This window comes from uncultured Algibacter sp. (assembly GCF_947487575.1).
GTDB lineage: Bacteria > Bacteroidota > Bacteroidia > Flavobacteriales > Flavobacteriaceae > Algibacter_B.
On record NZ_CANKXG010000002.1, the window covers coordinates 173,014 to 230,684 of the forward strand.

52 protein-coding genes, 1 tRNA gene and 1 riboswitch (2 of these 54 only partly in view) are annotated in these 57,671 nt (G+C 33.1%); of the genes, 31 read left to right on the top strand and 22 right to left on the bottom strand.

Going from position 1 to position 57,671, the window contains the following annotated elements:
• From Q0870_RS02930 to Q0870_RS02945, 4 genes are all read left to right on the top strand, one after another.
• A protein-coding gene (locus Q0870_RS02930; protein WP_298550921.1) for a hypothetical protein crosses the window boundary here: on the top strand, positions 1 to 953 show its 3' portion. Its footprint begins 145 nt before the window's first position; the window shows 953 of its 1,098 coding nt (coding positions 146-1,098); its start codon lies beyond the left edge, outside the window; the stop codon is at positions 951 to 953.
• Positions 954 to 1,048: 95 nt separating this feature from the next.
• The gene (locus tag Q0870_RS02935; RefSeq protein WP_298550922.1) at positions 1,049 to 1,639 is read left to right on the top strand and encodes a sigma-70 family RNA polymerase sigma factor; all 591 of its coding nucleotides are present in this window, start codon (positions 1,049 to 1,051) and stop codon (positions 1,637 to 1,639) included.
• Between the two features lie 10 nt (positions 1,640 to 1,649).
• Entirely contained in the window at positions 1,650 to 2,390 is a 741-nt protein-coding gene (locus Q0870_RS02940) for a tetratricopeptide repeat protein (protein ID WP_298550924.1), read from the top strand.
• 10 nt (positions 2,391 to 2,400) lie between these two features.
• Entirely contained in the window at positions 2,401 to 5,613 is a 3,213-nt protein-coding gene (locus Q0870_RS02945; protein WP_298550926.1) for a CHAT domain-containing protein, read from the top strand.
• Between the two features lie 362 nt (positions 5,614 to 5,975).
• Here Q0870_RS02945 and Q0870_RS02950 read toward each other — a convergent pair whose 3' ends face one another.
• The 6 genes from Q0870_RS02950 to Q0870_RS02975 all read right to left on the bottom strand — a co-directional run bounded on the left by Q0870_RS02950 (position 5,976) and on the right by Q0870_RS02975 (position 15,009).
• Positions 5,976 to 7,745 carry an ABC transporter ATP-binding protein gene (locus Q0870_RS02950; RefSeq protein ID WP_298550928.1) on the bottom strand — a complete coding sequence of 590 codons (1,770 nt, stop codon included), beginning with the start codon at positions 7,743 to 7,745 and terminating at the stop codon, positions 5,976 to 5,978.
• Positions 7,746 to 8,489, bottom strand: coding sequence for a tRNA pseudouridine(38-40) synthase TruA (gene truA, locus Q0870_RS02955; RefSeq protein ID WP_298550930.1), 744 nt, complete (start codon positions 8,487 to 8,489; stop codon positions 7,746 to 7,748).
• 399 nt (positions 8,490 to 8,888) lie between these two features.
• Positions 8,889 to 9,869 (bottom strand): hypothetical protein, encoded by a 981-nt coding sequence (locus Q0870_RS02960; RefSeq protein WP_298550932.1) that lies wholly within the window; start codon positions 9,867 to 9,869, stop codon positions 8,889 to 8,891.
• Positions 9,870 to 10,116: 247 nt separating this feature from the next.
• Entirely contained in the window at positions 10,117 to 11,370 is a 1,254-nt protein-coding gene (locus Q0870_RS02965; RefSeq protein ID WP_298550933.1) for a divalent metal cation transporter, read from the bottom strand.
• Between the two features lie 204 nt (positions 11,371 to 11,574).
• Positions 11,575 to 12,060 (bottom strand): nuclear transport factor 2 family protein, encoded by a 486-nt coding sequence (locus Q0870_RS02970; protein WP_298550935.1) that lies wholly within the window; start codon positions 12,058 to 12,060, stop codon positions 11,575 to 11,577.
• A gap of 174 nt (positions 12,061 to 12,234) precedes the next feature.
• Positions 12,235 to 15,009: a response regulator gene (locus Q0870_RS02975; RefSeq protein WP_298550937.1), complete on the bottom strand. Its 2,775-nt coding sequence runs from the start codon at positions 15,007 to 15,009 to the stop codon at positions 12,235 to 12,237.
• Positions 15,010 to 15,133: 124 nt separating this feature from the next.
• On the opposite strand from Q0870_RS02975, the gene Q0870_RS02980 reads away from it, so the two are divergent.
• Positions 15,134 to 15,640 carry a metallophosphoesterase family protein gene (locus Q0870_RS02980; protein ID WP_298550939.1) on the top strand — a complete coding sequence of 169 codons (507 nt, stop codon included), beginning with the start codon at positions 15,134 to 15,136 and terminating at the stop codon, positions 15,638 to 15,640.
• 27 nt (positions 15,641 to 15,667) lie between these two features.
• Here Q0870_RS02980 and Q0870_RS02985 read toward each other — a convergent pair whose 3' ends face one another.
• Complete coding sequence (locus Q0870_RS02985) at positions 15,668 to 15,808, bottom strand: hypothetical protein (RefSeq protein ID WP_298550942.1); 141 nt, start codon at positions 15,806 to 15,808, stop codon at positions 15,668 to 15,670.
• A gap of 264 nt (positions 15,809 to 16,072) precedes the next feature.
• On the opposite strand from Q0870_RS02985, the gene Q0870_RS02990 reads away from it, so the two are divergent.
• The gene (locus tag Q0870_RS02990; protein WP_298550944.1) at positions 16,073 to 16,501 is read left to right on the top strand and encodes a peptidylprolyl isomerase; all 429 of its coding nucleotides are present in this window, start codon (positions 16,073 to 16,075) and stop codon (positions 16,499 to 16,501) included.
• A 139-nt stretch (positions 16,502 to 16,640) separates the two neighbouring features.
• On the opposite strand, the gene Q0870_RS02995 is transcribed toward Q0870_RS02990, so the two are convergent.
• On the bottom strand, positions 16,641 to 17,051 hold the full coding sequence (locus tag Q0870_RS02995; protein ID WP_298550946.1) for a DUF4293 domain-containing protein: 411 nt from the start codon (positions 17,049 to 17,051) through the stop codon (positions 16,641 to 16,643).
• A gap of 183 nt (positions 17,052 to 17,234) precedes the next feature.
• Here Q0870_RS02995 and rho point away from each other — a divergent pair, with 183 nt between their 5' ends.
• On the top strand, positions 17,235 to 18,851 hold the full coding sequence (rho, locus tag Q0870_RS03000) for a transcription termination factor Rho (RefSeq protein ID WP_298550948.1): 1,617 nt from the start codon (positions 17,235 to 17,237) through the stop codon (positions 18,849 to 18,851).
• A 288-nt stretch (positions 18,852 to 19,139) separates the two neighbouring features.
• Here rho and Q0870_RS03005 read toward each other — a convergent pair whose 3' ends face one another.
• The 4 genes from Q0870_RS03005 to proS all read right to left on the bottom strand — a co-directional run bounded on the left by Q0870_RS03005 (position 19,140) and on the right by proS (position 21,643).
• Positions 19,140 to 19,502 carry a hypothetical protein gene (locus Q0870_RS03005; protein ID WP_298550950.1) on the bottom strand — a complete coding sequence of 121 codons (363 nt, stop codon included), beginning with the start codon at positions 19,500 to 19,502 and terminating at the stop codon, positions 19,140 to 19,142.
• Positions 19,503 to 19,643: 141 nt separating this feature from the next.
• On the bottom strand, positions 19,644 to 19,895 hold the full coding sequence (rpsT, locus tag Q0870_RS03010; RefSeq protein WP_298550952.1) for a 30S ribosomal protein S20: 252 nt from the start codon (positions 19,893 to 19,895) through the stop codon (positions 19,644 to 19,646).
• Positions 19,896 to 19,922: 27 nt separating this feature from the next.
• Positions 19,923 to 19,994: transfer RNA gene (locus Q0870_RS03015), tRNA-Glu, on the bottom strand.
• A 170-nt stretch (positions 19,995 to 20,164) separates the two neighbouring features.
• Positions 20,165 to 21,643, bottom strand: coding sequence for a proline--tRNA ligase (gene proS / locus Q0870_RS03020; RefSeq protein WP_298550954.1), 1,479 nt, complete (start codon positions 21,641 to 21,643; stop codon positions 20,165 to 20,167).
• 98 nt (positions 21,644 to 21,741) lie between these two features.
• Between proS and Q0870_RS03025 the strand changes: the two genes are divergently transcribed.
• The 6 genes from Q0870_RS03025 to Q0870_RS03050 all read left to right on the top strand — a co-directional run bounded on the left by Q0870_RS03025 (position 21,742) and on the right by Q0870_RS03050 (position 28,835).
• On the top strand, positions 21,742 to 22,905 hold the full coding sequence (locus tag Q0870_RS03025) for a hypothetical protein (protein ID WP_298550956.1): 1,164 nt from the start codon (positions 21,742 to 21,744) through the stop codon (positions 22,903 to 22,905).
• Between the two features lie 26 nt (positions 22,906 to 22,931).
• Positions 22,932 to 24,509 carry an outer membrane protein transport protein gene (locus Q0870_RS03030; protein ID WP_298550958.1) on the top strand — a complete coding sequence of 526 codons (1,578 nt, stop codon included), beginning with the start codon at positions 22,932 to 22,934 and terminating at the stop codon, positions 24,507 to 24,509.
• 240 nt (positions 24,510 to 24,749) lie between these two features.
• Entirely contained in the window at positions 24,750 to 25,427 is a 678-nt protein-coding gene (gene folE, locus Q0870_RS03035) for a GTP cyclohydrolase I FolE (RefSeq protein ID WP_298550960.1), read from the top strand.
• A 35-nt stretch (positions 25,428 to 25,462) separates the two neighbouring features.
• Positions 25,463 to 26,944 (top strand): cysteine--tRNA ligase, encoded by a 1,482-nt coding sequence (gene cysS, locus Q0870_RS03040; protein WP_298550962.1) that lies wholly within the window; start codon positions 25,463 to 25,465, stop codon positions 26,942 to 26,944.
• Between the two features lie 127 nt (positions 26,945 to 27,071).
• Complete coding sequence (gene yidD, locus Q0870_RS03045; protein WP_298550964.1) at positions 27,072 to 27,311, top strand: membrane protein insertion efficiency factor YidD; 240 nt, start codon at positions 27,072 to 27,074, stop codon at positions 27,309 to 27,311.
• A 192-nt stretch (positions 27,312 to 27,503) separates the two neighbouring features.
• Positions 27,504 to 28,835, top strand: coding sequence for a hypothetical protein (locus Q0870_RS03050; RefSeq protein ID WP_298550966.1), 1,332 nt, complete (start codon positions 27,504 to 27,506; stop codon positions 28,833 to 28,835).
• Here the strand turns inward: Q0870_RS03050 and Q0870_RS03055 are convergent, their stop codons facing one another.
• Entirely contained in the window at positions 28,836 to 30,299 is a 1,464-nt protein-coding gene (locus Q0870_RS03055; RefSeq protein ID WP_298550968.1) for an aminoacyl-histidine dipeptidase, read from the bottom strand.
• Positions 30,300 to 30,370: 71 nt separating this feature from the next.
• On the opposite strand from Q0870_RS03055, the gene Q0870_RS03060 reads away from it, so the two are divergent.
• Entirely contained in the window at positions 30,371 to 31,438 is a 1,068-nt protein-coding gene (locus Q0870_RS03060) for a DUF3810 domain-containing protein (RefSeq protein WP_298550970.1), read from the top strand.
• Here the strand turns inward: Q0870_RS03060 and Q0870_RS03065 are convergent, their stop codons facing one another.
• On the bottom strand, positions 31,439 to 32,227 hold the full coding sequence (locus Q0870_RS03065; protein ID WP_298550972.1) for a DUF6503 family protein: 789 nt from the start codon (positions 32,225 to 32,227) through the stop codon (positions 31,439 to 31,441).
• Between the two features lie 84 nt (positions 32,228 to 32,311).
• Here Q0870_RS03065 and Q0870_RS03070 point away from each other — a divergent pair, with 84 nt between their 5' ends.
• The 7 genes from Q0870_RS03070 (at position 32,312) to Q0870_RS03100 (ending at position 40,857) form a co-directional block, all read left to right on the top strand.
• Complete coding sequence (locus Q0870_RS03070; RefSeq protein ID WP_298550974.1) at positions 32,312 to 33,130, top strand: RNA methyltransferase; 819 nt, start codon at positions 32,312 to 32,314, stop codon at positions 33,128 to 33,130.
• Between the two features lie 9 nt (positions 33,131 to 33,139).
• The gene (locus tag Q0870_RS03075; RefSeq protein ID WP_109351152.1) at positions 33,140 to 33,454 is read left to right on the top strand and encodes a GIY-YIG nuclease family protein; all 315 of its coding nucleotides are present in this window, start codon (positions 33,140 to 33,142) and stop codon (positions 33,452 to 33,454) included.
• Positions 33,455 to 33,623: 169 nt separating this feature from the next.
• Complete coding sequence (locus tag Q0870_RS03080; protein ID WP_298550976.1) at positions 33,624 to 34,856, top strand: M48 family metallopeptidase; 1,233 nt, start codon at positions 33,624 to 33,626, stop codon at positions 34,854 to 34,856.
• Between the two features lie 363 nt (positions 34,857 to 35,219).
• The gene (locus Q0870_RS03085) at positions 35,220 to 36,062 is read left to right on the top strand and encodes a VOC family protein (protein WP_298550979.1); all 843 of its coding nucleotides are present in this window, start codon (positions 35,220 to 35,222) and stop codon (positions 36,060 to 36,062) included.
• On the top strand, positions 36,059 to 37,351 hold the full coding sequence (locus Q0870_RS03090) for an alginate lyase family protein (protein WP_298550981.1): 1,293 nt from the start codon (positions 36,059 to 36,061) through the stop codon (positions 37,349 to 37,351). Before Q0870_RS03085 ends, Q0870_RS03090 begins: the two co-directional genes overlap by 4 nt.
• A gap of 813 nt (positions 37,352 to 38,164) precedes the next feature.
• A complete protein-coding gene (locus Q0870_RS03095; RefSeq protein ID WP_298550983.1) occupies positions 38,165 to 39,979 on the top strand; it encodes a DEAD/DEAH box helicase in 1,815 nt (604 codons plus the stop codon).
• A gap of 101 nt (positions 39,980 to 40,080) precedes the next feature.
• The gene (locus Q0870_RS03100) at positions 40,081 to 40,857 is read left to right on the top strand and encodes a carboxypeptidase-like regulatory domain-containing protein (RefSeq protein WP_298550985.1); all 777 of its coding nucleotides are present in this window, start codon (positions 40,081 to 40,083) and stop codon (positions 40,855 to 40,857) included.
• Positions 40,858 to 40,929: 72 nt separating this feature from the next.
• Here the strand turns inward: Q0870_RS03100 and Q0870_RS03105 are convergent, their stop codons facing one another.
• The gene (locus Q0870_RS03105) at positions 40,930 to 41,586 is read right to left on the bottom strand and encodes an RNA methyltransferase (RefSeq protein ID WP_298550987.1); all 657 of its coding nucleotides are present in this window, start codon (positions 41,584 to 41,586) and stop codon (positions 40,930 to 40,932) included.
• A gap of 83 nt (positions 41,587 to 41,669) precedes the next feature.
• Between Q0870_RS03105 and Q0870_RS03110 the strand changes: the two genes are divergently transcribed.
• Entirely contained in the window at positions 41,670 to 42,341 is a 672-nt protein-coding gene (locus Q0870_RS03110) for an NAD-dependent deacylase (RefSeq protein WP_298550989.1), read from the top strand.
• A 3-nt stretch (positions 42,342 to 42,344) separates the two neighbouring features.
• Here Q0870_RS03110 and Q0870_RS03115 read toward each other — a convergent pair whose 3' ends face one another.
• Positions 42,345 to 43,580: a glycosyltransferase family 4 protein gene (locus Q0870_RS03115; protein WP_298550991.1), complete on the bottom strand. Its 1,236-nt coding sequence runs from the start codon at positions 43,578 to 43,580 to the stop codon at positions 42,345 to 42,347.
• A 95-nt stretch (positions 43,581 to 43,675) separates the two neighbouring features.
• Positions 43,676 to 44,149, bottom strand: a complete 474-nt coding sequence (locus Q0870_RS03120; protein ID WP_298550993.1) for a heme-binding domain-containing protein — start codon at positions 44,147 to 44,149, stop codon at positions 43,676 to 43,678.
• Between the two features lie 37 nt (positions 44,150 to 44,186).
• Here Q0870_RS03120 and Q0870_RS03125 point away from each other — a divergent pair, with 37 nt between their 5' ends.
• From Q0870_RS03125 to Q0870_RS03135, 3 genes are all read left to right on the top strand, one after another.
• Positions 44,187 to 44,765 carry an adenylosuccinate lyase gene (locus tag Q0870_RS03125; RefSeq protein WP_298550996.1) on the top strand — a complete coding sequence of 193 codons (579 nt, stop codon included), beginning with the start codon at positions 44,187 to 44,189 and terminating at the stop codon, positions 44,763 to 44,765.
• 76 nt (positions 44,766 to 44,841) lie between these two features.
• Positions 44,842 to 46,185 carry an adenylosuccinate lyase gene (gene purB / locus Q0870_RS03130; protein ID WP_298550998.1) on the top strand — a complete coding sequence of 448 codons (1,344 nt, stop codon included), beginning with the start codon at positions 44,842 to 44,844 and terminating at the stop codon, positions 46,183 to 46,185.
• A 19-nt stretch (positions 46,186 to 46,204) separates the two neighbouring features.
• Positions 46,205 to 46,402: a hypothetical protein gene (locus tag Q0870_RS03135; RefSeq protein WP_298551000.1), complete on the top strand. Its 198-nt coding sequence runs from the start codon at positions 46,205 to 46,207 to the stop codon at positions 46,400 to 46,402.
• A 49-nt stretch (positions 46,403 to 46,451) separates the two neighbouring features.
• Here Q0870_RS03135 and Q0870_RS03140 read toward each other — a convergent pair whose 3' ends face one another.
• The 4 genes from Q0870_RS03140 to Q0870_RS03155 all read right to left on the bottom strand — a co-directional run bounded on the left by Q0870_RS03140 (position 46,452) and on the right by Q0870_RS03155 (position 48,635).
• A complete protein-coding gene (locus tag Q0870_RS03140; protein WP_298551002.1) occupies positions 46,452 to 46,994 on the bottom strand; it encodes a DUF4252 domain-containing protein in 543 nt (180 codons plus the stop codon).
• Between the two features lie 15 nt (positions 46,995 to 47,009).
• Positions 47,010 to 47,570, bottom strand: a complete 561-nt coding sequence (locus Q0870_RS03145; RefSeq protein ID WP_298551004.1) for a DUF4252 domain-containing protein — start codon at positions 47,568 to 47,570, stop codon at positions 47,010 to 47,012.
• Positions 47,571 to 47,665: 95 nt separating this feature from the next.
• Positions 47,666 to 48,139, bottom strand: coding sequence for a hypothetical protein (locus Q0870_RS03150; RefSeq protein ID WP_298551006.1), 474 nt, complete (start codon positions 48,137 to 48,139; stop codon positions 47,666 to 47,668).
• The gene (locus Q0870_RS03155; protein WP_298551008.1) at positions 48,126 to 48,635 is read right to left on the bottom strand and encodes an RNA polymerase sigma factor; all 510 of its coding nucleotides are present in this window, start codon (positions 48,633 to 48,635) and stop codon (positions 48,126 to 48,128) included. Before Q0870_RS03155 ends, Q0870_RS03150 begins: the two co-directional genes overlap by 14 nt.
• A 340-nt stretch (positions 48,636 to 48,975) precedes the next feature.
• On the opposite strand from Q0870_RS03155, the gene Q0870_RS03160 reads away from it, so the two are divergent.
• Complete coding sequence (locus tag Q0870_RS03160; RefSeq protein WP_298551010.1) at positions 48,976 to 50,454, top strand: S41 family peptidase; 1,479 nt, start codon at positions 48,976 to 48,978, stop codon at positions 50,452 to 50,454.
• On the top strand, positions 50,447 to 51,076 hold the full coding sequence (locus tag Q0870_RS03165; RefSeq protein ID WP_363317916.1) for an ATP-binding protein: 630 nt from the start codon (positions 50,447 to 50,449) through the stop codon (positions 51,074 to 51,076). The genes Q0870_RS03160 and Q0870_RS03165 overlap by 8 nt, the downstream gene beginning before the upstream one ends.
• Before the next feature lie 245 nt (positions 51,077 to 51,321).
• On the opposite strand, the gene Q0870_RS03170 is transcribed toward Q0870_RS03165, so the two are convergent.
• On the bottom strand, positions 51,322 to 53,193 hold the full coding sequence (locus Q0870_RS03170) for a TonB-dependent receptor (RefSeq protein ID WP_298551012.1): 1,872 nt from the start codon (positions 53,191 to 53,193) through the stop codon (positions 51,322 to 51,324).
• 66 nt (positions 53,194 to 53,259) lie between these two features.
• A riboswitch (cobalamin riboswitch) is annotated at positions 53,260 to 53,469 on the bottom strand.
• A gap of 210 nt (positions 53,470 to 53,679) precedes the next feature.
• Between Q0870_RS03170 and Q0870_RS03175 the strand changes: the two genes are divergently transcribed.
• The 4 genes from Q0870_RS03175 to Q0870_RS03190 form a co-directional block, all read left to right on the top strand.
• On the top strand, positions 53,680 to 54,828 hold the full coding sequence (locus tag Q0870_RS03175) for an ABC transporter substrate-binding protein (RefSeq protein WP_298551014.1): 1,149 nt from the start codon (positions 53,680 to 53,682) through the stop codon (positions 54,826 to 54,828).
• Positions 54,829 to 55,860: an iron ABC transporter permease gene (locus Q0870_RS03180; RefSeq protein ID WP_298551016.1), complete on the top strand. Its 1,032-nt coding sequence runs from the start codon at positions 54,829 to 54,831 to the stop codon at positions 55,858 to 55,860.
• Positions 55,860 to 56,654, top strand: a complete 795-nt coding sequence (locus tag Q0870_RS03185; RefSeq protein ID WP_298551018.1) for an ABC transporter ATP-binding protein — start codon at positions 55,860 to 55,862, stop codon at positions 56,652 to 56,654. Before Q0870_RS03180 ends, Q0870_RS03185 begins: the two co-directional genes overlap by 1 nt.
• A gap of 110 nt (positions 56,655 to 56,764) precedes the next feature.
• Positions 56,765 to 57,671, top strand: the 5' portion of a protein-coding gene (locus tag Q0870_RS03190; RefSeq protein WP_298551020.1) for a hypothetical protein. It continues 776 nt past the right edge of the window; the window shows 907 of its 1,683 coding nt (coding positions 1-907); the start codon lies at positions 56,765 to 56,767; its stop codon lies beyond the right edge, outside the window.

The window sequence follows — 57,671 nt, forward strand, 5'->3', positions numbered from 1 at the left end:
AAGTTCAATTAAACAAAAAGCCAGAACCTAAGGTCATTTTTCACAAGATTGACGATACTCAAAGAAACATGGTAATGGGGTATCAGCCTATGCCAAGTGATTGGAAATACTTAGATAAACAGGATAAAGATGGGGTCTATATAAAAGGGCCAAATAATGTAAAAGTTTTTATGCCAAAATTCGATTTTTTTGTTTATTCACAACTACCTGGATACAATCAAATGAGCTCTGAAATGGGTCAACAAGTAAAACCCCTAAAAAGCGTAGAGCAGTTAGTTAAGGAAGAATTTGTTCCCTTATTTGGTAAAGAAGGTGCTAGACTATTAAAACAATATCATTTACCTAAGCTAAAAGCATACGATGAAAATTATGACCAACTCATGTTTAAATCCGTACCTCAACAAAAATCGTTTGAAGCCTATGCAACAGAATGGGAAGCTAAAGATGATAACAAATTTTTATTTATAATTCGCCAGAATATAACTTACACCCAAGAAGCTTGTTATTGGGGATATACGCTAAATGCACTAGAATCTCCAAAACAATATTTTGAAACAGCAAAAAACAATTATTTATATACACTAGAAAACACAAAATATAATCCACAATGGCGACATGCATGTTATATGGAAGATGCTCAAAAATCAGCTCAAGCCGGCAAATTGCATCAACAACGTATGGCCAATTTACGCGCCGAAGGACAAGCCATAATTGAAAGAGGTAAATCACATAGTGCCATGGTAGATAGAAACCACAAACGCTTTATGGATGCTCATCTAGAAAGACAAACTGTTTCTACTGGTGGCACAAATTATCAAGTAGACGCTGGTAGTAATGTGTATTGGATAAATTCTAATGGTGAATACATTCCTACTAATGATTTTAATTTTGACCCGAATTTAGACCCAAATCTTAACAGCCAAACTTGGACGAAAGGAACTAACAACAACTAAAATTATGATAGAATTAATACCAAGATAAAAGCTAAGAAAATTGACGTAGCGTTTTTAACATAAAAAGTGTATCTTTCTTGCGCTATTAACAACCTATGCCAGAGAAAAGTACACTTCAAAAAGACTACTCAAGTCAAGAAAAACTTGTTAAGTCCATTCAAGCTAATGATGACAGCGTTCTAAAAAGCTTGTATAATGATAATTTTTATAAAACAGAGCAATATATTTTAACAAATAGCGGCTCCGTTGATGAAGCTAAAGATATATTTCAAGAGGCTTTTGTAGCCGTTTGGGAGAATGTTCAGGATAATAAATTTGTACCAAAAAATGAATCGGCACTAAATGGATATTTATATACCATAGCTAAAAACAAATGGTTAAATCATTTAAATTCTGTTCGATATAGAAAAACAAATTCATTTGAAAACCATGTGCAAACGTTAACAAATACAAACACCATTGAAAACGAAATCTTTAAAGAAGAAGATACTAATAAAATAAATGAAGTAGTTAGTGCTTTTGATAGTTTAGGAGAGGCTTGTAAAAAATTATTGTCTGTTTTTTATTATGATAACAAATCGCTTAGAGACATTTCAAAACTATTTAATGTAACAGAAGCATCAGCACGAAATAAAAAATATCGTTGTATAGAAAAATTAAGAACACTGGTATTAAAATCTAATTAAACCCTATAAATTGGAAAATAGCAACCCCATATCGCCCGAACTTTTAGATACTATAGAACGGTATTTAAAAAACACCATGAATACAAACGAACGTGAAGTATTCGAGGAAAAATTAAAAGACAATACAACACTTCAGCAACAGGTAAAAGATATTGAAACTATACTTTTTGGTGTTAGGAAAGCCATTTTTAAAAATAAAGCAAACCATTTTCATAAAACGCTAATAAATAAAGATTCAGAAATTAAAGCAGACAAGAAAGTATTTAATTTAAATTTTAAACACATGTCTATTGCCGCATCTGTAGTCTTATTATTGGGAAGTGTTTGGTTTTTTAATCAAAAAAAATCAAATAGTACCTTATTTGATAAATACTATATTGAAGATAGAGGCTTAGAAACAAACATGGGAGAAACAAACAATTATACTTTTGATGATGCCATGGTAGATTATAAGCACGGTAAATATGATAAAGCCATTGAAAAATGGAATCTTCTCCAAAAAAACCAACCAAAAAATGACACCTTAAATTACTTTTTAGGTGTTGCGCATTTAGCAAATAAAGATGCTGACAAAGCCATTAAATTTTTAGAAACTACAGCAAATAACAGTGAAAGCACTTTCTTAAACGAAGCCAATTTTTATTTAGGTCTTTCCTATTTAAAACTAGATAAAACGGATTTGGCCATTGAAACTTTACAAAAAAGTAATTCTGAAAGAAGCAAAGCGGTAATTGAAGCATTAAAAGAGTAAAAACCTGAAAATGAATCTAAGATATATTCTTTTTGCTTTAATCACTTTTGTCTACGTACAAATACATTCAGCACAAAATACATCCACAACAGATTTAAATTATGTAAAAGAATTAATTACAGTAGATAGTCTCTCAAAAGCAGAAACAGAAATAGTATCGCAAATTAGTATATTCAAATCTAAGAACAATCACGATACTTTAGTACACTATATATATACGTTAGGTAAAATTCAAATACTTAAAAACGCACCTATTGATAAAGCTATTCTACTTTCAGAAACCATTTCAAAAGTAACAACAAGCAAAATCACACTAAGTAAATTAAATCTAGAACTAGCAAAATTGTACTTTGAAAAGGGAAATCAATCTGAGGCTTACCAATATGCAAAAAAAGCCAAAATGTTTGCTGAAGGTCTTACAAATAAAAGCTTATTGTTAGAAGCAGAATATTATCTAGGTGATTATTCCATGAAACTAGGAAATATAACAAACCTAGAAAACCACATACGTGCTGCAAACAGCTTAATTAAAAAAAACAAAGATAAACCTTATGCTTACACAGCACGTGTTTTAAATTTAATGGGAGCAGTTATGTTTTTTTCCTCAAAACAAGATAGTGCCGTTTACTACTTTGAAAATGCTTTAAAAAATATTAATAATCTTCCCAATAACATAGAAAATCAATTATACCTGCCTGCTGCCATAAAAGGGAACTTATTTCTTATTAAACTTAATCAAGGTAAACATTCAGAAAGCAGGAAACTAGTTGAGGAATCTTTAATTCTAAATCAAAAATTTTTAAACCAAACCAACAACCATCCCCTATTAAAACGAGTAAAACGAAATATTGCTCTAGGTTACACCAATTTATCTAGTTTGTATTTTGATTTAGGTGATTTTAACCGTTCAGACCAAATCACACAGTTATCTCTTGGTTTTGCTAAAGAAAACTTCTTGCCAAAAACTGAAGAATACTTTTTAACCACATTAGCCGTAGCTGAAGTTAAGCACGCCAAACTTGAATTAAAAAAAGCACTTATATATCTTAAAGAAGCAGAAGCCTGTTTAGATAATATGCCCCAAGAAAACAATCAGCTTAGAGCATATTTATATAACGATTATGGTTCAACATTTTATAAAATGAAGAATTATGAAAAAGCTTTGTTTTATTTTGAAAAGAGTAATACGTTCCATGAAAAATCTAATCCAGATGAGTACGACTCCAATAGATTATATCAAACCATGAATTTTGGGATTCTATTAGGGAAAACAGGGCAAAAGGAAAAAGCAATAGATTATGTTACAAACGCCTACAATTATGTGGTAAAAGAAAAAAGGCAAAATAATTATTTAGAAAATGTTTTAATCTTAACATTAGCAACTATAAATTTTGATTGTAACGATTATGAGCAAACTATAAAATGGTGTAATAAAAGCTTTAACATCTATAATAAAAACTCGAAAAACAAAGGATATGACAAACTCCTTTTTGAAGAAAAAAAAGCAGAACTCATTTTATTAAATGCTAAATCCAAATACCATTTAAATCAAGATAAAAGTGTTACATTTTTAAAAAGCCTATTATTAGAAATTGAAGAAGCTATACTAATTCTTGAAAACCGAAAATCTATAATTTCCTCACTTGAAAGTGTAAACACCCTATTAGAAGAAAATAAGTCAGTTTTTGATTTTGCTAAAAAATTGAATTTAGAATTGTACAATTTAACAGAAGATTCAGCGTATTTAACCAAAGTTGTAAGTCTTCATGAATCTGCATTATATAATAGAATTAGGTCTCGTTTAAATATTAACAAAGGGACTTCTTTTGCAGATGTACCTCTAGAAATTATTGCAAAAGAGAATGAAATTAAAAATAAACTAAATATCAAAATTGAGGAACAGGACAGTCAAGAAACAGCAATAGAAAATATTGTAAAAAGTAATGTAGAATGGCGTGAGTTTTTAGAGAATATTAAGAAAAACCATCCAAAGTATTACAAGATGCGTTATGGAACTATTGGAGAATCTTTAGCATTTTTACAAGATGATATAAACGAAAACACTTCTGTATTACGATACTTTTTTATTGATGATGCATTGTATGTGTACTTACTAAAAAGAGAGAGTCAAAAATTATTTAAACTAGACCATAAATTAATTAAAAAACATATTGATAAGCTTAATGAAAATCAATCTCAACTTTCAGAAACTAGTGATGTATTATATGAATTATATCAGAGTTTATGGAAGCCTTTTGAAGATGAAATAACCACTAAAAATATCATTATAATTCCAGACGGTAATTTATACAACATTAGTTTTGAAACGCTTACACCAAAGAAAATTAAAACGTTTAAAGATTTAGCTACAAATAGTCTTTTAGCAAATTATAACATCTCTTATAATTACAGTTTGTACTTGTTAGGGCAATATGAAAACACGACTAGTTATAAAAACAAGTTTATTGCCTTTGCACCAGAGTTTAATGATGAAATGAAAAAGAATTATAAGCTTGCAATCACAGACTCTTTAAGTTATGATAAAACGTATCTAACATTACTGCAACAACCCTTTAATGTAGATTTAGCAAAAGCTTATGCTAAACTATTTGATGGCAACTACTTTTTAAATGAAAACTCAACGGAACGTATTTTTAAACAAAATGCCAGCGAGCATAAAATTATACATATAGGCACGCATGCAGAATCAAACAATATAAGTCCAGAACTCTCACGTTTGCTTTTTGCTAAAAACGTTTCCAACGATAATGAAGATGGTTTCTTATATGCTTACGAGATTTACGACACCAGCCTAAACTCTAATTTAGCTATCCTAACAGCATGTGAAACTGGAAAACCAAGTTACCAAGCTGGAGAAGGTATGATTTCTTTAGCACACGCCTTTAATTACGCTGGAAGCGAAAGCATATTAACAAGTTTATGGAAAGTCGATGAGCGCTCAACAGCAGAAATTATTGAATCGTTTTACAAAAATATAGATGCTGAAAAACCAAAAGATGAAGCACTAAGATTAGCAAAACTAGATTATATAAATAATACTGAAGGTAGAACGGTTGCTCCAAAATTTTGGGCGGGATTAGTTTTAATGGGAGACGCTACGCCTATTGAAATCTCAAACGGCATGCCTATTTGGCAATGGTTACTTATTATTGGAAGTATTGTACTCGGAATTTTCTTTTTAAACAGATATAAAAAACGCTAAGCCCAACAAAACTGAAATTGTTGTTTAAATTAAAAAACATATCTTCAATACTACTTGGAGTTCCGACAAAGTCGGAATCAACGATTTTCAGAAATAATAAGCTAAAAACATTGTTAAAAGCCTAAATCTAGGATTAAAACTCTAAAGTCATTAAAAAAACTAAAACATTAATGTATTGGCTAATGGTGCGCAGTAATTTCCTAATAAATCGTTTTGATTTTTTGGTTCGTTTTGCATCAAGGCAAAATGAACAAAGTGAAAAAGAGAATCTTGTAACTAAAATTAAACGCCAATACTATTATTTGATAATTGTTTTTTTGTATCAACCAAAAAAAAATAATTAACAAATTCATAAACTTCCTTTAAGCCACTTCCTCCTGTAAAAACTGAACTTCATACAAGTTCCTGTAATACCCATTTTCCTTTTTAAGCAGTTCTTCATGTGTGCCTTGCTCAACAATTTTGCCAGCATCCATAACAATAATTTTATCTGCTTTTTTAATGGTTGCTAAACGGTGCGCAATCACGATAGACGTTCTGCCTTTGGTAATTTTATCAGTCGCATTTTGTATGAGTTGTTCCGAATATGAATCCACAGAAGATGTGGCTTCATCCAACACCAAAATACTAGGGTTAGTTACATAAGCACGTAAAAACGAAATCAATTGACGCTGGCCAGAAGACAACATCACGCCACGCTCTTTAACGTTATAATGGTAACCATTAGGCAAGGTCATAATAAAATCATGAATCCCAATATCTTTGGCAGCTTGATAAACCTGTTCCTCAGTAATCTCTAGATTATTTAAGGTAATATTATTCAAAATAGTATCGGCAAATAAAAACACGTCTTGTAAAACCACAGCAATCTGCGTTCTTAACGACGCTAAAGTCACATCTTTAATATCAATACCATCAACCGAAATCACACCACCATCAATTTCATAAAAACGATTCAGTAAATTAATAATTGTCGATTTTCCAGCACCAGTAGCACCAACAATAGCAACAGTATCGCCAGCTTTCACATCAAAAGAAATCCCTTTAAGTACTTCTTCATCTTCCACGTAACTAAAATATACGTCATCAAATTTTATATCACCTTTAAACGAATCGGCAATATGCGTTCCTTTATCATCAATTTGAGACGTCGTATCAATTATTTTAAAAACACGGGTTGCAGCCACCATGCCCATTTGTAATGTATTAAACTTATCTGCAATTTGTCGTAATGGTCTAAACAACATAGGCATAAACATCACAAATGCAATTAAATCACCTTGAGTTACAGAGCTACTTTCAAGAATAATATTTAAACCACCATACCAAGTTACCAAACCTATACAAATTGAAGAAACCAAATCTGGCAACGGGAAAAATATAGAGTTATACCAAACCGTTTTAACCCAACCTTTTTTATGACGTTCGTTAATGGCTTTAAAATTATCGTATTCCACATCCTCGCAGGTAAATAACTGCAAAATTTTCATGCCCGTTAATCGCTCTTGCACAAAACTATTCAAGTTAGAAACCTCGGTACGTACTTCCTCAAAAGCCTTTTTCATATACTTCTGAAAAATACGAGTGGCGTAAAGCAAAATAGGCAACATAATTAAAACAATACCGCTCAACTTAAAATTAAGATACACCATAACTCCAAAAACCACAGCCATGGCCAGTAAGTCTTTAAAAATCATGAATAAACCCTGACCAAAAATATCGGCAATACGCTCCATATCTGTCACGGCGCGTGTAATTAATAAACCAACCGAAGAATTATCATAATACTTCATTTTAAAATTAAGCAAGTGATCAAAGAGTTTTACACGCACATCCTGAACCAAATTCTGTCCCAACCAAGCCGCATAGTAAATAAACAGCAACTGAAAAACAGTTTGCACAATCAAAACCCCAAGCATCAATATAATGTAAAACAAAAAGTCTTTAGCATCATGCGCTTCTATACTATCATCAATGGCATATTTGGTAATGTAAGGTGTTGCGGCACTAAAAACAGCCAACAAAACCACTAGCAAAATTAAACTAAAGAAAACCACTTTATAAGGCTTTATGTATTCAAACAGGCGCTTAAAAAGTTTAAAATCAAATATGTTTTCTTTCTTATTACTCATTTATAGTGTAATGTCTTTTGGGTATTCAATATGTGTTAAATATAAACCATGCGCCGGAACCGAAAACCCAGCCTCACTCCTATTTTTAGATTTTATAATGTCGTGCAACGCGTCCACTTCCATTTTCCCTAATCCAATATTAATTAGGGTGCCTACAATGGCGCGCACCATATTTCTTAAAAAACGATTGGCTTTAATCACAAAATGCAACTCATCATCCTTAACCAACCATTCTGCTTGCATGATATCACAATTATACGTTTTTACATCGGTATGTGTCTTAGAAAAACATTGAAAATCTTTATACTCAAATAGAATTTTCGCAGCCGCATTCATTTTCTCAACATCCAAACCGTGCTTTACATAAAAACTAGTATCAACGTTAAACACATTTTTTTCAACAGCCACGCGGTACACATACGCTCTACTCAAGGCATGAAATCGGGCATGCACATCAGGTTTTACTTTAAAAATATCACGAATTGCAATATCGGCAGGCAAAAAAGAATTTAGTTTAAAAATTAAATTCTGAGGTTCAAAAACAGCATCCGTATCAAAATGCGCGAACATTTGTGTAGCATGCACACCAGCATCCGTACGTCCGGCACCCATAATAGAAATTGGCGCGCCCAAAAGTGTTGTTAAACCCGTTTCAACAACCTCTTGTACCGTTATCGCATTGGGTTGACTTTGCCAACCATGATATACGCTGCCATTATAAGAAAGCTCAATAAAATACCGCAATACCTTTGTTTTTATCAAACAGCAAAGATAACTACATTTGGCGGTCCTAAAAAAAGAGGCGTCTTAATTATATATTAAAAAAAGTTTTTTGATTTGGGCGTTACCGCACCCTTCGACTGCGCCCAGGACAGGCGGTCGGGCTTTCACTACTCACTCCTTCCTTCGTCAGGGAGTTCAAACATGCCGTTCAATCCCTAACGCGGGATTATCTGCTAGCTCGTGTTTTTAAAATGTAAGTTGGTTTGTTTTTGGGAAGGTTCGTTTAACGTGTTTGTATATGGTTTGTTGCGTGATTTAAGCACCTAAATTAGCAAATACAAACCGAATAGAAAATCCGCGAGGATTTTCGTAAGTAGGCTAGAACTAGCAATAAATTATATACGGTGTTGGCAATAGTAGTTATTCTAACTTCTTTTTTTCCTCTTCTTCTCTTTCTTCTCTAATTTTTATCTTCATTGGATTTATTACTCTTTCAATAAAAACTTCATTATAAATCGGCTCATAATCATAAATTACAATTCTTCGATTTGTGTCAATAAGATTAGATAATAATTTTGAAGCTAAATCCGCAACTGTTCCTGGTATTTTCCCAAAAGTCACATCGACTATTTTAGGTGTAATAGATAATGTTGTAAGAATACTTTTTTTAATATTAATTAATCCGTTATGTTTTCTGTAAAGGTTAATACTATTCTGCTGAATGTTTGACAAAGCAGTATTTTTATTAACTTCTTCTTTATCTAATTCTGAATGAGCGGTTTTATAATCTAAAAAGGGCTTTTCTTTGAAGACTTTTTCAAAACGTTTAAAATCTTCTTTACTCAAATAATGTTTTGTATTCGGTAAATCAATAGTGTCTTGACAAATTGAATTTATTAAATATTTAATTGGATGGAAAAGTTCTAGAGGTAGGACTTCTTTTGATTTTTCTAAATCTTGAGTTATTGTACTAACTTTTCTAAATAATGATGTTCCAGTATTTGAAGCTATCATAATATCTTGAAGAAGCGTTTTAATACTCCATACTTCCTGATATTTTTCGTCTCTATGGTAATCTTCAGGAAGATAATATTGAAATATATCTTCTATCGATTTTAGAGCGTTTTCAACTTTACTTTCCGAAATATTAGTTGCTTTTTCTTTTAAGAAATTATAGAGTCTTTTTTCGTGTTTTTCAGATACAAAATTATTGTAATCTTTCATTGAACTCGTAGCGAAAGAGTCTACGCCACATTGCATTAGATAATCAAATGTTACTGCATAAGTATTGATTTCTTCGATTTTCAGAGATTCAATAAATACGTCTTCATTAGATATCTGTTCAACAACTGACATTTGACCTAATAAATATGGACTTACATATAATTTTCTGCTACTCATTTTCTTCTATTATTGCCAATACAAAGATAAAGTTCCGTTTCAATGAACTTTATCGATTGTTAAACGAAGTTAGTTGATTTTTTTGACAAAGTCAAAGAAAATTCCTCAAAAACATTTACAACTGATTAAAATTAAAACCAAAATCAATAGCATTAAATTCCTGCAACATGGGAAAACAAAAAAGCTCCAGCGTTAACTGAAGCTTTTAAATACATTTATAATTTTACTATATGTTTACCAGTTTACACTAAAAAATTACAACCCAGCCATAATAAAGCGCTAAACACGACAAGAAAAAGATGCCAGCATAGGTTAACAATTGTAATCCTCTTTTGGGTTTATAAGCTTCCGGAACATCGCTACTCATTACATTTTTTAAGTTCATATAGCCAACAATTGGCGCCAACATAAATGAAATAGCAGTTGCAACAGCTAGAATTAACCCCATATTAGTACTTAAAGTATACAACACCATAATGCTGATAACAGATATAATAATGATACTAGCGGCATAGTACTTTTTCCCTGTGAATTTTTCATGCTCTCCAACGAGCAGTCCTGTAATATCAACGCCAACTCTTGCAACAGCATCAACTGCGGTTAAGCATGTGCTATACATGGTGGCAAAGGCAGACACCGCAATAAAAACGTAGGCCCAATTACCAATATGCGTTGTAAACAGGTTTATAACTTGGTCTGCAAAGGTTACGGCATTTCCGCTTAATTCGGTTCCGGAACCATAGAGTGTCATGCACCCAATAGCTAGAAAGAAAATGGCAAGCACAGCAGTTAATAAATAGCCTGTATTAAATTCTTGAAGTGCGTCTTTAAGTGGTGGTTTATTCTTGTCCACTTTATACTTTTCTGCACTCCATAGGCTTAGCCAACTACTAGCTTCAACAGCGGTAGGCATCCAACCAATAAGTGTAATTAGGAATAAAATACCAAATTCATCAAAAAGCTCAGGCGGATTAAAGTTAACTATGGCAGTTACAGGCCCTGCATTAATTACAAATAATGTGGTTGCCAACAAGGCAACAAATAGAATAGGAATTAGAAATTTTAAAGTGGTCTCTAAAAGTTTATACTTACCAATAATTAAAATAATACTATTAAGTACAAATAAGCAAAGCGCAACCGTAGTTAACGACACACTTTCTATTCCAAAAAGGTTTATTAAAAGTCCTGCAGTAACAGCACAAAGCGCGGCAGGACCAGCGAAACTTGTAGCTAAGGTAATAAACGCGTAGCCCCACAAATAGCCTTTACCTCTGTTAAGGTAGCCTTCAATAATACTTTTGCCTGTAACATTAGTATAACGAATTCCAAACTCGAAAAATGGATATTTTAAAACGTTAGCCAAAATAATCGGGATGACCATAAACCAACCATATTGCGCTCCAGCTTTTGTTGAAAGCACCAAATGCGAGGTTCCAATAGCCATACTTGCGAATAATAGTCCGGGACCAAGGTTTTTTATCAGTGTTTTAAATTTTGACATAGTTAGTGGTTAGTTTAAGAACTTGAACAAGTTCGACATTTTTATGAAAATGACAAAAACTGATATCACCAATGGTTTGAATACGCTTAAAACATTAACCTATAACTTTTCCACCAAAATTAGGCTTACTGCCAAAAAAAAATGCCTGTTGCGTAGAACAAACAATTCATTTTACGCAACAGGCAAATTATAGAACACTTCTTATTATTCGTTTTTGTTTAATGGTGAATGATGCTCATGGACCATTTTCCAACCTGCCTTGGTTTTAACAAAAAGTAACGTAATTTGATCGTTAACAACTACCAAGTCTTCTCCAAACTTCAATTGAAAATCGGAATGAAAAGTAAGATTTGCAACATCACCGTAAACGGCAATTTTTAAATCTTTCGCATCGAATTTCACGACTTCGGTTACTGCACCAAAAACATTACGTTCGTGAGTTTCATTTGCCTCACCTCCGTTTCGTGGTTCTCCATTCTTAAATTCTGTAAACTTTGGGCCATACGCATGATACGATATTAGCTTATCTAAATCACCATCTTTAATGCTTTGAGCAATTGCCCCAAAGGTTCCCATAACTTCTTGTTGTGCCTCGGGAAACTCATCGTTTATAAGATCCACTTGTGCGTTGCAACTAGTCCCAAAGCATACTAAAAACATAATACTTACTACTGTTAATTTTGATTTCATAATATTTAATTTAATGGTTAAAAGATTGTTTTAATTACAGTACAATTTTAGAGGATATTCTAAATTATGGCATGCACTATTTTTTCAAAAACTAGGACAGTTTATGAAAATTATAGAATTTGAAGATGGCGTTTTGAGTAACAAATTGCCTGTATATAGGACTTTTACGCTATATTATTTTGATATCGCACTTGGCGCATTACCAAATTCTTTTTTAAAAGCCCGACTAAAATATGAGGGGTCATTAAACCCAACATCATAAGCAATTTCAGAAATTATTTTATTGGTAGTTTGAAGTAATTCTTTGCCTTTTTGCAGTCTTATAGATCTTATAAACAGTGCTGTAGATTTTCCGCTTGTAGCTTTTAATTTTCTATAAAGTTGCGATTCACTTAAACCCAATTGAATGGCTAATTCCAAAGGTCCGAATTCTGCCTGAGTTATATTATCATGAATAGCGGTTATAATTTTATTAAGAAATTTTGTTTCAGAATTTTTAATGTTTTTATTTAGAAGTCTGTCTATTCCTGTTTTTTCAAACTTATTCAACATTGTTTTACGCAAAAGAATTAGTTGATCTATACGCGTTAATAATTCTTCTTTCTTGAATGGTTTTGTTAAATAAGCATCAGCGCCATGAGAGAGCCCAGTTAATCTATCCTCAAAAGTAGCTTTAGCTGTAAGCATGATTATTGGAATATGATTGGTGAGTTCATCTGTTTTTAATAGTTCACAAACTTCAAAACCATCTTTTTCCGGCATCATCACATCGCTAATAATAATATCGGGTATTTTTTCAAGTGCCATTTCTATACCTATACTTCCATTAGGTGCATGTAAAATTTGATAGTTTCCTTGTAGGCAGGTTTTAATATAATGTGCCACATCCCTATTATCTTCTACAATAAGAACTAAAGGATGATTTTTGTTAGGCGTGTTAGAAAATAGATTATCATCTACTAAAATTGATTCATTATTGAATTTTGAAACAGTTGATGTCGTAATTAATTCTGAATCATCTAATTGATTTGCATCGTTAGTAATAGGTATTTTTACACTGAATACACTGCCTTTCCTGAGTGTACTTTCCACATGTATAGACCCATGCATTAATTCAACAAACTCTTTAGCTAATGCCAATCCTATCCCCGAGCCTTTCTCTAGTTTGGATGATGAGTCATCTACTTGATAAAATTTATCAAAAACATGCTGCTGGTCTTCTTTTGATATGCCTAAACCACTATCTTTTACTTTAAAGTAAAAACAGGGCGCGTGTTTTTTCTGAACCTTTTCAATAAAAACTTCAACTTTACCATGTTGCGCAGTAAATTTAATGGCGTTAGAAATTAAATTGGTGACAATGGCTGTAAATTTATTCACGTCTAAATCCATATTAAGACGCTCTAATTCGCAGTTTACTGAAAAATCAATATGCTTATCTTCAGCAAGGGATTGAAAACTTTGAGTTAGATATTTGGTAAAAGGAATACTATCAATTTGAACTAAATTTAACTCCACATGACCACTTTCAATCTTAGCTAAATCTAGCATCTCATTTATTAAATTTAATAAACTATCACTATTCCTATCAATAATCTCTACTGCTTTTTCAAGATGGTCAGTTTGTTGATTATTTAAATCCGATTTAATATTACTCGTCATTCCCTTAATAACGGTAAGTGGCGTTCTAAATTCATGTGTAATATTTGTAAATAAAGCGTTTTTTAGCTGGTTAATCTCCTTCAATCGTTTACTTTCATTAGCTGTAATTCTTCTAGAAATAAGAAAATAGGCTCCGGCAATTAGTAACACCAATAACCCAATAATTAAAAACAGATTCTTCTCTCGATTCTTTTTTCGCAAACCCTCTTCATAAGTTATATTCAATAATTCTTTTTCCTGAGCTTGAGCAATACTGTCTGCAACTAGCTGATTATTAAAAATAATATTTTGAATTTCTGTTCTGGCTTTATCTTCTTTTTTATCATTTATTAAAACTTGATACTTTTCATAAAAATCAAGAGCTATTGCGGGTCTGTTTAATTTTTTATTAATCTCGTAAAGACTTTTTAAAAGATTAGACTCCGGATTCCAGTTATTAGATTCATAAATTTTCAAACAAGCTTCACATTCTTTTAAGGCTTTATTATATTTTTTTAATCCATAATCTATTTGACATTGCCATAAATGAATATCCATTGAAAAATTCCTTGAATATTTTGGCGTAGCAAATTGTGCTGTAACCGTTTTATATTCATTTAAATATTTTACGGCTTCGGCGTATTGTTTCTCTTTTATATAGAGTGAAAGCAAGTAACCAGTTCCAACAGTGGCATACTCTTCAAGACCTATTTCTTTTGATATTCGAATAGCTTCCTTCCAATGTTTTATGGATTTTGGAATATCACCCATTTTACTATAAACGTTAGCTAAATTCCCGTTGGCTCCAGAAATACTACGCTTAATTCCATATTTCTCACTTAATCGTAAATGTTCCAAATGGTGCTTTTCTGCCTCTTTAAAATCTCCCAATGTTTGAAAGATGAAACCTTGGTAAGTAGCACTCCAGCCTTCATTCAATCTATCTCCTAATTCTCTGTAGTGTTTTTGAGATTTTTGTAGCGATTTAAAGGCATTAATATAATCATCGTATTTCAAATATAAATCTCCAGAGCGATAGGCTTTACCCATCAAAATATTAGCATCAATTTGAAATCGATTACTGTTTTTCTTTTTAGCCAAATCAAGCATTTGCTTTCCTAAAACAAGTGCACTATCCGTTTTTGTAAATAAATAATAATCTTCAATCAAATTTGTCATGGATTCAAATCTAATAGAATCATGAAGCGTTTCGGTATGCCAAATTTCAAAAAGGGAATCTTTTCTTTTTTGAGCAAAAATAATCCCCAAAAAAAACAGCGAAAATATAAACGTAAAAGTGAGTTTCATTTAGAATGCATAATAAACGAAGTTATCTTTTTTTTATGATAAAGTCAAACAATCCTTATTATCTGGCTTTATAAATTAAACCAATAATCCATAACTTTACCAACTCAACTTACTATTACAATTAATGACCAAAATACTCCTACTTTCTGACACACACAGTTATATAGACAATAACATATTAAAGTATGTAAAACAAGCCGATGAAGTATGGCATGCCGGTGATATTGGAGATTTAAAAGTTACAGATACTATTAAAACTTTAAAACCCTTACGTGGTGTTTATGGTAATATTGACGATGCTAAAGTGCGATTGGAATATCCAGAGCATAACCGATTTATGTGCGAAGGTGTTGATGTTTGGATGACGCACATTGGTGGCTACCCGCCAAAATATAATTTAAGAGTAATTGATACTATAAAAGTAAACCCTCCCAAATTATTTATCTGTGGACATTCACATATTTTAAAAGTTATGCCTGATAAGAAACTAAACCTCATCCATATGAATCCTGGGGCGGTTGGTAAACATGGGTTTCATAAGGTTAGAACCATGCTACGTTTTACAATTGACGGTAAAAAGATTGATAATTTAGAGGTGGTTGAGTTTCCGGTTAGGCATCCTAAAGGATAAATTAAATAAAAAGAGAGACCAAGTGAATTAAAATTGTTTCCTTGCCTTTCTATTTCTACTGCTTCGGAAATTCCTCCCACTTCTAGTAAAGTAACTTACTAAAGCCATTGCTACACCTACAATAATAACAAGAATTAGTATTTGATATGCTTCTTCTGGAATGTTCATACTTTAAATATACAAAAAAATTCTAAGCTTCTTGTTAGCAGATGACTGCGTTTGATATTGCAGTGAAACATTTAAGTTCATGAATTCTTATATCTAAATAGATATCTATGAATTAAAGCCCACAGCACGACGAAGGAGTTGCGAGGACTTGAAAACGTAAAGCCCGACCCTTGGATAACGCCCAAATAACAAAATAAAAGCATTCGTTTTACTTGATATGTTGTAAATTTGCGCGATTAAAAAAACAGTAAAGATTATATATTTATGAGTCAAGTAAAAGAGAATGATACAGTAAAAGTGCATTACACTGGAAAGTTAGGTAACGGGCAGGTTTTTGATAGCTCTTTGGAGCGTGAGCCGTTGGAGGTAACTTTAGGTCAAGGAATGCTTATTCCTGGTTTTGAAAAGGGTATTATTTCGATGGAAGTAAACGAGAAGAAAACGATTAATATTCCGGTTGCAGAAGCTTATGGCGAGGTGCAAAAAGAATTGTTTTACGATGTGAAGAAAGAGCAATTACCACAAGATATGGCTCCTGAGGTTGGTATGGGACTAGCTTCTAAAGATGAAAATGGTAGAGAAGTACAGTTTCGTATTGCTGAAGTTAAGGAAGACCATATTGTTGTTGATGCCAACCATCCGTTAGCTGGACAAGATTTAACTTTTGAATTGGAACTTCTTGAAATAAAGTAACGTTTCCATTTATACGAAAAAAAATTAAAAAGCCAGAATATAATACTCTAGGCTTTTTTTATATTCTAACTGTGAGGAATTAAAAAACCCAAAGCTTTCGCTTTGGGTTTTTCGCACTAATACTACTAAGATGTTAGGTTTAACGTAACCTATCCACAGATTTTACAAGCTCTTCATCCTTCTTGATGGCCTTATTGGCTAGTGCCAACAATACGATAGAAACAATAGGGAGAAGCATCCCAATACCTTTCTTTGAAACCGCCGTTTCTCCAGATACATTTAGTGATTGATACACGAAAAATCCTAGTAAAATAAAGTTTAATATGATGTTAAGTCGTCCCAGCATAAATTGGGACTTCCTATTTTTATAACGAAATATAGCTACCATAGAGAAAAAAGCAGATGTTAAAAAGGCAGCAAATACGTAATTAACGTCGGCTGCAAATACTTTTATATCGGCTTCTGTTACCCATAATTCAAATACAAATATAAGTCCTGCAGAAACTCCTGCGGCTAATAATAGATATACTGTTTGAATACGTTGTAACATGTTTTTTGCTAACTAGACCGCAAAAATAATAGATTTAACGCTAATAAATAAAATAAATTTGTATTATTGCAGTAATAATTCACAACAACCGCACTTACAAGTGGTTAATTCTTCAAGATTTTAAAAATCATTTTTCAGAATAACTCTAACAGTATTCAAATAAAAATATCCAACTAAACATAAATGTTTGAAATTTCACAATTAAAAGAAAAAAAACTCACTGATTTACAGGAGATTGCAAAAAAATTGAATGTCCCAAAATACCGTTCAATGAAAAAACTAGATTTAGTTTACCAAATACTAGATCAACAAGCTGCGGATCCAAAAGCAGTAAAAGCTGTCGCTCCAGAAGCAACTGCAGATACCCCTAACGAAAAGCCCGCCAGAAAACCAAGACAGCGTGTGCAAAAGCCTGCTCCTAGAAACGAGCAACCGCAAAGCAATGATAAGGATAAGGTAGCTGATAACAATTCTGTTCCTGAAGCTGAGCCAAAAGCTGAAGTGCCTCAAAATAAAGAGGAGAAAAAGCCGGTACATAAGCCAAACCCTAGACCGCAAAACGAAAATAAAAACAAGCCAAACCCTAGACCGCAAAACAAACATCAGCATAAAAATCAAAAAAACGGCAATGTTGACAAGGGTAATAAAGATAGTAGAAACCGTTACCGTGAACCAGATTATGAGTTTGATGCCATTATTGAAAGTGAAGGTGTTTTAGACATTATGCAAGATGGTTATGGTTTTTTACGCTCTTCTGATTACAACTATTTATCATCTCCTGATGATATTTATGTATCACAATCTCAAATTCGCTTGTTCGGTTTAAAAGTTGGTGACACCGTATTTGGAAACGTAAGACCTCCAAAAGAAGGCGAAAAATATTTCCCTTTAATTAAGGTAAGTAAAATTAATGGTCAAAACCCTAATGTAGTTAGAGACCGTGTCTCTTTCGAGCATTTAACGCCATTATTCCCGCAAGAAAAATTCAATATAGCAGAACGTCAAAGCACGATTTCTACGCGTATTATGGATTTATTTGCACCTATTGGAAAAGGGCAACGTGGTATGATTGTATCGCAACCAAAAACGGGTAAAACCATGTTACTTAAGGATGTTGCCAATGCTATTGCAGCAAACCATCCAGAAGTTTATCAAATGATTTTATTAATTGATGAACGTCCGGAAGAGGTAACAGACATGCAACGTAATGTACGTGGGGAAGTTATTGCATCTACCTTTGATAAGGAAGCCCACGAACACGTAAAAATTGCAAACATTGTTCTTGAAAAAGCAAAACGATTAGTAGAATGTGGGCACGATGTGGTGATTCTTTTAGACTCCATTACACGTTTGGCAAGAGCATACAACTCGGTACAACCTGCCTCAGGTAAAATATTAAGTGGTGGTGTAGATGCCAATGCATTACACAAACCAAAACGTTTCTTTGGTGCTGCGCGTAACATAGAAAATGGTGGTTCGCTTACCATTATCGCTACTGCACTTACCGAAACAGGTTCTAAAATGGACGAAGTTATCTTTGAAGAATTTAAAGGAACTGGTAATATGGAACTTCAGTTGGATAGAAAAATATCTAACCGTAGAATTTTCCCTGCTATCGATTTAACCTCTTCAAGTACGCGTCGTGATGATATTCTATTAGATGCCGTTACCGTACAACGCATGTGGGTAATGCGCAAATATCTTGCAGATATGAACCCAGTTGAAGCTATGGAATTTATAAACGATAGATTCAAACAAACTAAAAATAACGAAGAATTCTTAATATCTATGAATGGGTAAAACCATTCCCGTGTAGACGGCACACTAACTATAACTAACTCAAACTAGAAAAAGCCTTAACCATTTGTTGAGGCTTTTTTGCGTTTCTTAATTTGGGCGTTACCACAAGGGTCGTGCTTTCCGTTCATAGTTTTGCCTCGATGCGCGCCTCGGCAAAAGCTAACCACTGCAATCACTAACGCGGGTTAGCAACTTCAATTAAGCATTATTTATAATTTCAAAAAAAAAAGCCTTAGCAAAAATTTATGCTAAGGCTTTAATCTATATTCTAAAAAATGTCTTTTTAAATTAGTAACTATTCAAAAGATCTCTATACTCTTTTAAATCGGCAACGTTACCTTTATTATTAAGGTTTTTCATTAGTGCAATAACATATTTTAAGCTTTCTACAGGAGCAACCTCTTCATTTGCTTCAACCTCTCCATCCTCTTCAATAGGCTCATCATCAAGTATAGGAATCATAAAAGATTCTGTTTCTTGAATATGCTCATAAGTTAACCTGAGTACTTTTACCACTAAAGGCACTTGTTGCTCTAAAGCGTAAGTTCTTAATTCCTTTAAGTCTTCAATCAATTTATCTGTATTAATACCTGACTTATCTAAATTTTTAAGAATCTTGTCTATTAATTCTATTGCTTTTTTATTTTCCAAAAGGGGGTAATATTAAATGGTTATATAATTTTGTGATAATTGCAAATTTATATTATTAAACTGAAATCTGATTAAAAAAAATCATAAAAAAAGCTTCTCATTTCTGAGAAGCTTTTAAATATTTTAGACTTTAAAATGATATTAAAGTGCAGCAACAAATTTTGCTAAACCAGACTTAAGGTTTGCAGCTTTATTTGCATGAATAACGTTTTTCTTTGCTAACTTATCTAACATAGAAACTACAGTAGGAAACATTTTTTCCGCCTCTTTCTTATCAGTTAACTCTTTCAATTTTTTAATTGCATTACGAGTTGTTTTATGCTGATATTTATTAGTTAAGCGTTTTGCTTCGTTACTTCTAATTCTCTTTAATGCTGACTTGTGATTTGCCATTTTGTTTCTTTCTTAATTTTTTAATTGTAGCCCGTAGGGGAATCGAACCCCTCTTACATGGATGAAAACCATGCGTCCTAGCCGATAGACGAACGGGCCATTTGTTTTAAGTGTGCAAATACCATTACTAAAATCAATACTTGCTATACCTTTCAAATAACTTACAACGTTTCCATTGCGGATGCAAAAATACAACTATTTTTAAATGTTGCAAGAGGTAAATAATATTTTTTTAAAAAAAATTATTTTAGCCTGATTTTCAATACTATTTAGTACGCTTTTGCGAACAACACTCTACGTTTTGAAGGTTTTCCAGAATACACACAAACACCTGCCTCAACCTTACCCACTAAAGGAATACATCGAATAGTTGCTTTAGTTAATTCCTTTATCTTGTCTTCTGTTTCATTTGTACCATCCCAATGTGCAGAAATAAAGCCCGTTTTTGTTTCTAAAACCGTTTTAAATTCATCAAACGTTTCTACTTCTGTAATATGCTCATTTCTAAAATCTAAAGCTTTACTAAATAAAGAATCTTGAATGTCTTTTAATAAGGTTTCAATCTTTTCATTTAATGTATCAAGAGCAACAACTTCTTTAGTTAGGGTATCTCTTCTTGCAATTTCAACAGTTCCATTAGCTAAATCTCTAGCTCCAATAGCAAGTCTCAATGGCACACCTTGCAACTCGTGTTGTGCAAATTTAGCGCCAGGTCTATGCGTTGTTCTATTATCAAATTTAACAGTAATGTTTTTTGCTCTTAAATCTTTTATAATATCATTAGCCACTTTGGTAATGGCATTTAAATCTTCATCACTTTTATAAATAGGAATAATAACTACTTGATTTGGTGCTAAACTTGGTGGTAATACTAAACCATAATCATCACTATGCGTCATAATCAATGCTCCCATTAATCGTGTAGAAACACCCCAAGAGGTAGCCCATACATAATCTTGCTTACCTTCTTTATTAGCAAACTTTACATCGAAAGCTTTAGCAAAATTCTGCCCCAAAAAGTGCGATGTTCCTGCTTGTAGCGCTTTTCCATCTTGCATTAAGGCTTCAATACAATATGTTTCATCAGCACCTGCAAAACGTTCGCTTTCTGTTTTTAAACCTTGAATAACAGGTATTGCCATAAACTTTTCTACAAAGGTGGCATATACATTATTCATTAATGCAGCTTCATCCACAGCTTCTTGCTTGGTTTCATGAGCAGTATGACCTTCTTGCCATAAAAACTCTGCTGTACGCAAAAATAAACGTGTACGCATTTCCCATCGTACCACATTGGCCCATTGGTTTATTAATAAAGGTAAATCTCTATACGATTGAACCCAACCTTTAAAGGTATTCCAAATAATAGCTTCACTAGTTGGTCTTACAATTAATTCCTCTTCAAGTTTTGCTTCTGGATCTACACGCAACTTCCCAGGTTTATCTGGATCATTTTGCAATCTATAATGTGTAACAATAGCACACTCTTTTGCAAAACCTTCGGCATTTTTTTCTTCTGCTTCAAACAAACTTTTAGGAACAAAAAGAGGAAAATAAGCATTTTGATGCCCAGTTTCTTTAAACATTTTATCTAATTCTGCCTGCATTTTTTCCCAAATTGCATAACCATAAGGTTTAATCACCATACAACCTCTTACTGCCGAATTCTCAGCTAGGTCAGCCTTGACAACCAATTCGTTATACCATTTTGAATAATCTTCTGCTCTACTGGTAAGTTTTTTACTCATATCTTAGTTTTGGCACAAATATTGTGTCTATTAGAAATATAAAATAGTTCAGCAAAACTAACTATTTTTGTTATGTTCAACAATAAAATTATAGAGATATGCAATTTAACAACTACTTAAAAGAAAAAGTGCCATTTATAGCCCTAATTGGTTTACTATTTGGCTTGGTTTCTTGCGGTTCTTACCAATATGTTGGTATGGATAGTGATGGAATTTATGGGGATACTCCACAAGTGCAAACTCAAAACACTTATGAAACAGTTGTTGAAGTTCCAAACGAAGGAAATAGCAATTATTACAAAAACTACTTTAAAACAAAATCTATAGAATCTGAAAACATTTATGCAGGTGATGAAATTTTCACCGATATAGATGCCTATGAAAGTGATAATTATGTTGAAAATGACTCTCTGCAAAACAACTATAGAGGATATGCTGGTTGGGGCCAAGACAGCAATAGCGTTACCATTAACTATGTAAATAACGGCTGGAACAACTGGGGTTGGAACGGTGGTTTTGGTTGGGGCGGCGGCTTCGGCTGGAATGACTGGGGTTATGGTGGCTGGAACAATTGGGGCTGGAACCGATGGAACAACTGGGGTTGGGGCGGAGGCCTTGGCTGGGGTTGGAATAATTGGGCTTGGAGCGGTGGTTTTGGTTGGGGCGGCGGCTTCGGCTGGAATAACTGGGGCTTCAATAGAGGATTTTACAACAATCGAGGATTTTATAATGGAAGAGGCATATATAATAGAGGAATCGCCTACAGTACCGGTAGAAGAAATAGTTACGCTTCAAACAATTCTAGAAGAAATAGTGTAAGCTCTAATAGCAGATTAAATAGACGTAGCTCTATAAATTCTCAACAAAGGACAACTACATCAAAATATAATACAGCAAGAAGAAGTAGCGTAAATAGAAACTCGACAACAATTAATAGGAGAAGTTACAACGCTAATGGCACTCGTACATCTTCGGGTGTTACAAGACGATCAACTACCGTTAGAACACCATCTACAAACTCTAATGCTAGAGCTTCGTCTTCAACAGCAAGGAGAAATTCAAGCACTGTTTATAGACAACCTTCAAGAAATAGCTCTGGTTCGAATACAGTAAGAAGATCATCATCTTCAAACAATAGAAGTTACACACCTAGCAGAAGTTCATCTAGTTCAAGATCAAGTTCTGCCTCTAGGTCATCATCAAGTAGCAGAAGTTCTTCAGGTAGAAGTAGTTCAAGATCTTCAAGCAGCAGAAGACGTTAATCTTATTTATTAAAGAAAAAACATATATGAAAAAGTTGAATTTACTATTTATAGGTTTACTATCTATGTCTACAATTTACGCGCAAGATATAAGCGATGCACTAAGATATTCGCAAAGTGAAATTCAAGGAACTGCTCGTTTTAGAGCCTTAAGTGGTGCTTTTGGAGCCTTAGGTGGCGATATGAGTGCGGTTAGCGCAAATCCAGCAGGTTCTGCGGTTTTTAGCAGAAGTCATGCCTCTTTTACAGGGTCAAATGTTGGTGTTGAAAATAATACTAATTATTTTAATGCTTCAAGCAACTCAAGCACATCTAATTTTGACATAAATCAAGGTGGTGCAGCGTTTGTTTTTGCTAATAACGATTCTAATTCGCCTTGGAAAAAATTCACTTTAGCTGTTGCTTACGATAGAACTAATAATTATGATAATAATTGGGGGTTCAGAAATGGTATAAATACTAATGATTTTGTGATTGTTGATAATAATGATAACGAGTTATCACCCGTGAATTCAATAGCTAATTATTTCTTTCAATATTCCGAAGACCCAGATATAGCTGTAGCTATAGGAGATATTTTATTAAATGGAAGACCAGAAAGTCGAGCTTATGAAAATGTTTTAAGCGAATTTGGTTTTGTACATCAACAAGTTTTTCTTGGTCTTCAATCTGGCATTTTAGGAGAAGACCCTAATAGTGAAGATTTTGAAACAGATGATAATACGCTTTATAGATCTGAGGCACTTGGTGGCAATTTTACTCACAATTACAACTACATAGAAACTGGGTATAATGGTAAAATTACTTTTAATTTTGCTACTCAGTACGAAGATAATCTCTACATAGGACTTAATTTAAATTCACATTTTATAGATTATCAGCGTTCTGTAGAACTCTCAGAAACAAATTCTAATGGTGGTTTTATAACTGTAATTGATTTTGATAACACCTTATCTACAACAGGTAACGGATTTTCTTTTCAATTGGGAGGTATAATGAAATTAAGTCAAGAATTTAGAGTAGGAGTAACTTATGATTCACCTACTTGGTACTCAATAGATGACGAAACAACACAATTTTTAGATACTAACGTACTTGTTGAAGAGAATGCATCCGTATTAGGAGCGCAATCTATTAATGTTTTTCCTAGATACACATTAAAAACACCTTCAAAAATCACAGGTAGTTTGGCCTATGTTTTTGCTAAAAAAGGGCTATTTAGTTTTGATTATTCTAAAAAAGATTATGGTGACACAAAATTCACTCCAACATCTGATTTTACTAATTTGAATAATGGCATTAGCGATGTTTTAACTGATGCTTCAACATATCGCTTTGGAGCCGAATATAAACATCAACAATTTAGTTTTAGAGGAGGGTACCGTTTCGAGGAAAGCCCTTACATTGATGGCGTAACTGTTGGAGACTTAACAGGGTTCTCATTAGGTATAGGTTATAATTTTGGCAATTCCAAACTAGATATTACTTATGATAAATGGGAGCGCACTGATGAAACTCCACTTTATAATGTTGGATTAATAGATACTGCTACTATAAATAGAGAAAACTCAAACATCACGCTATCACTAAGTTTTAATATTTAGTATAGTTCATAAATAATAAATTAAAAGCTTGAACTTAATAATGTTCAAGCTTTTTTTACTTATAATTTTTAAGAGACTTACGAGACTAACCGGTTTCCCGCTTTCGCGAGAATAACAAATTCAATTGAAACCTCGATTTAATAAATCGAGGAGTTCTTAAATAATTAATTATTTGCAAACATAAAGTGTAACAAAAAGTGAAATGCTTATCTTTGCAAATTAAATTTTGACACACATATCATGGCTTTTGATAGCAATATAGAAGATTTTGACGCATTAGAAAATGACCACATTGGCACTTCTGAAGACACACCAATGCGAAATGATGCCTTTAAATTAACAAACGACGAAAAAATAGATATTATCAAGGATGATGTACGTCATATTATGGAGACTCTTGGTTTAGATTTAACAGACGATAGCTTAAACGGCACACCAAACCGTGTTGCAAAAATGTTTGTTAATGAAATTTTTGGAGGTTTAAATCCAGATAAAAAACCAAAAGCTTCAACTTTTGATAATAAATACAAGTACGGAGAAATGCTTGTTGAAAAAAACATTACGGTATACTCAACTTGTGAGCATCACCTCTTACCTATTGTTGGACGCGCACACATTGCATATATTTCTAATGGAACTGTTGTAGGTCTATCTAAAATGAACCGTGTTGTTGATTATTTTGCAAAACGCCCACAAGTACAAGAGCGTTTAACCATTCAAGTTGTTAGAGAGCTTCAAGAAGTTTTAGGCACTAAAGATGTAGCTTGCGTTATTGATGCAAAACACCTTTGTGTAAATTCAAGAGGTATTAGAGACATTGAAAGTAGCACGGTTACTTCAGAATTTGGAGGTCAATTTAAAGATATCGCTACACGAAGAGAATTTCTAGACTACATCAAATTAGACACGAAGTTTTAATAAAACTCAAATTAATAACTCATCAACAAACCAAAATGCAGTTATACCAATCAAACCAAATAAAAGTATACAATTCACTTACTGGTCAAAAAGAAATATTTAAACCTATAAACGAAGGTCATATAGGCATGTATGTTTGTGGTCCTACAGTTTATAGCAATGTGCATTTAGGCAATGTAAGAACCTTTATGTCTTTTGATATGGTATTTCGTTATTTGAAGCATTTAGGATATAAAGTTAGATACGTTAGAAATATAACTGATGCTGGTCATTTAGAAAATGATGCAGATATTGGCGAGGATAAAATCACAAAAAAAGCACGTTTAGAACAGATTGAACCTATGGAAGTGGTTCAACGCTACACTGTTGATTTTCATAATGTTTTAAGAACCTTTAATTTTTTACCACCAAGTATAGAACCTACAGCAACTGGTCATATTATTGAGCAAATTGAATTGATAAGTAAAATTATTGAAAATGGATTTGCCTATGAAGTTAATGGTTCTGTATATTTTGATGTTCATAAATTTGATGAAACGAATGAATATGGTAAATTAAGTAAACGTAAGCTTGAAGATTTAATTCACAACACACGTACTCTAGACGGACAAAGTGATAAAAAGAATCCGCAAGATTTTGCCCTTTGGAAAAAAGCTGAACCCCAGCATATTATGCGTTGGCCTTCCCCTTGGAGTGATGGTTTCCCAGGTTGGCATTTAGAATGTACAGCGATGAGCACCAAATATTTAGGTAAACAATTTGACATCCACGGTGGTGGAATGGATTTAAAGTTTCCGCACCACGAATGTGAAATCGCCCAGAACGAAGCAGCTATAGGCGTTAGTCCAGTCAATTATTGGATGCATGCCAATATGCTTGAATTGAACGGACAACGTATGTCAAAATCAACGGGAAATACGGTAAACCCAGATGAGTTATTATCTGGAAACAATAGCTTTTTTAGTAAAGCCTACTCCCCTAGCGTTATCAGGTTCTTTAATGCACAATCGTCATATAGAAGTGTTTTAGATTTAACTGATGATGGCTTATTAGCCAGTGAAAAGGGGTTTTACAGATTAATGGATGCTGTAAATTTACTAGATGATTTAAAAGCTTCCTCAGCATCTTCAATTGACGTTTCTGCATGGAAACAGAAATGCTATGATGCTATGAATGACGATTTTAATTCGCCTATTTTAATTGCGCATTTATTTGAAGCTGCAAAATATATTAATCAAGTTAAAGAGGACTCTGCAACTTTATCTTCTGAAGATTTAGATTTATTAAAAGAAACGATTAACAGTTTTGTTTATGACGTTTTAGGTCTCGAAAATAATGCGAAAACAGATTCTGGAACGGATAAACTTTCTGGAGCTGTAGATGTTTTAATTCGTTTAAGACAAGACGCTAGAGCTAATAAAGATTTTGCAATGTCTGATAAAATTCGTGATGAACTTGCTGAAGTTGGTATTCAACTTAAAGATGGTAAAGACGGGACTACGTTTTCTGTGAATTAGTTTGGTTATTCTTCTTGTGAAAGTCATTTATTATTAAGTGTTTTGTCATTCCGCACTTGATGCGGAATCCATTATAAACTAGAATTATATTAATAAGATTCCTGCTTTCGCAGGAATGACAAGCCTTATGTTAAAAAAACTACTCATAGCACCATTTTTATTTTTGATTAAAGTGTATCAAACCTTGATATCACCTTTAACACCAGCTACTTGTAGATACAATCCAACTTGTTCTCATTACTCCAAAGAAGCTTTAAAAAAACATGGTTTATTTAAAGGTGGTTGGTTGGCTGTGAAACGTATTTTTAGTTGCCACCCTTGGGGAGGTTCAGGTTACGACCCAGTACCAGATAAGGATGACAACTAAAAAATGCCATCGCGCAAGCTCGTATGTTCGTTAAAAATGTACACCTTACATTTTATTAATACCCTATTGTCTTAAAAGGTTCCGATTACTACCCAACAACTTTAAAACTTATTAATAAATTCTATTTTAATTTATGAAAGAAATTTATTATTAAATTCGTAAGTTTACTTTCTAACCCAATCATTTTTAAAAATGAAACCTACTTTTAAATCCCCCCTTCTTCTTGTATTATTTTTTATTTCTTGCTCAAATGAAGACCATACTACAGAACCTGAAAATAAGGAAGCAACTGAAGAATTTGTGATTTTTTCCAACGAAGATTATCCTGAGATTCCAAAAGAAGAAATCTTAATATCAAATCAAAGGTTTTTAGGTGGTACAAATGCTAGTGATTCTAATGACGGATCGCAAAATGCACCATGGGCAAGTTTTAATAAAGCACTACAAGAACTATGTGCATCTAAAACTTGGTACTGTTTAAATATAGCATCAGATATAGCGGTTAACGATTTTATTGACACTAAATTCTATGGTGGTGGTCCTGGAACTCCTTCACAATATGTTTATATACGAAGTTTACCTTCACTATCCATACCAGTCACCATAACTTTAAACGCAAGAGTAGAAATAGATGGACAACAAAACTGGTTATGGTATGGTTTTAACATGAAAGGTTCTGAAGGCATTAATTTAGGTCAAGATTTAAGAACAAATCACCACACTATTAGGAATATTAGTGGTGTAATGACTGGAGAGGGTGGAGATAACCACGGCTTTTTTCAAGCTCTTAACAGTAATGCAGACTATTTTGGTGTATTTAATTGTTATTTCAAGGGACCTGGAATAGATGGTGTTCATGGAAACACATCTAATATCATTGCTTTTGGAATTTCGCATATGCGGATAGAAAATAATATTTTTACAAACGCTCCTAGCCCCTTCTACTTCAAACATTCGAATAAAGCAGAACGAGGAGCTGCAGATATACATTTTAAAAATAATTTTCAGCAAGAAACGTCAATAGGTGAATCGTGTTTTTTTGCAGGAAGAGCACAAGGAGGCATTTTTGAAATTTCAAATAATATTTTCGCAAGCAATGTTAAGATATCTAACGGTGGGGGTTCTGAACAACCAGAAGGGCATTTTATCTCTCATAATACGTTTTTATCAAACTTAATCTTAGATAAAGGCAATGACCCTGTAATTAATGCTACTTTAGAGAATAACATCATTATTGGAGATTTAGAATTACTTAGATATAGTAACCATATAAATACCAATATTTCTGACTATGAATTAATAGGAGGACGTATTTATTATCAGTCTAATAATTACACACTATCTCAATGGCAAGAAAATGCTGTTCCAAGTGGTCAAGATAAAAATTCAGTTACTGGTTTGCCTGTATTTAATGGAAGTATTAACCCAATAGATTTTAAGCTAGCAAGTAATTCTCTTGGTAAAAATTTAGCAAGTGAAGGTGGAGATATAGGTGCTAATGTAGATTATGTTGGCACTAAATAACTAAGATTTTACAGGAATCTCCTTCAAAATCTCCAAAACAAATTTCCAATATTTTTGAACCGATGAAATTTGAGCACGTTCATCGGGAGAGTGCGCCCCTTTAATATTTGGCCCAAAACTTATCATGTCCATTTCTGGATAATTTTGCCCAAGAATACCACATTCTAACCCTGCATGACAAGCTGCTACATGCGGTTTTTCTCCGTTAAGTTTTTCGTAAAGTTTAGTCATTACTTTTAAAATGGCTGAATCCATATTTGGAGTCCACCCCGGATAATCACCTGAGAATTCTACTTCACATCCAGTTAGTTCAAAAGTTGCACGTAACATATTTGCTAAATCCATTTTAGAACTTTCTACAGATGAGCGTGTTAAACATGCTATTTTAACGTTACCGTCTTTAACAATAACTCTAGCAATGTTGTTTGAAGTTTCCACAAGTTCTGGAATATCAGCACTCATTCTATACACACCATTCAATGCACTGTACAAAGCTCTTGTTAATCCTTCTTGAACACCTAAGTCCATAATTTTATTAGGTGTATCGATTTTAGAAATATTGATTTCTAAATCGGGTTCCATGGTTCTTAACTCCTTTCTGATGGTTGTAGACATTAAAGCCATTTCTAATAAAAAGGCATCTTCATGAATGGCATCAATAGCTACAATAGCATTACTTTCTCTAGGGATAGCGTTTCTTAAGCTTCCTCCATCAATTTCTGAAATTCGTAATCCGAAATTTTCAAAACCATCAAATAAAACACGGTTCATTATTTTATTGGCGTTTCCTAAACCTTCGTGAATTTGCATTCCTGAGTGTCCGCCTTGTAAGCCTTTCACTGAAATTTTATAACCTATTTTAAACTCAGGTGTCTCCTCTTCTTCATAACTTCTTGTTGCGGTAACATCTGTACCTCCTGCACAGCCTACTCCTATTTCGTCATCTTCTTCGGTATCAAGGTTTAATAAAACACCTCCAGAAAGCAAGCCGCCTTTTAATCCCATAGCCCCGGTCATACCTGTTTCTTCATCAATGGTAAATAGAGCTTCAATTGCTGGGTGCTTAATATCAGTACTTTCTAAAATTGCCATGATTGTTGCAACGCCTAAACCGTTATCTGCTCCCAAAGTTGTACCTTTTGCTTTTACCCAATCGCCTTCAATAAACATTTCTATACCTTGAGTGTCAAAATCGAAAACAGTATCATTGTTTTTTTGATGTACCATATCTAAATGGGACTGCATAACCACAGTTGTTCTGTTTTCCATTCCTGAAGTCGCTGGTTTTTTGATGATAACGTTTCCAACTTCATCTTCTATGGTTTCTAAACCTAAGCTTTTACCAAAATCTTTCATGAAAGCAATAACACGTTCTTCTTTTTTTGATGGTCGTGGTACAGCATTTAAATCTGCAAATTTATTCCACAATGCTTTGGGTTCTAGTTGTCTTATTTCTGAGTTCATAGTTTTGTGATAATTGTACACAAAGGTACATATTACTATTAGGATTTATAAATAGTTTCCTATTTTTGAGCATGCTGAAAGAGAAAAAAACAATTATTGCACTGTTGCTGATTCCTCAAATTTTATTAGTAAAGCTACTCGCCAATTTCCCAGAGTTTATAGAGCAATATTATAGCAATGGATTATACCCAATAATTTCAAGAGTTTTTAGATTTACGTTGGGTTGGTTGCCATTTTCATTTGGAGATTTAATTTATACCATTGTGTCTCTTTATGTGATAAGATGGTTTTTTAAAAATAGAAAGCGTTTACGAAAAGACACAAAACGTTGGTTGGTCGATATAATTGCTGCATGCTCGATATTTTATGGTGTTTTTCATTTGTTTTGGGGATTGAATTATTATCGTTTACCATTACATAAAAGCTTGAATTTAGAACATGATTATACTACAGAACAATTAGTAAGTGTAACCAAATCTTTGATTAAAAAATCGAATGCTTTGCACTTCGAAATCACTAAAAACGATACAATTAAAGTTGATGTTCCTTTGAGTAAAAGTGAAATTTTTAAAATGGTTCCATCTGGATATAATAATTTAAAAAGTATTTTTCCACATTTAGAATATTACCCAAAAAGTTTAAAGAAATCGATATACAGTTACCCTTTAACGTATATGGGATTTAGTGGGTATTTGAATCCATTTACCAATGAGGCACAGGTAGATGGGTTGATTCCAACCTATAAATTCCCAACAACTTCAACACATGAAGTAGCTCATCAATTAGGATATGCTGCAGAAAACGAAGCTAATTTTATTGGTTTTATGGCTGCTACTAGCCACGAGAATATCTATTTTAAATATACAGGCTATACGTTTGCTTTACGCTTTTGTTTAAATGAAATTTACAGACGTGATGAAGCGTTATACGAAGCAGTTGTTGAAAACGTTAACACAGGTATTTTAAAAAACTACAAAGAGGTTCGGGATTTTTGGAGTACACATGAAAATCCCGCTGAACCACTTTTCAAACTATTTTATGGTAATTTTTTAAAGGCTAATAGCCAAAGTAAGGGCATGCAAAGTTACAATTATGTTGTTGCCCTATTGGTAAACTATGCCGAGAAACACCCTTTGTAATTACTCCATAAGTTGTGCACCAGCTGGCACATCAAAAATACTTGAGTCTGGTTTTTCTGTTGAAATTTTAATGTCTGTAAATTCTAAATCGTTTCGTTTAGATGCTGGTAAATTATTCTCTACTTTAAACCAAGTTAGCGTTTTTGGTAATATTAAACCTTCTACGGTTTGCCAATCACTATATTTTATAAAATGCCATTCTTTACTTTTTTCTTTTGAAAAATAGGTTACTGTATAACCTAACCATGCCATTTTGTTGGTTTCAGAATCGTAATATAAAATGTATTCATCTTCTGGGGATTCACCTACGCCACTTTCATAAGAAATCTTAATTCCTAGATATGATTTCCCTTCAAATTCTAATGCTGCTACATCTTCATATATTATTCCATCATCTGCTAAAATAAATGGCATTGCATAGAAATAGAACATCAAATTATAATAGAATTTTGCATTGCCTTTATACGTTGCTGTATCTTTATTTTTTAGCCAAACGGTTTCACCATCAAAACCAATAGTGTGATTTGGCATCTCAATCAGAGATTTTCTATTTTTTAAGTTGGTGGTTGTAATCTCATCGCCATTTGGTTTTTTCATGGTGAACTTTAGAGATTTCATGGTATTCCATTTATCTAAACTCCCGTGAGCATCAAATACTTTTGTAATGTTTTCTGGGTAGACACTAGTTGTTACATCAAGTGTTTCTTCTGAATAATCAACTTTTGGTGCTGTTTTATTTTTACAAGCTAATATTGAGATTGCTAGAACTATGAGGAGTGATTTTTTCATTTTTGCTCTTATGATTAGGTTTTCTTCTTTGACGAAGTTAGTAGAATATAATTACATAAAAACAATTACTTTTGTTTGATTGATATGAAAGAAATAACAAGTCCGCAGAATACATACATCAAACAACTTGTTCAATTAAAAGACAAGTCGAGAGAACGTAAAAAAACAGGTACTTTTTTAATTGAAGGTGTTCGAGAAGTTTCGTTAGCTTTAGAAGGCGGTTATGAATTAGAGACCGTTTTATTTTATTCTGATTTATTCTCAGAAGAACAATTAAACGATTTAACTTCAAATGTTAGGTTGAGCGCAGTCGAAACCCAATTAAACTGTATTGAAGTTTCAAAAGAAGTTTATCAAAAATTAGCTTACCGCGATACTACTGAAGGTGTTTTAGCAGTTGGAAAATCAAAGACAAATAGTTTAAGTGATTTGAGTTTTGAAACGAAAAACCCATTAATTCTAATCGCTGAAGCTCCAGAAAAACCTGGAAATATTGGTGCTATTTTAAGAACCGCTGATGCTGCCAATGTAGATGCGGTAATTATTGCTAACCCTAAAACCGATTTATACAATCCGAATATTATTCGCTCTAGTGTAGGCTGCGTGTTTACCAATCGAATTGCTACTGGAAATACTTCTGAAATTATTGATTTTTTGAAATCAAAAAACATTGCTGTTTATTGTGCAGCGTTACAAGCTTCTGTTGATTATCATACTCAAGATTTTAAAAAACCAACTGCTATTGTTGTTGGTACTGAAGCTACTGGTTTGAGCGATGCATGGTTAGAAAACTCGACTCAAAATATTATAATTCCCATGCAAGGTGAAATAGATTCTATGAATGTTTCGGTTGCTGCAGGAATTCTTATTTTTGAGGCTAAGAGGCAGAGAGGATTTAAATAGACTATAAACATGTATTTCTATTATGTCTATATCTTAAAATGTTCTGATAATTCTTATTACACGGGAATAACCAATGACTTAGATAAACGAATTAAAGAACATACCTACGGAAAATATAGAGATTGTTACACTTATAAGCGAAGACCAATAGAAGTTAAGTTTTACGAAACTTTTAATGATGTATTGCAAGCCATATATTTTGAAAAGAAAATAAAAAGATGGACACGTGCAAAGAAAAAAGCCTTAATTGATGGGGATTTTGATATGCTTCAAATATTGGCTGAGTGCAGAAATGCAACTCATTATAAATATAGAGGTAAATAAGCACATCGAATTAGCTTGACATAATCTAAATTTAAAAACTACCATATTCAAAAGCTTTAACTGTGTCATGTTGAGCGCAGTCGAAACACATTAAAAAACGGAATTATCATGCACTTCGACTACGCTCAGTGTGACAGAATAGTTTAATTTAGCCTCTCAAATATATAACATGAATTCAACTACTCTATTTTACATCATCATCGCCATTATTGTTATTAATTTTATAGTTGATAAAGTACTTGACGCGTTAAATGCAAAACATTTTAATGACACACTACCTGCAGAATTACAAGATGTTTATGATGATGCTGAATATAAAAAATCGCAAAACTATAAGGCTACAAATTATAAATTTGGGCTACTAACCTCAACGTTTTCACTTCTTTTAACTTTAGGGTTTTTATGGTTTGATGGTTTTGAGTTTGTAGATAACATAGCTCGAAATTATAGTGAAAACCCAATTATTTTAGCACTCATTTTCTTTGGAATTATTATGATTGGTAGTGATATTTTAACCACACCATTTTCCTACTACAGCACCTTTGTTATTGAAGAAAAATTTGGGTTTAATAAAACCACAGTAAAAACTTTCTTTTTAGATAAAATTAAAGGTTGGTTAATGATGGCTATTGTTGGCGGTGGTATTCTGGCGTTGATTATTTGGTTTTATCAAGCTACAGGGAAACACTTTTGGTTATATGCTTGGGCTCTAGTGGCTATTTTTACGTTGTTTATGAATATGTTTTATTCCAAGCTTATTGTGCCGCTTTTTAATAAACAAACACCTTTAGAAGAGGGCACCTTGCGCGATAAAATTTCGACATACGCAGAAACGGTTGGATTTAAATTAGATAAGATTTTTGTTATTGATGGCTCTAAACGAAGCACCAAAGCCAATGCCTATTTTTCTGGGTTTGGTAGTGAAAAACGCGTAACGCTTTATGACACTCTAATTAACGATTTAGAAGATGAAGAGATTGTTGCTGTTCTGGCACACGAAGTTGGACATTACAAGAAAAAACACATTATTTTTAATTTGTTTGCTTCTATTTTATTGACGGGTTTGACGCTTTATATTTTATCGTTGTTTATTTCGAATCCGATGTTATCTCAGGCTTTGGGTGTTGAAACTCCTAGTTTTCATATTGGGCTAATTGCTTTTGGGCTACTCTACTCGCCTATTTCTGAAATTACTGGGTTGATTATGAATGTATTTTCTAGGAAGTTTGAATACCAAGCGGATGATTATGCTAAAAACACGTATAAGAGCGAACCACTTATTACATCACTAAAAAAACTTTCTAAAAATAGTTTAAGTAATTTAACGCCACATCCTGCTTATGTATTTATGCATTATTCGCATCCTACACTTTTGGAACGGATTGGGAATTTGAGGAAATAAGATCATTGCGAGGCACGATATAATCTCAGAAAATTTTATATCAACAAGTTGTAAAATGATTTTGATTTACTTTATTTGTTTAAAAGATTTCGGCTTGCTTCATTTAACGTTGAGGTTAAAGTATCTTCTACTGAACTTATTTTAGTATTAAAAGGACACAAATCTACGGGCCATTGCTTGCAATTACAGCTTCGAACAACACAATTTATTACAAGTAATTTCTTTTCTCATTTTTGAATCATAACTACATATCTAATAATATTTAGTATCTTAACTTAATCATTGAAATTTTCAAATCCAATGCAAATCGCAAAATATATGAAGAGAGTACTCCTTTTAATTCTAATACTATCTTGTCTATCAATGGGAACAAAAGCTGAAAAAGCACTCCCCATCTTAGGAATAGCCCATGTGGCGTTTCAAGTATCAAGTTTAGAGCAATCGCGTGCATTCTATACGGCTTTTTATGGATTTGAATTTGCATTTGCTGCGTATGAAGATCAAGAGGCTTGGTATTTAAAAATAAACGACGACCAGTTTGTGAAGTTAGTCTCAAAACCCGAGGGGACAGATGACAACCGGTTAGTTGAAATCGCATTTCAAGTTTCAGATATCGAGACTACTATTGCTATGCTCAAAGACAGAGGGCTCAACCCAACGCCTGTAGAAAAAAATTCCGATGGTACCTTAGCGAGTGTTCTAGTAGATCCAGACGGACATAACCTTAAGTTTGTTGAATACACATCTAATTCCAAGCAAACACTAGCTAAAGGCAAGCATTTAGGGTCTAGGCGAGTTTCCGATCGTTTGCTGCATGTAGGCATCACTATTACTGATGAAAAGGCGGCCAACACATTGTATCGAGATGCTTTAGGTTTTAAAGAAATTTGGCGCGGATCGCGTAAAGATGGTGGTCCAGATGCTTGGGTGAATATGCAGTTACCGGGAGATAGCGGTGACTACGTTGAGTACATTCTTATAAACGATATAAAACTGAGTAGAAGGCAAATGGGCACAATGCATCATATGTGCCTTTTAACTGATGATATTCAAAAAGCGCATCGCGATATGTTATTTAATGCCTTACCTGATCTTGAACGTTACGAACCTTTGGTTGCCCGTAACAACCGCTGGGTGTGCAATGTGCACGATCTCGATGGTACGCGTTGTGAATTAATGGAATCAAAAGAAGCTGTAACTAAATGATAAATAAGATAATACCACTTCGTTTCTCTCTGCTGAAAATTCTATTTTTAGTGATGAGTCCATTTGTTCTCTCGCAAGCTGGTTTTGCACAAGACGAGTCAGCCACGGTTTTAGCTGTGAAAGAGCATCCTCATTTCTTTGGTGCAAGACGCGGAGCCTTACCAATTGTGAAACAAGACATTGCGCGAGGTGACACCTCACTTATGCCAGCCTATAACGCTCTACTTATCACAGCCAATAAAGCCTTAGCGACTGAACCTCCAACGGTAACTGATAAAAAACGGCATCCTGTTAGCGGAAATCTGAATGACTATTACACTCAGGCTCCTTACCTCTGGCCCGATCCTTCAAAGCCAGACGGTTTACCATACCTACCAAAGGACGGTATCATCAATCCGGAATCTCGAAACCCCGATTTTGCGGACTATTCACGCGGTCAAGAAATTGGCCACTTAGTCGAATCGCTTGCCCTCGCATATTACCTCACGGGTAAAGAATCGTACGCTGCACATGCAGCTCGATGCCTTCGTGTTTGGTTTATCGATTCTGCTACGCGGATGAACCCACACCTTAAGTATGCACAAGCTGTACCTGGTAGAAACCAAGGACGTTATATTGGAATGATTGAAGCAGGTGGCGTAGTACAAGCAGTGGATGCTGCTGGTCTTTTAGATGGATCTAAACATTGGAGCAAAAACGACCGAGCAGCACTAGATATTTGGATAACGAACTTTCTGGATTGGTTTATAAATAGCGAGTATGGTAAAGAAGAAATTCAGATGCGACAGAACCATGGCACTATGTTCGATGTAAGAGTCGTGCGCTTAGCGCTAGCTTTGGGTAAATACGAACTAGCACGCGAAAGGCTAGAATTGGTAAAAGAGAACCGTATTGCTCGCCAAATAGAACCTGATGGTGCCCAACCCATGGAGCTGCGACGCACCAAGTCTTTTAACTACTCCGAAATGAATTTAACGGGGCTTACTGAACTAGCGACACTTGGAGAGTGGGTTGGAGTAAATTTGTGGTCCTACGAGACAGCAGATGGCCGGAGCATAAGGCGAGCGCTGGAGTTCCTTAGACCTTATGTTGAAGAAGTACCCGAAGGTTCTCCGCCTAGGGTTTGGCACTACAAACAGGTTGTTCCGTTTCTGCCAGAAATTCTCGCTCCAGCATTTCGTATGGCTAGCATTGGATATCAAGATGAGGCATACGAAGCTATTGCTTCTCAGTTCTCTGATTTCAAAGCATCAAGCTTTCAGTTAACACATCCGAAAGGCTCGTTTTAAGGAATTTAGTAGCTCATTCTGCTTATGTATTTATGCATTATTCGCATCCTACACTTTTGGAACGGATTAGGAATCTGAGGAAATAACGTTTTTTTAAGGCACACCCAGTTCCGAGTACTTTTCGGGAAAGCAATCTCAAGAATTATCTCCTGCAAAGGCGCTAAATCGTAAAGCTAATACTTGATTTTGTAAAAATTTTCATCTACCTTCGTTTAACGTCGGATATAAAACATTAAAACGTTGTCATATCCGCATAAGTTGGAGTGAATTCCTGCGTCATTCACTCCAACGTCCCGCGAATAAGATTTGGAGCGACTGCCAAAAGGCACTCACACCAACAACGAATAAAATTCATTGAAACAAATCTTATTCGCGGGACGTTAAACGAAACTTCAAAATTACACAAAAAAGCATTAAACAGATTAGCACAGTCGTACCTCCTTGGCAATGACGTTGGCAGATACTTGCGTTAGGGATTGCAGCGGCATCCTTTTTTTAAAACACCCAAAAATTTTATTTAGAATTAGGTTTAGGCAGATTGCCACGTCGAAAACTCCTCGCAATGACGTAAAAAAAGATATAGCGTAAAGCCCGACCCTTGTGGTAACGCCCAAATAATTATAAGAAACCAACTAATTTTAAAAAGATTCCCTCCTTCGAGGGAATGACGATTATTTATCTATCTTTGCGCCTTGAAACTCAAAATGAGTTTACTCCTCAGGGTGAGGATGTGTTACTGGAAGTTTAAGTTTAGTATGTCGATGCGCTTCTTTATGTAACACCACATAACAATATCGCATACATTAAACAATAATGAGCACATTCCAAGATTTAGGTCTTAATGACGACCTATTACAAGCCATTACAGATTTAGGATTTGAAAAACCTAGTGAAGTACAAGAAAAAGCAATCCCAATTTTATTAGAGTCTGAAACCGATTTAGTGGCTCTGGCCCAAACGGGTACGGGTAAAACCGCCGCATTTGGTTTCCCGATGTTAGAGAAAATTGATGTAGCTAGTAGAACCACGCAGGGTTTAATTTTATCGCCTACCAGAGAGCTTTGTTTACAGATTACCAACGAGATGAAATTGTATGGTAAATATTGTAAGGGGCTTAATGTGGTAGCGGTTTACGGTGGATCGAGTATTACAGACCAAGCACGTGAGATTAAACGTGGTGCACAAATAATTGTGGCGACTCCAGGCCGTATGAAAGATATGATTAACAGACGTTTGGTTGATATTTCTAAAATCCAGTATTCGGTTTTAGATGAGGCTGATGAGATGCTTAACATGGGCTTTAAAGAGGATATTACTGATATTTTATCGCACACACCAGAGGATAAAAACACGTGGTTATTTTCTGCAACAATGCCTCGTGAGGTGTCTAGAATTGCTAAAAACTTTATGCATAACCCACAGGAAATTACTGTTGGAAATAAGAATGAGAGTACAAGTAATGTATCTCATGAATATTATTTAGTAAATGCTAGAGATAGATACCAAGCATTAAAACGTTTAAGTGATGCTAATCCGGATATATTTTCGGTTATTTTTTGTAGAACAAAACGTGATACACAAAAGGTTGCTGAAAAACTGATTGAAGATGGATATAGTGCTGGGGCTTTACATGGGGATTTAAGTCAAAATCAACGTGATATCGTGATGAAATCGTTTAGAAACAAACAAATACAAATGCTAGTAGCTACCGATGTGGCGGCACGTGGTATTGATGTTGATGATATTACACACGTAATAAATTACCAATTACCTGACGAGATTGAAACCTATACGCACCGTTCTGGTAGAACAGGACGTGCTGGAAAAACGGGAGTTTCAATGGTTATTGTTTCTAAAAGTGAAGTGCGTAAAATTAAAAGTATTGAGCGCATTATTAAACGCCAATTTGATAAAAAAGAAATTCCTGATGGTGCTGATATTTGCGAAGTGCAATTGATGTCTTTGGCTAATAAAATACACAACACAGAAATTAATCATGAAATTGATAAGCATTTGGCTAATATTAATGAGTTATTTGCTGATACGGATAAAGATGAATTGATTAAAAAATTCTTCTCGGTTGAGTTTACTCGTTTTTACAATTACTACAACAAATCTAAAAACCTTAATGTAGCAGAAGGTTCTTATGATAGTAGTGAAGGCAGAAGCAGAGGTGGTAAATCTACACGCTACTTTATTAACGTTGGTGGTAAAGATGGATTTGATTGGATGAAGTTAAAAGACTTCTTGAAAGAGCAATTAGACCTTGGTAGAGATGATGTCTTTAAAGTGGAAACTAAAGACAGCTTCTCGTTTTTTAATACAGAAAACGAACTTAAAGAGAAAGTATTAGCCCATTTTACCGACTTTAAACATGAAGGTCGTTTTGTAAATGTTGAAGTTTCAGAAAACCGTGGTGGAGGACGACGTGGAGATAGACGCGGCGGCGGTGGAAGACGTGATGGTGGAAAAAGACGTGACGACAGACGTGGTGGCGGTAAACGCGATGACAGAAAAGAAAGCTCTGGAAACAGAGGTGATAGACGCAGAAGTGATAGTGGCTCTAAACCTAGACGTTCTAATTCTAGCGATTTTGGAAGTTCTAGACCTAGACGTTCTAGACGATAAGTTTAAACCTTTCTGTTAATATTTAGTCAAAATAAAAAGCTTAATTCTATTGCTAAAGTTTTCTTTAGTACTTTTATAAAAAAATTAGCGTTGAATATTTCATGAGGTATTACCTATTTATCATTTTTATGTTTTGCTTTTCTGCTATTGGTATGGCACAAGAAGCAGATAAGGTTTTAGGTATTGTACTTAATTCTGCTGATAAAAGTGCCTTAGAAAACGTTAATATTGTAAACCTTAATCAAGTTATAGGAACAACCACGAACAAAAAAGGAGAGTTTCAAATTTCGGCTAAAGTTAATGATACGCTTCACTTTTCCTATTTAGGTTTTAAATCCATAAAAGTTAGAGTAACTAATGACTGGTTAAAGTTTGGAAGCTCAAATATTGAACTTACAGAACTCGCTTTAGCACTAGAAGAAGTGGTTGTAAATCAACTAAAGCTTACGGGCTATTTAGAAGTAGATATAAAACAAGTGCCAGATATTAACACCAACTACCGTTACAGTATTTCTGGCTTACAAGGCACTGGTTACGAGGCAAGTAAAAAATCTGGATTAACCAAAGTTATAGGCTCCATTTTTAACCCTGCCGATTTTTTACATCGTATGTTTGGCAAAAAACCAAACGAGCTGCGTAAGCTCAAAAAGATGAAAGAAGATGATGAGATCCGAAACCTATTAGCATCTCGTTTTGATAGGGAAATGCTAACTGTTTTACTACAAGTAGAACGTGTAGATTTGGATGAGATTGTTAGTCAATGCAACTACTCTAGAGGTTTTATACAAACTGCCAACGATCTTCAAATACTTGATGCCATTAGTGAATGTTACGAAGAGTACAAACTACTAAGTCGCGGTAGAAGCAGAAAAATTTAAATTATTTGGGCGTTACCACAATCCCGATAGCTATCGGGAGGGTTTTCCACTGCAATTCCTAACGCGTGTTAGCTATTTATTTTCATAAAAGCGTTCAACAATCTCATCATAACTTTTAATTGTTTTTTTACACCAATCTAAACGTTTTTCAGCCATTTCATCTTTAGATAATTGCCAATTCATATCTAATTTTCTAAGTTTTGTAGTAACATGTTGTAAAATAATGGCTGCCGAAACAGAGATATTCAAACTCTCTGTAAATCCAACCATTGGAATTTTTAAAAAACCATCTGCGCTATCTAAAACTTCTTTAGATAAACCTTCGGTTTCTCTTCCAAAGAAAAAACAAGACTTTTTAGTTACATCAAAATCATGTAATTCACAATCATCAGTATGTGGTGTTGTGGCAATAATTTGATAGCCTTTCTGCTTTAAATTTGATATACAATCTTCAACCGAATGGTATCTATTTAAATCTACCCATTTCTGAGCACCCATAGCAATTTCTCTATCAATATGTTTAGAGTTTTGCTCTTCAACAATATTTAATTCTTGAATTCCAAACACATCACAGCTTCGCATAACAGCACTGGTGTTATGAAGTTGATATACATCTTCTGTAGCAACTGTAAAATGTTTTGTGCGTTGTGATAAAACGTCGCTAAAACGCTCTTTTCTATGTTCTGTTAGGTAGGTTTCTAAATGATTTAAGAGTTTAAGGTCTATCATAATTAAGTTAAAAATCGAATTTAATAAAAATGAGTGGATTCCTGCCTTCACAGGAATGACAAATTAATACGTATTTTTATAAAATGAAACACCTAGTTATACTTACAGGAGCTGGCATGAGTGCCGAAAGTGGTATAAAAACATTTAGAGATGCTAATGGTTTATGGGAAGGGCACGATGTTATGGAAGTGGCTACTCCCGAAGGTTTTGCTGCCAACCCAGAATTAGTGCTAGATTTTTACAACCAACGCAGAAGACAATTATTTGAAGTTAAGCCAAATCAAGCGCATTTAGATTTAGCCGAATTAGAAAACAACTTTAAAGTAACTATAGTAACCCAAAATGTAGACGATTTACATGAACGCGCAGGGAGTACTAACGTCATCCATTTACATGGTGAATTGTTAAAAGTTAGAAGCACAAAAAACGAAAACGATATTAAAACATGGAAAACCGATTTAGTTTTAGGTGATACTTGCAAAAAAGGTTATCAATTAAGACCTCACATTGTTTGGTTTGGAGAAGATGTACCCATGATTGAAAAAGCAGTCGAAATTTGTAAAACTGCAGATATTTTAATCATTATTGGAACGTCCATGCAAGTATATCCTGCAGCTGGTTTAATGCATTATGTTTCTGAAAACACACCAACTTATTTTATAGATCCGAAACCGAGTATTGATAGTAAAGAAAGTTTAACTGTGATTGCTGAAATTGCTTCTGTTGGAGTTAAAAGAATGATAGAATTAATATAATGATTAGTTTTTATTCTTCTCTTCAATCCATTTACTCATAAACTTGGTGCTTTGTAAAGTATGATGTTGAAGCATTTGACCTGTAAAATTATTTAGTCGTTGCTTGTTAAGGTCTTTAGTCGTCTCTTCTATTTTATTAAAAAACTTGTTTTGATATTCAATTTTATTGAAACGCTTATTAATTATAGAAAATCCATGTTCTTGTTTCTCTTTCCATAGCGTTTCATTCTTATACAACTCTATGGCTTTAATAGAAAATAGCTCCAGATTATCTTCAACAAAACCATTAGGCTCAACATCTCCAAACATACCCTCTGCGCCAACTATTGAAGTCACGCATGGCGTTCCATTTTTCATAGCATCAACCAATTTACCTTTTAAGCCTGCTCCGAATCTAATTGGCGCTAAACATACTTTAGCGTTTTGCATCACTCCATTGACATCTTCAGCAAATCCTTTAATTAAAAAGCCTTCTTTTTCATTATGAAGCTGATTCACTTTTTGGGAGGCATAGGCACCATAAATATGTAATTCTGCTTTTGTCAGTTGTTTTCGTATTAAAGGCCAAATGGTTTCTTTTAAATATAAAATAGCGTTGTAATTTGGTTCATGCAAAAAGTTTCCTATAGTTACAAAATGGTTTCTATTTTCAAATTTTGGCAGCTCATCTATGTCTTCTTTTGAAATAGAATCTAGCATAAAAGGCAAATACATCAAAAGAGAGTCATCAACCTTAAACTGATTTTTAAGAATATCTATTTCAGCTTCAGAAATAATTAAACTTAAATCGCTTCTATAAATACTGGCTATTTCTCGCTTTGCTGTTTCATTGAATAAAAAAGTTTCGTTGAATGTTTTATTGTCTTTAAATGCTTGATGTCTGCCCTTCCTTAAGCAATGTAAATCTTCAGTATCTAAAACCTTAAGAGCTTCGGGGCATTGTTCAGTAACGCGCCACCCGAATTGCTCTTCCATCATAAAACGGTCAAATAAAACGATACTTGGATTTAATTCTGCAACAAAATCATCAAAAGACGTATGATTTAATTCGATGGAAGTTTGAGCTACCCCAATACTTTCAAGATTAAAGGCATTGTTACTTTTAGCACAAGGGCTTGCAAAAGTAATTTGATATTTTTTTGACTGAAAAGCTTCAATCAATTGCATCATTCTACTACCGGCCGCAGAACTTTTGGGCTCTGGCCATACAAAACCAATAATGAGTAAATTTTTATTCATAAAATTTTCCAAATCTCAAAAAATATAAAACAAAATTCCAATTGTGAAGTGTATCTCCTTGGAATTTGGAATTTGTTTTTTTTGAGATTTTATATTTATTCTGGTTTAGGCTCCAAACCATATTTTAATCGTACTAATTTTGCCCAATCAATTACAGCCTTTATTTGTTTATCATTAAGTTTTGCTTCAGAATGTGTCCAGGCATAAGAATTTAAAGGCATCTCTTTATTTTCAACTATTTCTATGAGTTCTTCGAATTTATGATCTTTCCTTTTAATTGAATTGCCTTCCCAATTAGACATATTGAAGTGCTTTTTCCCATCCTTCACGTGGCTAGCTAACCAATAATTTACTGGCGTTATGTTATTATACCACGGATATCTAGTAATATCACTATGGCAATCAAAACAAGTTTCCTTTAAAATAATTTTCACATTTTCTGGTGGATTAGTTTCATCCATAAAAGCATTTATTGAAGTTAAATCACCTTCATTTTTATCTGGCCTAAAAAATTGAGCTATTACAAATACAATTAACAATAGTAATAACAGCTTTTTTATTATTTTCATTTTAAGTAATTTTAAAAATTAAAAATAAGAAAACCTTTTGACTACAGAACAACTCTATAATGAATTAAACTACGTAAATCATTCGCGTGAAAAACGTTTGTTTTATGCCCTATTGATGCAAGACAACCCAAATTTGGTTCCTAAATTATTAGATATTCTTTTTATGGTTGACGACAAAATATCACCACGAGCAGCTTGGGTTTTTGAGTTTATGTGCAACCACAATATTAATACTATAATTCCATATTTAGATATGTTTACTGAAAATATGCATAAAGTACACTTAGACTCTGCTGTTCGGCCAGTTGCTAAAATATGCGAAATTTTAGCAAAGACTTACACCAAGAAAGAAGATAATTACATCAAAAAAAATCTAACAGAAACTCACAAAGAACGTATAATTGAAAACTGTTTTGATTATATGATAAATGATGAAAAAGTAGCACCTAAAGCATACGCAATGAGTACACTATTTTTATTTGGAAAAGATTATGAATGGGTTTACCCTGAGTTGGCTCGTATTTTAGAAGACGATTTCTCAAAACAAACTGCCGCTTTTAAAGCAAGAGCTCGTCATATTTTAAAAAAAATCAAAAAAACTACACCTAAAAACTAAAAAACTTCAAGCTTCTGGCTTCCGTCTTCAGTCTTAAAAACCTATCTTTGCAACTTCAAAAAATCAAACATAAATTATGTCATTATCAGCATTAAATGCCGTCTCTCCTATTGATGGACGCTATAGAAGTAAAGTAAGTGAATTGGCGCCGTATTTCTCTGAAGAGGCTTTAATAAAATATCGTGTTTTAGTTGAAATAGAATATTTTATTGCGCTTTGCGAAATTCCTTTACCTCAACTTCAATCTATTGACAGCGGTGTTTTTGAAAGCTTAAGAGCTATTTATAAAGATTTTTCCTCTGATGATGCAATGGCAATCAAGAAGATTGAAAGTGTTACTAATCATGATGTAAAAGCAGTTGAATATTTTATAAAAGAGCAATTTGATAAGCTAAACTTGAGTGCGTATAAAGAATTTATCCACTTTGGTTTAACGTCTCAAGATATAAACAACACTGCTATTCCTTTAAGTATTAAGGAAGCCATGAACGCTATTTATGTACCTGAATATTTTATAGTTTTAGAAAAACTTAAAAGTTTATCTAAAGATTGGAGTGCCATTTCTATGCTGGCTAGAACACACGGACAACCAGCATCTCCAACAAGACTTGGTAAAGAAATTGAAGTATTTGTTGTTCGTCTTGAAGAGCAATTTAATTTACTAAATGATATTCCAAGCGCTGCCAAATTTGGTGGAGCAACTGGTAATTTTAATGCACACCATGTAGCGTATCCAGATATTGACTGGAAAGCTTTTGGAAGCCAATTTGTACAAGAGAAATTAGGTTTACAACACTCTTTTCCAACAACTCAGATTGAGCATTACGACCATATGGCGGCTTTATTTGATACCTTGAAACGTATTAACACCATAATTCTAGATTTAGATAGAGATATCTGGACCTACGTATCTATGGATTATTTTAAACAAAAAATTAAAGCTGGTGAAGTTGGAAGTTCTGCAATGCCACATAAAGTTAATCCTATAGATTTTGAAAATTCTGAAGGGAACTTAGGTATAGCAAACGCTATTTTTGAGCACCTATCAGCTAAACTACCTGTTTCAAGATTACAACGCGATTTAACAGATAGTACTGTATTGCGTAACGTTGGTGTTCCTTTTGGACATACGCTTATTGGTTTTAAATCGACTTTAAAAGGTTTGAATAAATTATTGTTGAACGAAAGTAAATTTGCTGAAGATTTAGAAAACAATTGGGCAGTTGTTGCTGAGGCCATTCAAACTATTTTGCGTCGTGAAGGTTACCCTAATCCTTATGAAGCTCTAAAAGGTTTAACAAGAACTAACACTAAAATAAATCAAAATTCTATTTCTAATTTTATTGATACATTAGAAGTTTCAAACACAATAAAAGAAGAATTAAAACGTATTACACCTAGTAATTACACAGGGATTTAAATATTAAATAATATACAATATGTTAACCGATAAACAATCTATAGTACTTACTGGACTTATGGCTGTTAGTATTTTTGTTTTTGGAATACTGAATATTCTAGATAACTTTGTTGTTTTAACTGTTCTTACTATTATATTTTTTAGCATTGTTATTAATATACTTTATTCTAAGTATAAACCAGAAAAGATAACTCAAGACCAAAACAATTCCAAATAAAAAAGGCTTCCACTAGGAAGCCTTTTAACATTAACATAATTACTATAAGTTATTTGAAGAAATTCATAATATTTTCTATCTGACCTTCATCTACATTTGCATTTTGAAATGCGTTAATTAAAGTAACCATCTTTTCAGGGTTCATATCATCACCTAATATTCTAACAATACCAAAACCCATATCTTTGGCGCTACCAAACACTATTACCTCATCTGCTTCTTCATCTGTGCCAATATATTTTACTGATATTTTATTGCCTTTGTCGCTAAACTCCATTAAATCCTTATACTTACCATTACTTAAAATAGTTTTCACTTTTGCTATTTCAGCTTTATAAGTTTCAGTATCTGTTTCATTAACCTTATAGCCTAAAAAATTTAATTTATCTACAGAGTTATAAGCTTCTTTTTGCTCTTTTGTAAAGTTAGATTTGTCTATCTCTATCAATGAAAGTGGCAAGTCTTGAGATATAAAATTTTTCGCCTCTTGGTTATCTACATAATAACGTTGCAAACTAACATCATTACCACAGCTAATAAAAATAACTGTGGTAAATAATGTGTATGCTAAATATTTGATTGTTCGTTGCATTGATTGATGATTATTTTATTTATCTTTTTCTAAGTGCTTACCTCCTGGTATGTTCATTTTATCAGTAAGTTTAGAAATTTCATTAAGATCTATATCTCCTGTAAGTGATACTACAACGGTTTCAATTTTACGTTCTTTCCCATTAATTTCAATCTTATCATTCATCATTTTATCAATACCGTTTACAAAAATTAAAAGTTCTTTTACATGGTCAGAATCTTTACCTTCTTTAACATAAAACTTCACCTCGGTTCCATCGTCCTTAACTTCCATTAATTCTTCTAAACCTCCAGAACGTGATTTTACCCATTTAGAAATATCAGCAGAAATAGAAGCGTTATCCGTTACAATAGTTTTAAAACTGGTAATGCTTTTTACCATATCCATATATGCTTTTGCCTCTGCATCTTCCACATTAATTCCCATTTTTGCTATCATTTGAAACATTTTAGGTTTAATGTTTACATAAGTAACGTCATTATTGTCACTATACTTTTCAAAAATATTCTTTTGTGCCATTCCCGCTAATGGTAATAACATAATGGCCATTACTAGTACTATTAATTTATTTTTCATTGTTCTTGTTTTTAATTTATTTGAATTATTCATTGTTTTTTTTGATACTGAAATACTGAAACAAGTTCAGCACAAGCAAGTTCAGTACACGTTAATTAGTTTTTAAAAATTATACTTGTTGTGTTTTCAACTTCGTTAAGGTATCCTAAAGCTGAAGTCCCTTTATTTACTTCATTTAAGTATCCAACCGTTGAAGCACCTTTATTGAATTTAGAAGAAATCATTTCCATTGATTTTGAAAATTCATTAAAAGCTAATTGGGGATCTTCATAAGTACCTAGTTCGCCAGTGTTAAGCGTTGTACCAAAATAAAACCCAAGCATAAGCGCCACTAATGCTGCGACAGAAATCCATTTGTAATTAAAATTACGATTTGTTTTTAATGGAACGTCTTTAGTAAATTGCTCCTGCTTATTTACCAAAAAATACGTAAACATGGGTTTGTACATTTCTAAATGTGGCGGTACAGTTTCTTGTGTAAAATAGTATTTTAACTGCTGCTCTTCTTTAAGCGATGTTTCTCCGTTTTCGTACTTTTCTAGTAATTTTTCTATATTATCTAACACCATAATTATGTGTATTTGTTAACTTCTCTCTTATTGTTTTTCTTGCTCTTGATAAGGCCACACGAACCGCTGTATTATTCATATCCAGCATTTTTGCAATCTCATCAAAATCATAATCTTCTATATCTCGTAATTGAATTATCATTTTCTGTTGTTCAGGTAAATCAGCTATAATTTTTGCTACCCAATTTACACTATCATTTAATTCAACCTGTTTTTGTAATGGCGTGTTATTTTCCTCATAATTACTATGTACAATTTTTAAATTCTGTGATTGCTTCGATTTTAATTTATCAAAACAATAATTCTTTGTCATAGTCATAGAAAAAGCCTCAACATTTTTATACTCAGAAATTTTTAATTTGTTTTTCCATAATTTCAACAACACTTCCTGTGTGGCATCTTCAGCTTCTTCCGTAGATACAAGTAATCGTTTTGCTAAACGAAATACTTTATCCTTAAAAGGCATTACAATATTTAAAAACTCTTTTTGAGTCATTTTGGTTTGGTTTAAATAAACAGCTTAGTTACGGCTATTTAATATTACGACGACCATGTATTCGTTTTGTTACATTACAAATAAAAAAAATAAACTTTATGGCGTAACCCAATCGGGTCGGGCTTTCATAAGTCGCTCTCTGCGAAGAGCTCCAACAATTGCTCAATTCCTTACGCGGGCTTATAAGCTAAGTTCAGTAAAACATTAACTTTTACCTTTATTTAAAAAAGCTATAGACCTACCTACACTCAACGAATTATCAAGTGTTTATTTTTTATTACACAATAATGTAAGTAAATTTATGGTTTTAAGGACTACTTATATAAAATTGCAGAAAAAAATGAAAAGATTAAACGTTGCCCTAATACTAATTCTTGCTGCTTTATTTTTAACCAGTTGTTTTGAAGATAGTGATGACACAGCTGTTACAGTTAGGGATATTAACGACTTTATTTATAAAGGTTTAAATATTTTTTATTTATATAAAGATGATGTACCAGATTTGGCAAACAATCGCTTTTCTAATGATAATGAGTATAATGATTATTTAAATGCTATCCCCTCACATTTCGATTTTTTTTACAACCTTAGACATCAACCAGAAAACATAGATAGATTCAGTAGGCTTTTTAGCAATTATATTGCTCTTGAACAGCTTTTAGACGGTGTGTTCACAACAAACGGTATGGAATATAAAGCGTTTACTTTCTCATCATCATCAGATATTAGATATGGTATTGTAACTCACGTGCTACCTAATACAGATGCTGAATCTCAAGGCGTTAAACGTGGTGATATTTTTTATGCTATTGATGGTGTACAACTTACAAGCAAAAATCGCTTTCAATTAACAGGTGGAGATAGCTATAGTATTAATTTAGGTGCATATAACGACAACCTTACACCCAATGATACTTCAGACGATTTTATTGATGAAACCACAGAAACCATTACTTTAAGTAAATCTCAATACTCAGAAAACCCAATTTTTATAAACACCATTTTAAACATAGAAAGTAAAAATATTGGATATTTAATGTATAATGGTTTTACAAGTCCATTTGACAGTCAATTAAACACTGTTTTTGGTACGTTTAAAAATCAGAATATTGATGAATTAGTTTTAGATTTAAGATATAATTCTGGTGGCTCAGTAGATACAGCCATTTTACTATCAAGTTTAATTACTGGACAATTTACTGGAGATGTTTATAGTACCGAAGAATGGAATACTGAATTCCAAGCTTTTTATGAAAACCAAGACCCTGAATCGCTTATTAATAGGTTTACAGACAGTAATGATGGTTCTGCAATAAATAGCCTTGGCTTATCTAAAGTTTATATTCTAACTACAGGATCAAGTGCTTCTGCAAGCGAATTGGTTATAAACTCTTTAAGACCATATATTCAAGTCGTTCAAATTGGAACAACCACAACTGGTAAATATCAAGCCTCAACAATTGTTTATGACTCTCCAAATTTCAGAAGATCTGGTGCGAACCCAGGGCATACTTATGCTATGTTGCCATTAATTTACAAATCATTAAATATTAATGGTGATACCGATTATTTCAATGGTTTAGACCCTGATATTTTAATTGCAGAAAACGTCAATAACCTAGGTGTTTTAGGTAATCAAGACGAACCCTTACTTGCAGCAGCAATTGCAGATATTACTAATTCTGGGCGCTTTATACAGCAAAAAAACAGCACCGTTCAATTTACAAGTCATAGCAAAGATTATATCCCAGCAGGATTAGGTATGTATTCAGATAAAGATATTCCAACTAATTTATTTAAAGAAATCCTATTTGAATAAACACAAAACCTACTTCAACTGGAGTTCGGGTAAAGATTCAGCATTAGCACTTTATCATTTATTGCAAGATAATCGCTACTCGGTAGATGAATTAATAACCACAGTTAATAGTCATTTCAACCGTGTTTCGATGCATGGTCTTAGAAAAGAGTTATTAATCGCCCAAACCAATGCCTTAAATATACCTGCAAGTTTAATTGAACTTCCAGAAATGCCAAGTATGGAAGTCTATGAGCAAAAGATGATAGACACCGTTTTAAGATTAAAAAAAGATGGCTTTACGCATACGGCTTTTGGTGATATTTTTCTTGAAGATCTAAGAGTTTATAGAGAAAACCAATTAGCAAAACAAAATATAAAAGCAGTATTCCCTCTATGGAAAAGAGATACCAAAGCATTGCTAAATGAGTTTTTAAATTTAGGTTTTAAAACTATCATAGTTTGCGCAAACTCTAAATACTTTGATGAGGATTTTGTGGGAACAGTGATTGACGAAAATTTTATTAAAAACCTACCTGAAGGTGTAGACCCTTGTGGAGAAAACGGAGAATTTCACACCTTTTGTTTTGATGGTCCTATTTTTAAAACACCCATTAAATTTAAAGGTTTATCGAGAATATAACATTCCAAAACAAGACGATAACTCTATTTGTAAAAGCAATTCAGAAAAATACGGGGTTTGGTATTGTGATTTGATACCATAAAAAAGAGGTTGTCTAAAAAACAAGTCTACTGTCACATTGAGCGCAGTCGAAATGTTTTAAATTGTTGATAATCAGAAATAGGTTTCGACTGCGCTCAACCTGACAAAATGAAATAAAGACCTTTTAGACAACCTCTTTAATAAAATAGTTAAGATTTATATTTTTACAAAGTCAACTGAAAACCTAATCTAGCATTTCTTCCTTTTGTAGTAAATCCTAAAATTTCTTCATAATCTTCATTTAATATATTGTCTATACCTGCAAATACTTTCATATTTTTCATAAGGTTATGACTAAAATATAAATTAAGCAAACTAAAACTATCAAAAATAACTGGTGTTGCTGGAAAAGTACTAAAATCATTAACCGTTCTATCTGATGTATATTGATAAGATAGTGAAGCAAATGAGTTTTCAGATAAATCATATCCTAATTGTAAATTAGCTTTATGCTTTGGAATACCTATAGCAACAGCATCTCTATTTTCTACAAAGGTATAGTTTGCTGTAACCTTTAAATCCTTAGTAGGTGTAGCATTTACTTCTAACTCTAATCCTTGTGTTTTAATTTTGTTTTCAGCATTCATATATCCTAATGTAAAATCGTATATAAAAAAGTTCTCTTCAGTTCTATTAAAATAAAGTGCATTAACTCGTAAATTATTTGATAATTTAAATTCAACCCCACCCTCTATAGTCGTATTTTCTTCTGGGTCTAATTCTGGATTGGGACCAAAAAACCCGAATAATTGAGTTAATGACGGCGCAATAAACGATGTACTATAAGAACCAAACAATTTAGTATATCTATCATCAGCATGCTTAATCACATAAGATGGGTTAATATTGTAAGTGAAATGAGACCCATACTCACTATGACTATTTAACCTACCACCTAAATTAACATTTAAGCCAAAATTTGACACATATACAAAATTTAGGTAAGGATCTATATTTGTAAATATTTCTTCCTCTGCAAACTGTGCTTCATTTTCACTAGCATTTAAACCAATAATAGTGTAGAAAGAGTCGTTAAAATTATATTTATTGTAAAGGTCTAAAACTTTGTTTTTAGAAAATGGTTCTGATGGAAAATTAGAAATAAATTCCCTTTCATATTCGCTAAAAGCAGCATTTAAATTAATACTTCCATTTTTATAACTGAATTTAGAAGATATACCAACTCTAGATTGTTTGCTTTTAAAAACATTAGCAGCATCGAAAAATGCACCACCATCGTATTCAGAATTAATATTAGTAAGATTTCCAAAAATATGTAATGAAAATGCATCGCTAAATCGATATCCTAAATTTACGTCCAATCCATATTTAGAAAATTTATCTTTTTCATTTTCATCTGTAATTGCTGCAGACATACCATCTGCAAACTGCTGATTTAAAGCAGTACGATACGTGAATTTATTTAAAGTTCCACTTATTGCGACACTATTATTAAAATCTGCAATATCATAATCTTGGTCTGATTCAGATTGGTTACTACCTATACTAGATGCAAACACAGCTTGAATCTTTTCCTTACCTGCCTTTTTAGTTGTAATATTAATAACTGCTGCTGCTGCGCCATTTCCATACAATGTACTAGCAGCTCCTTTTATAATTTCAATAGATTCTATTTGACTTAAATTCAAAAGTCTAAAATCATACTCGCCATTAAGTTGAGATACATCGCTAACCTGAATACCATCAATTAAAACCAATACCTGACGATTACGCCCGCCTCTAACATAAACCCCAAGGTTTTGCCCTGTATTACTTCTACTACCATTAATCTCAATACCAGACTGAGTGTTAATTAATTCTGAAACCGTTCTTCCTTGATTTCTTTCAATCTCTTGTTTTGAAATCTTAATTACTGTTTTACCTGAATTTTCACGTTTTAAAGCAAAACGCGAATCTGTAATAACAACTTCATCAAGTTGCTGTACTTTTGTTGAATCTACCGCTTGTTTTTGTGCAAATCCAAATACCGATATACCAAAACATAGTATACCAATAACTTTTGTCTTTTTGTTCATTTTAATGAATAATTACTCGAGAATCGTATGGATTATCATACGCAAACTTCTATCCCGAAAGTTTAACTTATTTGTTTTGAAAATGGCAGGTCTCCTGACTTGCGTCTTCATGTTGGTCTTCCCAAAGATTGCTCTTCAGTGACATTGAAGTTGAACATGAAGCTTTGTAGCTCACAGTTGCGGGAACAGTTCTGGAATTGATTAAAAATTCTCACCAGATTCCCTTTTAATCCGTTCAATTAAAATTGAACAAGAACCAAAATTCGCTGCAAAAGTAGATGTTTTTAGTATAAGTAGATAAACAAACTTTACTTTTTCTTATTCAATTTATAAACAAGATAAATAAAGCCAATAAGAAAATGAGCTATTATAACTCCACCTACTATATATATTGTTAAATTTGAACCGTCTCGCATAGGTTTTATGTTTATTTACAAAATTAAAAACCTAAAAGGTTTTAATTTGCTACAAATGTTACATCATTATATGAAGTTTAATTATTGTCTATTATTCATTGTTTTTGTTTTTTTTAACTGTAAAAGTGAACCTTCAAAAAAACTCAAAGAAAATATTACAGGTATTTCAATCAAACTTAAATATGCTAAAGGATTTTCAATAAAAAAGTATGAAACGCACAAAATTTTAGAAGTAAAAAAACCTTGGCCAGAAGCAAATAGAAGCTATAGGTTTGCTTTACTAGAAAACAATTATGACGCTGATTATTGGATTTATGAAAGAGAACGCTTTGATAATACCATAGCATTACCAATTCAAAAAATAGTAGTCACATCTACAACCCATATCCCTGCTTTAGAATTATTGGGAGTTGAACAAACCCTAGTTGGATTTCCTGGAACGGATTATATTTCATCTGAAAAAATAAGACAACAAATAAACAAAGGAAACATAAGAGAACTTGGAAAAAACGAAAGTTTAAATACAGAAGTGCTTTTAGAATTAAACCCCGAATTGGTTGTTGGTTTTGGTATTGATGGCAACAATCGCTCCTTAGAAACTATTAAAAAATCTGGAATTCCAGTAATTTTTAATGGCGATTGGATTGAAGAATCTCCTTTAGCTAAAGCGGAATGGATAAAATTTTTTGGAGCTTTATACAATAAAGAAAAAGAAGCTGATTCTATTTTTAATCGAATAGAAAAAGGATATTTAGAAGCTAAAAAGTTAGCCGAAAATGTAAAACACAAACCCACTATTTTAAGTGGCGCCATGCATGCTGATATTTGGTATTTACCAAACGGAACAAGTACTGAAGCACAACTTTTAAAAGACGCCAATGTAAATTATCTTTGGAGTGATACAAAAGGCTCTGGGAGTTTAAAATTAAATTTTGAATCTGTTTTTGTAAAAGCAAAGGATGCTGATATTTGGCTTAGCCCTTCAAATTATTCAAGTCTAGAAGCTTTGAAAAATGGCAATCAAAATCATACTATGTTTAATGCATTTCAAAATAAAAACATATATACATTCACCAATACCACTGGGGATTCTGGGGGTGTTTTATATTACGAATTAGGAATGACAAGACCCGATTTAGTACTCAAAGATTTGATGAAAATTTGTCATCCAGAACTATTAGAAAATTATAAGTTATACTTTTATAAACCATTAAAATAATTGTCAAATAAAAAAACATATCACAAATCCTTTATAGCACTATTAGCTATTCTAATCTTTTGTTTTTTTATTAATATTAGTTTAGGCTCTGTGTCCATTCCTTTAAAAGATATATTTAATAGCCTTATTAATAATGCAACAGAACAAGAAACTTGGCAACATATTATCCAAAACTACAGATTACCAAAAGCCATAACCGCAATTATTGTAGGCTCAGGGTTAGGCATTTCTGGCTTGCTTATGCAAACCTTGTTTAGAAATCCATTAGCTGGCCCTTTCGCTTTAGGAATAAGCTCTGGTGCTAGTTTGGGGGTTGCTCTTGTAATACTAGGTTCTAGTTTTTTTGGTGGTGTTCTGGCATCACTTTTTATTTCAAAATGGGGCATTGTTATTGCCGCAAGTTTAGGAAGCTTTTTGGTGTTGTTAGCCGTTTTGGCAGTTTCCATAAAAGTAAGAGACACTATGGCTATTCTTATTATTGGACTCATGTTTGCAAGTATTACAGCAGCAATTGTTAGCGTGCTTTCTTATTTTGGCTCTGCAGAACAATTACAGCAATATATTTTCTGGGGATTCGGTAGTTTAGGGAATTTAACTTGGCACGATATTCTCATTTTGTTGTTTATTTATGGATTAGGAATCATTATAAGTGTTCTATCTATAAAACCTTTAAACACGTTACTTTTAGGAGAAAATTATGCCAAAAGCTTAGGGCTAAATATTAAGCAAAGTCGCCTAATAATAATTATAGCCACAAGTTTACTAGCCGGAACGATTACAGCTTTTACTGGCCCTATTGCTTTTATTGGTTTAGCAATTCCTCATATAACTAGGCAGGTTTTCAATACATCAAATCACAAAATACTATTACCAGCAGTTTTTATACTTGGCGCCATTGTCATGCTTATTTGCGATAGCATAGCTCAATTACCAAATAGTGATTATACGCTACCTATCAATGCTATTACATCGCTAATTGGTGCTCCTGTTGTTATTTGGTTATTAGTTAGAAAACGTAAAATGGTGTTTTAATGAAAAACAATAACCAACATATCATTTTAAAGACCGAAGATTTATCCATTGGTTACACTTCAAAAAAAGCAAAAACTATTGTTGCCTCAAATATCAATATTGAATTGCATAAAGGAGAATTTGTTGGACTAATCGGCGCCAATGGCATTGGAAAATCTACTTTAATAAGAACATTAACTCAAGTTCAAGCACCTTTAAATGGTTCTATTCATTTAAACAAAAAAAATGTAGTAGACTATAACCCTTTGGACTTGGCAAAAGTGATGAGTTTGGTTTTAACCGAACAAATAGCTTCAAAAAATTTATCGGTTTTTGAATTGGTGGCTTTAGGAAGACAACCTTATACCAATTGGGTTGGAAATTTATCTAGAAATGATATCGAAATTGTTGATAAAGCATTAATACAAACAAACTTATGTGATTTAAAAACCAAAAAATGTTTTGAACTTAGCGATGGCCAATTACAAAAAGTAATGATTGCACGAGCTTTAGCCCAAGACACAGATTTAATTATTCTAGATGAACCTACTACACATCTAGATATGTACCATAAAGCATACATATTAAAGTTACTTCAAAAACTTGCTAAAGAAACGAATAAAACTATTTTATTTTCATCTCATGAGATAGATTTAGCTATTCAGCTTTGTGATAAAATGATTGTTATGACCGATAAAGAAGTGGTTTCGGATGAACCTTGCAACTTAATTGCGAAGGGCACCTTTGAAACCTTATTCCCTAAAGACTTGATTTCATTTGATGAAACCACAGGAACATTTCGAGTAATGAATTAAGCATTCTTACTTCTGTTAATTTTTACTATATTTACATATCTGAAAATCAAAACATTACCTTTTCTCTCCTTTTTTAAATGATTTTCAAATCGAACTTAAAAACTAATTTAATGAAATCATTAAAATTTATTTTGCCTGTTTTTGGGCTATTGTTGTGCTTTAATTGTAAAAACCCTAAACCTAATCCAGCATTAGCATCTATCGATTTTCAAAGAGGCGATTTACTATTATGTGGCAGTGGCCAATTTGGTGAATTAAAATTTTCACTTTCCTGTGATTATGAAACCAGAAAAGCATTTGATTTAGCTGTAGCTTTACTACATTCATTTCAATATAGCGAATCTGAAAAAGCATTTGTAAAAGTGATTGATGCAGACCCTAATTGCCCAATGGCATATTGGGGCGTTGCTATGAGTATTTATCATGCTGCATGGTTCCCTCCTTCCAATGAAGATTTAATTAAAGGCTCAGCTGTTTTGAAAATTGCCAAAGAATTATCGATGGATGAAAAGCAAAGAGATTATATTAATGCTATTGATGCCTTTTATACCAATTGGGAGACTATAGACCATAAAACAAGAGCCAAAAGGTTTGAAAATAAAATGGAAGCTATTCACTTAAAATATCCCGAAGATATTGAAGCAGCCATTTTTTATTCCTTAGCATTATTTTCTACAAGAGATAGAGTTGGTAAAGCATTTAAAAATGAAAGAAAGGCAGGGAAAATTCTTGAAGGCTTATTTGCCGAGAATCCAAACCACCCAGGGATTGCACACTATATAATTCATAATTATGACAACCCTGTATTAGCTCAAAAAGGATTAGAAACGGCACGTAGATATGCCAGTATTGCTCCATCTTCAGCTCATGCGCAACATATGCCATCACATATTTTTACCAGATTAGGCATTTGGCAAGAGTCTATAACATCTAATTTATTATCGAGTGAAAGCTCAAGGTGTTATGAAGAAGCTGCAAATTTATCTGGAGCACATTTTGAAGAAATTCATGCCATTG

Bases quoted from the DNA above. Each gene is read 5' to 3' on its own strand.
- rpsT (WP_298550952.1), bottom strand. From the start codon at position 19,895: ATGGCAAATCACAAGTCAGCATTAAAGAGAATTAGAAGTAACGAAGCA.
- cysS (WP_298550962.1), top strand. From the start codon at position 25,463: ATGCAGTTATACCAATCAAACCAAATAAAAGTATACAATTCACTTACT.
- Q0870_RS03185 (WP_298551018.1), top strand. From the start codon at position 55,860: ATGAAAAACAATAACCAACATATCATTTTAAAGACCGAAGATTTATCC.
- Q0870_RS03135 (WP_298551000.1), top strand. From the start codon at position 46,205: ATGTTAACCGATAAACAATCTATAGTACTTACTGGACTTATGGCTGTT.
- Q0870_RS03075 (WP_109351152.1), top strand. From the start codon at position 33,140: ATGTATTTCTATTATGTCTATATCTTAAAATGTTCTGATAATTCTTAT.
- Q0870_RS03155 (WP_298551008.1), bottom strand. From the start codon at position 48,635: ATGACTCAAAAAGAGTTTTTAAATATTGTAATGCCTTTTAAGGATAAA.
- Q0870_RS02935 (WP_298550922.1), top strand. From the start codon at position 1,049: ATGCCAGAGAAAAGTACACTTCAAAAAGACTACTCAAGTCAAGAAAAA.
- yidD (WP_298550964.1), top strand. From the start codon at position 27,072: ATGTTAAAAAAACTACTCATAGCACCATTTTTATTTTTGATTAAAGTG.
- Q0870_RS02965 (WP_298550933.1), bottom strand. From the start codon at position 11,370: ATGTCAAAATTTAAAACACTGATAAAAAACCTTGGTCCCGGACTATTA.
- Q0870_RS02985 (WP_298550942.1), bottom strand. From the start codon at position 15,808: ATGAACATTCCAGAAGAAGCATATCAAATACTAATTCTTGTTATTATT.
- Q0870_RS02980 (WP_298550939.1), top strand. From the start codon at position 15,134: ATGACCAAAATACTCCTACTTTCTGACACACACAGTTATATAGACAAT.
- Q0870_RS03060 (WP_298550970.1), top strand. From the start codon at position 30,371: ATGCTGAAAGAGAAAAAAACAATTATTGCACTGTTGCTGATTCCTCAA.
- Q0870_RS03145 (WP_298551004.1), bottom strand. From the start codon at position 47,570: ATGAAAAATAAATTAATAGTACTAGTAATGGCCATTATGTTATTACCA.
- Q0870_RS03080 (WP_298550976.1), top strand. From the start codon at position 33,624: ATGAATTCAACTACTCTATTTTACATCATCATCGCCATTATTGTTATT.
- proS (WP_298550954.1), bottom strand. From the start codon at position 21,643: ATGAGTAAAAAACTTACCAGTAGAGCAGAAGATTATTCAAAATGGTAT.
- Q0870_RS03140 (WP_298551002.1), bottom strand. From the start codon at position 46,994: ATGCAACGAACAATCAAATATTTAGCATACACATTATTTACCACAGTT.
- Q0870_RS02975 (WP_298550937.1), bottom strand. From the start codon at position 15,009: ATGAAACTCACTTTTACGTTTATATTTTCGCTGTTTTTTTTGGGGATT.
- Q0870_RS02950 (WP_298550928.1), bottom strand. From the start codon at position 7,745: ATGAGTAATAAGAAAGAAAACATATTTGATTTTAAACTTTTTAAGCGC.
- Q0870_RS03120 (WP_298550993.1), bottom strand. From the start codon at position 44,149: ATGAAAATAATAAAAAAGCTGTTATTACTATTGTTAATTGTATTTGTA.
- Q0870_RS02990 (WP_298550944.1), top strand. From the start codon at position 16,073: ATGAGTCAAGTAAAAGAGAATGATACAGTAAAAGTGCATTACACTGGA.
- Q0870_RS02960 (WP_298550932.1), bottom strand. From the start codon at position 9,869: ATGAGTAGCAGAAAATTATATGTAAGTCCATATTTATTAGGTCAAATG.
- Q0870_RS03050 (WP_298550966.1), top strand. From the start codon at position 27,504: ATGAAACCTACTTTTAAATCCCCCCTTCTTCTTGTATTATTTTTTATT.
- Q0870_RS03110 (WP_298550989.1), top strand. From the start codon at position 41,670: ATGAAACACCTAGTTATACTTACAGGAGCTGGCATGAGTGCCGAAAGT.
- Q0870_RS03150 (WP_298551006.1), bottom strand. From the start codon at position 48,139: ATGGTGTTAGATAATATAGAAAAATTACTAGAAAAGTACGAAAACGGA.
- Q0870_RS02995 (WP_298550946.1), bottom strand. From the start codon at position 17,051: ATGTTACAACGTATTCAAACAGTATATCTATTATTAGCCGCAGGAGTT.
- Q0870_RS03025 (WP_298550956.1), top strand. From the start codon at position 21,742: ATGCAATTTAACAACTACTTAAAAGAAAAAGTGCCATTTATAGCCCTA.
- Q0870_RS03100 (WP_298550985.1), top strand. From the start codon at position 40,081: ATGAGGTATTACCTATTTATCATTTTTATGTTTTGCTTTTCTGCTATT.
- Q0870_RS03055 (WP_298550968.1), bottom strand. From the start codon at position 30,299: ATGAACTCAGAAATAAGACAACTAGAACCCAAAGCATTGTGGAATAAA.
- Q0870_RS03115 (WP_298550991.1), bottom strand. From the start codon at position 43,580: ATGAATAAAAATTTACTCATTATTGGTTTTGTATGGCCAGAGCCCAAA.
- Q0870_RS03070 (WP_298550974.1), top strand. From the start codon at position 32,312: ATGAAAGAAATAACAAGTCCGCAGAATACATACATCAAACAACTTGTT.
- Q0870_RS03160 (WP_298551010.1), top strand. From the start codon at position 48,976: ATGAAAAGATTAAACGTTGCCCTAATACTAATTCTTGCTGCTTTATTT.
- Q0870_RS02945 (WP_298550926.1), top strand. From the start codon at position 2,401: ATGAATCTAAGATATATTCTTTTTGCTTTAATCACTTTTGTCTACGTA.
- Q0870_RS03095 (WP_298550983.1), top strand. From the start codon at position 38,165: ATGAGCACATTCCAAGATTTAGGTCTTAATGACGACCTATTACAAGCC.
- purB (WP_298550998.1), top strand. From the start codon at position 44,842: ATGTCATTATCAGCATTAAATGCCGTCTCTCCTATTGATGGACGCTAT.
- Q0870_RS03085 (WP_298550979.1), top strand. From the start codon at position 35,220: ATGGGAACAAAAGCTGAAAAAGCACTCCCCATCTTAGGAATAGCCCAT.
- folE (WP_298550960.1), top strand. From the start codon at position 24,750: ATGGCTTTTGATAGCAATATAGAAGATTTTGACGCATTAGAAAATGAC.
- Q0870_RS02970 (WP_298550935.1), bottom strand. From the start codon at position 12,060: ATGAAATCAAAATTAACAGTAGTAAGTATTATGTTTTTAGTATGCTTT.
- Q0870_RS03105 (WP_298550987.1), bottom strand. From the start codon at position 41,586: ATGATAGACCTTAAACTCTTAAATCATTTAGAAACCTACCTAACAGAA.
- Q0870_RS03170 (WP_298551012.1), bottom strand. From the start codon at position 53,193: ATGAACAAAAAGACAAAAGTTATTGGTATACTATGTTTTGGTATATCG.
- Q0870_RS03175 (WP_298551014.1), top strand. From the start codon at position 53,680: ATGAAGTTTAATTATTGTCTATTATTCATTGTTTTTGTTTTTTTTAAC.
- Q0870_RS03090 (WP_298550981.1), top strand. From the start codon at position 36,059: ATGATAAATAAGATAATACCACTTCGTTTCTCTCTGCTGAAAATTCTA.
- Q0870_RS03065 (WP_298550972.1), bottom strand. From the start codon at position 32,227: ATGAAAAAATCACTCCTCATAGTTCTAGCAATCTCAATATTAGCTTGT.
- Q0870_RS03030 (WP_298550958.1), top strand. From the start codon at position 22,932: ATGAAAAAGTTGAATTTACTATTTATAGGTTTACTATCTATGTCTACA.
- rho (WP_298550948.1), top strand. From the start codon at position 17,235: ATGTTTGAAATTTCACAATTAAAAGAAAAAAAACTCACTGATTTACAG.